At 35.5% G+C, this 41627-nt stretch carries 41 protein-coding genes and 1 other annotated feature; of the genes, 10 read left to right on the forward strand and 31 right to left on the reverse strand.

Going from position 1 to position 41627, the window contains the following annotated elements; translation table 11 throughout:
• Window positions 1-205: 205 nt before the first annotated feature.
• The 5 genes from GZA11_RS09880 to argS form a co-directional block, all read right to left on the reverse strand.
• The gene (locus GZA11_RS09880) at window positions 206-520 is read right to left on the reverse strand and encodes a DMT family transporter (RefSeq protein ID WP_163183637.1); all 315 of its coding nucleotides are present in this window, start codon (window positions 518-520) and stop codon (window positions 206-208) included.
• Window positions 520-861 carry a DMT family transporter gene (locus GZA11_RS09885; protein WP_038538727.1) on the reverse strand — a complete coding sequence of 114 codons (342 nt, stop codon included), beginning with the start codon at window positions 859-861 and terminating at the stop codon, window positions 520-522. Before GZA11_RS09885 ends, GZA11_RS09880 begins: the two co-directional genes overlap by 1 nt.
• A gap of 239 nt (window positions 862-1100) precedes the next feature.
• On the reverse strand, window positions 1101-1598 hold the full coding sequence (locus GZA11_RS09890) for a methylated-DNA--[protein]-cysteine S-methyltransferase (protein ID WP_038538725.1): 498 nt from the start codon (window positions 1596-1598) through the stop codon (window positions 1101-1103).
• 134 nt (window positions 1599-1732) lie between these two features.
• Window positions 1733-2200 carry a DinB family protein gene (locus tag GZA11_RS09895; protein WP_038538722.1) on the reverse strand — a complete coding sequence of 156 codons (468 nt, stop codon included), beginning with the start codon at window positions 2198-2200 and terminating at the stop codon, window positions 1733-1735.
• A 72-nt stretch (window positions 2201-2272) separates the two neighbouring features.
• Window positions 2273-3964: an arginine--tRNA ligase gene (argS, locus tag GZA11_RS09900; protein WP_163183639.1), complete on the reverse strand. Its 1692-nt coding sequence runs from the start codon at window positions 3962-3964 to the stop codon at window positions 2273-2275.
• A gap of 55 nt (window positions 3965-4019) precedes the next feature.
• Window positions 4020-4233 (reverse strand) — a binding site (T-box leader).
• A 101-nt stretch (window positions 4234-4334) separates the two neighbouring features.
• Between argS and GZA11_RS09905 the strand changes: the two genes are divergently transcribed.
• Window positions 4335-4589: an alpha/beta-type small acid-soluble spore protein gene (locus GZA11_RS09905; protein WP_038538716.1), complete on the forward strand. Its 255-nt coding sequence runs from the start codon at window positions 4335-4337 to the stop codon at window positions 4587-4589.
• Window positions 4590-4618: 29 nt separating this feature from the next.
• Here the strand turns inward: GZA11_RS09905 and GZA11_RS09910 are convergent, their stop codons facing one another.
• The 5 genes from GZA11_RS09910 to GZA11_RS09930 form a co-directional block, all read right to left on the reverse strand.
• The gene (locus tag GZA11_RS09910) at window positions 4619-5182 is read right to left on the reverse strand and encodes a TetR/AcrR family transcriptional regulator (RefSeq protein ID WP_038538713.1); all 564 of its coding nucleotides are present in this window, start codon (window positions 5180-5182) and stop codon (window positions 4619-4621) included.
• A gap of 146 nt (window positions 5183-5328) precedes the next feature.
• On the reverse strand, window positions 5329-5496 hold the full coding sequence (locus GZA11_RS09915) for an Arc family DNA-binding protein (RefSeq protein WP_081905117.1): 168 nt from the start codon (window positions 5494-5496) through the stop codon (window positions 5329-5331).
• Window positions 5497-5509: 13 nt separating this feature from the next.
• The gene (locus GZA11_RS09920; RefSeq protein WP_163183641.1) at window positions 5510-6376 is read right to left on the reverse strand and encodes an SPFH domain-containing protein; all 867 of its coding nucleotides are present in this window, start codon (window positions 6374-6376) and stop codon (window positions 5510-5512) included.
• 384 nt (window positions 6377-6760) lie between these two features.
• Window positions 6761-7036, reverse strand: coding sequence for a hypothetical protein (locus GZA11_RS09925; RefSeq protein WP_163183643.1), 276 nt, complete (start codon window positions 7034-7036; stop codon window positions 6761-6763).
• A 181-nt stretch (window positions 7037-7217) separates the two neighbouring features.
• A complete protein-coding gene (locus GZA11_RS09930; RefSeq protein WP_163183645.1) occupies window positions 7218-8408 on the reverse strand; it encodes a M14 family metallopeptidase in 1191 nt (396 codons plus the stop codon).
• A 312-nt stretch (window positions 8409-8720) separates the two neighbouring features.
• On the opposite strand from GZA11_RS09930, the gene GZA11_RS09935 reads away from it, so the two are divergent.
• Both GZA11_RS09935 and GZA11_RS09940 read left to right on the forward strand, forming a co-directional pair.
• Window positions 8721-9296, forward strand: a complete 576-nt coding sequence (locus GZA11_RS09935; RefSeq protein ID WP_038538700.1) for a TetR/AcrR family transcriptional regulator — start codon at window positions 8721-8723, stop codon at window positions 9294-9296.
• A 106-nt stretch (window positions 9297-9402) separates the two neighbouring features.
• Window positions 9403-11511 carry an MMPL family transporter gene (locus tag GZA11_RS09940; protein WP_163183646.1) on the forward strand — a complete coding sequence of 703 codons (2109 nt, stop codon included), beginning with the start codon at window positions 9403-9405 and terminating at the stop codon, window positions 11509-11511.
• A gap of 53 nt (window positions 11512-11564) precedes the next feature.
• On the opposite strand, the gene GZA11_RS09945 is transcribed toward GZA11_RS09940, so the two are convergent.
• The 12 genes from GZA11_RS09945 to GZA11_RS10000 all read right to left on the reverse strand — a co-directional run bounded on the left by GZA11_RS09945 (window position 11565) and on the right by GZA11_RS10000 (window position 26665).
• Window positions 11565-12116, reverse strand: coding sequence for a DJ-1/PfpI family protein (locus tag GZA11_RS09945; RefSeq protein WP_163183648.1), 552 nt, complete (start codon window positions 12114-12116; stop codon window positions 11565-11567).
• 153 nt (window positions 12117-12269) lie between these two features.
• Window positions 12270-13754 (reverse strand): PH domain-containing protein, encoded by a 1485-nt coding sequence (locus GZA11_RS09950; protein ID WP_163183656.1) that lies wholly within the window; start codon window positions 13752-13754, stop codon window positions 12270-12272.
• Window positions 13754-14248, reverse strand: a complete 495-nt coding sequence (locus tag GZA11_RS09955; RefSeq protein ID WP_038538688.1) for a PH domain-containing protein — start codon at window positions 14246-14248, stop codon at window positions 13754-13756. The genes GZA11_RS09950 and GZA11_RS09955 overlap by 1 nt, the downstream gene beginning before the upstream one ends.
• 615 nt (window positions 14249-14863) lie before the next feature.
• Window positions 14864-16564 carry a GGDEF domain-containing phosphodiesterase gene (locus GZA11_RS09960; protein ID WP_163183658.1) on the reverse strand — a complete coding sequence of 567 codons (1701 nt, stop codon included), beginning with the start codon at window positions 16562-16564 and terminating at the stop codon, window positions 14864-14866.
• Between the two features lie 705 nt (window positions 16565-17269).
• Window positions 17270-17491, reverse strand: coding sequence for a helix-turn-helix domain-containing protein (locus GZA11_RS09965; protein ID WP_038538685.1), 222 nt, complete (start codon window positions 17489-17491; stop codon window positions 17270-17272).
• A gap of 10 nt (window positions 17492-17501) precedes the next feature.
• Window positions 17502-17978, reverse strand: coding sequence for a DUF2975 domain-containing protein (locus GZA11_RS09970; protein WP_163183659.1), 477 nt, complete (start codon window positions 17976-17978; stop codon window positions 17502-17504).
• A gap of 298 nt (window positions 17979-18276) precedes the next feature.
• Window positions 18277-19434 carry a mannitol-1-phosphate 5-dehydrogenase gene (locus tag GZA11_RS09975; protein ID WP_163183661.1) on the reverse strand — a complete coding sequence of 386 codons (1158 nt, stop codon included), beginning with the start codon at window positions 19432-19434 and terminating at the stop codon, window positions 18277-18279.
• A gap of 1 nt (window position 19435) precedes the next feature.
• Window positions 19436-19873, reverse strand: a complete 438-nt coding sequence (locus tag GZA11_RS09980) for a PTS sugar transporter subunit IIA (protein ID WP_038538676.1) — start codon at window positions 19871-19873, stop codon at window positions 19436-19438.
• Window positions 19873-21999, reverse strand: coding sequence for a BglG family transcription antiterminator (locus GZA11_RS09985; protein ID WP_163183663.1), 2127 nt, complete (start codon window positions 21997-21999; stop codon window positions 19873-19875). The genes GZA11_RS09980 and GZA11_RS09985 overlap by 1 nt, the downstream gene beginning before the upstream one ends.
• A 208-nt stretch (window positions 22000-22207) precedes the next feature.
• Complete coding sequence (locus GZA11_RS09990; RefSeq protein WP_163183665.1) at window positions 22208-23626, reverse strand: PTS mannitol transporter subunit IICB; 1419 nt, start codon at window positions 23624-23626, stop codon at window positions 22208-22210.
• Between the two features lie 412 nt (window positions 23627-24038).
• The gene (locus GZA11_RS16490) at window positions 24039-25760 is read right to left on the reverse strand and encodes a transglycosylase SLT domain-containing protein (protein ID WP_163183666.1); all 1722 of its coding nucleotides are present in this window, start codon (window positions 25758-25760) and stop codon (window positions 24039-24041) included.
• 332 nt (window positions 25761-26092) lie between these two features.
• A complete protein-coding gene (locus GZA11_RS10000) occupies window positions 26093-26665 on the reverse strand; it encodes a DUF4256 domain-containing protein (RefSeq protein ID WP_163183668.1) in 573 nt (190 codons plus the stop codon).
• Between the two features lie 443 nt (window positions 26666-27108).
• On the opposite strand from GZA11_RS10000, the gene GZA11_RS10005 reads away from it, so the two are divergent.
• From GZA11_RS10005 to GZA11_RS16725, 3 genes are read left to right on the forward strand one after another with little or no spacing between them, the layout of a single operon-like run.
• Window positions 27109-27540, forward strand: coding sequence for a MarR family winged helix-turn-helix transcriptional regulator (locus GZA11_RS10005; protein WP_038538665.1), 432 nt, complete (start codon window positions 27109-27111; stop codon window positions 27538-27540).
• A 22-nt stretch (window positions 27541-27562) separates the two neighbouring features.
• Complete coding sequence (locus GZA11_RS16720; RefSeq protein WP_235924954.1) at window positions 27563-27805, forward strand: hypothetical protein; 243 nt, start codon at window positions 27563-27565, stop codon at window positions 27803-27805.
• A gap of 9 nt (window positions 27806-27814) precedes the next feature.
• A complete protein-coding gene (locus GZA11_RS16725) occupies window positions 27815-28378 on the forward strand; it encodes a class I SAM-dependent methyltransferase (RefSeq protein ID WP_268926767.1) in 564 nt (187 codons plus the stop codon).
• A gap of 59 nt (window positions 28379-28437) precedes the next feature.
• Here GZA11_RS16725 and GZA11_RS10015 read toward each other — a convergent pair whose 3' ends face one another.
• Both GZA11_RS10015 and GZA11_RS10020 read right to left on the reverse strand, forming a co-directional pair.
• On the reverse strand, window positions 28438-28971 hold the full coding sequence (locus GZA11_RS10015) for a hypothetical protein (protein ID WP_163183670.1): 534 nt from the start codon (window positions 28969-28971) through the stop codon (window positions 28438-28440).
• Between the two features lie 536 nt (window positions 28972-29507).
• Window positions 29508-29930, reverse strand: coding sequence for a VOC family protein (locus tag GZA11_RS10020; protein WP_163183672.1), 423 nt, complete (start codon window positions 29928-29930; stop codon window positions 29508-29510).
• Window positions 29931-30151: 221 nt separating this feature from the next.
• On the opposite strand from GZA11_RS10020, the gene GZA11_RS10025 reads away from it, so the two are divergent.
• Window positions 30152-30478 carry a YnfA family protein gene (locus tag GZA11_RS10025; protein WP_163183682.1) on the forward strand — a complete coding sequence of 109 codons (327 nt, stop codon included), beginning with the start codon at window positions 30152-30154 and terminating at the stop codon, window positions 30476-30478.
• Window positions 30479-30992: 514 nt separating this feature from the next.
• Here the strand turns inward: GZA11_RS10025 and GZA11_RS10030 are convergent.
• The 6 genes from GZA11_RS10030 to GZA11_RS10055 form a co-directional block, all read right to left on the reverse strand.
• Complete coding sequence (locus GZA11_RS10030) at window positions 30993-31259, reverse strand: DUF3986 family protein (RefSeq protein WP_038538657.1); 267 nt, start codon at window positions 31257-31259, stop codon at window positions 30993-30995.
• Between the two features lie 165 nt (window positions 31260-31424).
• Complete coding sequence (locus tag GZA11_RS10035) at window positions 31425-32873, reverse strand: 6-phospho-beta-glucosidase (RefSeq protein ID WP_163183674.1); 1449 nt, start codon at window positions 32871-32873, stop codon at window positions 31425-31427.
• A 43-nt stretch (window positions 32874-32916) separates the two neighbouring features.
• Entirely contained in the window at window positions 32917-33255 is a 339-nt protein-coding gene (locus GZA11_RS10040; RefSeq protein ID WP_163183677.1) for a PTS lactose/cellobiose transporter subunit IIA, read from the reverse strand.
• Window positions 33256-33257: 2 nt separating this feature from the next.
• Complete coding sequence (locus GZA11_RS10045; RefSeq protein ID WP_328822042.1) at window positions 33258-33581, reverse strand: PTS sugar transporter subunit IIB; 324 nt, start codon at window positions 33579-33581, stop codon at window positions 33258-33260.
• 74 nt (window positions 33582-33655) lie between these two features.
• Window positions 33656-34981 (reverse strand): PTS sugar transporter subunit IIC, encoded by a 1326-nt coding sequence (locus tag GZA11_RS10050; RefSeq protein WP_038538646.1) that lies wholly within the window; start codon window positions 34979-34981, stop codon window positions 33656-33658.
• Between the two features lie 182 nt (window positions 34982-35163).
• Window positions 35164-37182 carry a BglG family transcription antiterminator gene (locus GZA11_RS10055; protein ID WP_163183680.1) on the reverse strand — a complete coding sequence of 673 codons (2019 nt, stop codon included), beginning with the start codon at window positions 37180-37182 and terminating at the stop codon, window positions 35164-35166.
• A gap of 1597 nt (window positions 37183-38779) precedes the next feature.
• On the opposite strand from GZA11_RS10055, the gene GZA11_RS10060 reads away from it, so the two are divergent.
• From GZA11_RS10060 to GZA11_RS10070, 3 genes are read left to right on the forward strand one after another with little or no spacing between them, the layout of a single operon-like run.
• On the forward strand, window positions 38780-40147 hold the full coding sequence (locus tag GZA11_RS10060; RefSeq protein ID WP_269153375.1) for a sensor histidine kinase: 1368 nt from the start codon (window positions 38780-38782) through the stop codon (window positions 40145-40147).
• A gap of 1 nt (window position 40148) precedes the next feature.
• Window positions 40149-40835 (forward strand): response regulator transcription factor, encoded by a 687-nt coding sequence (locus GZA11_RS10065; protein ID WP_163183681.1) that lies wholly within the window; start codon window positions 40149-40151, stop codon window positions 40833-40835.
• On the forward strand, window positions 40832-41380 hold the full coding sequence (locus GZA11_RS10070) for a TVP38/TMEM64 family protein (RefSeq protein WP_051968246.1): 549 nt from the start codon (window positions 40832-40834) through the stop codon (window positions 41378-41380). The genes GZA11_RS10065 and GZA11_RS10070 overlap by 4 nt, the downstream gene beginning before the upstream one ends.
• 124 nt (window positions 41381-41504) lie before the next feature.
• Here GZA11_RS10070 and GZA11_RS10075 read toward each other — a convergent pair.
• A partial coding sequence (locus tag GZA11_RS10075; protein WP_163182820.1) for an IS3 family transposase occupies window positions 41505-41627 on the reverse strand: 123 nt, incomplete at its 5' end.

The raw sequence follows: 41627 nt of genomic DNA on the forward strand, positions 1-41627 counted from the left end.
ATGGATATAAAAACTTCAAGAGATTTCGAGCAAGAATCTTATTGAGACATCAGTATAAAGGAATGGGTCTACATATAGGATAGGGGTGGCCTGATTTCTTTACCACCCCAACATTTGACGGAGAACCTTCAATAAAAGGTTCTATCAATCAATTACAAACATTCCATCACGCGAACAAGTAATTTACTTTATAATAAGCTTTCATTTAGGACGCAAGCTTTAATCCAATGGCGGCCCCTAATACCATGGCAATAAAGACCACTCGCTTCCAATCCTTAGATTCTCCGTAAAACAACATTCCTAGAATGGCTCCGCCAGACGCTCCGATTCCAGTCCAAATGGCATAAGCCGTTCCCATCGGCAAAGTCTTCATAGCATAGGCAAGAAATAGGAAGCTCCCACCAAAACCCGCTAATAATAATAGATATGATTTCCAATTTCGCTCCCTATGTACTTTATTAATCATCGCCACGCCAAACATTTCACATAAACCTGCGATAACTAATGAAATCCACGCCATTATGAGTCCGCTCCTTTCTCAATATGTTCTTTCGTCACGAACTTCAATCCGATAACTCCTACTAGCAGAACCATAATTAATAGAATTTTTATTATATCAAACGGTTCTCCGAAAAAGAGAATTTCGGAAATGACGGTTCCGGCTGTTCCTAGACCAACAAAAACGGCATAAACCGTTCCAACCGGAAGCTTATTCCCAGCAGCAATCAGTGCATAAAAACTAATTAAAATCGAAACAACCGTCCCTGACCATGTCCAGATATCATCGGCATGTTTTAAACCAATTACCCAAAATACCTCGAAAAATGCAGCAAAAAACACCTTCATCCAATGGAAATTCATTTCCCTCACTCCTTTGAAAAAATGACACAAAAAAGCCTAGGGTAACTGTTAAACAGTATCTCCCAGGCTTTTATCCCACCGTGTACCACTATAAGAGCGTAGAACAAGGGGCGAACGAAAAGGTTGTTCATAACCTCTTTATATGGATTAACCTCGAACTTTAAATAGTACTGTAGGTGATTGCTAAACTTCTAATCAAGTGTACGTTTTCTTACCCGACTCTTGCAAACTTTTCACTTCTACGTACTTAATGGAAGGTAACCTTCTAGCTCCAAAAGTAATTTTTTAATTGGTGTGTTACTACCGGCATACCCGACTAAATTACCATTTTTCCCTATGACACGATGACACGGGATAATGATGGGAATTTGATTTGACCGATTCGCCTGCCCGACGGCTCGTATTGCTTTGGGATTCCCAATCATTTCAGCGACATCCGAATAGCTTCTCACTTCTCCATAGGGAATCTGTTGAAGTGCTTTCCAGACTTGTTTTCGAAAAGCAGTTCCTTCTATTGAAAGGGGCAAATCAAATTCTTTCCGCTTTCCGCAAAAGTATTCGTCCAATTGGCGGACGGCTTCATTACAACATTCTGAACCCTCTTTTATATCTGGATTTTTTCCCCAAAATTGAACCCAATCCTCTTCAAACAGTTCGATTCTGCTAATACCTTTTTCATCTGCAATCACCCATATGTTTCCAAAAGGTGCCTTACAGGATGCAAAATAAAGACTCATGATAAACGCTCCTATTCATAATACTAGCCCTATTATACCAAAGGATGTATATCTCGAAAAATTCAATTGTAGGCTATACAATTTACAAACATAATAAAAAACGCTTCTACAATAAGTAGAAACGTCTTTTTCATTTATTTTGTTTGCTTTGCTTGAATCAGGCGCTTCATAGATTGAATTTGCCCTAGATGCATGGCTTCATGGAAGATGGAAAAGTTCGCAAGTTCCCCAAAAGTTTCTTGACCAAGGATCGGAGCTTTCAATTTAGTTTGGAAGCTTTCTGCTGGAATTTCTTTGATGCGCTTAAGTTGTTCCTTCAACTGCTCAACCAATACTTGAACAGAAGGTACATCCCCTTGCCAATCAGCTGGTTTTGTCCCATTCCCAAATAATTCTAAATAATTTTCAGGTAAGTGAGCTGATTTTTTTGGAAAACCAAACATAAATTGTTCCGTCACAGTTAATACGTGACCAACTTGCCAATGTAAAGTATTATTAAATCCTTCAGGCTGAACATCTACTATACTCTCTTCCAAAGCCTCCACGTTTTTTAGAAAATAACTTCTTGTTGTCTCAAAATGTTTGAACAATAATTCGCTCATTTGATCCGCTCCCCTCACCATAATTACAGCTCTATTTTATACCATAATCATCCAATGGTTAAGCAAAAGGCATTACATTTCCTCCGGTGCTTCCATTCCTAATAATCGCAAGCCCTCTTTAATCACTACCGTCACGGAATATACAAGTGCCAAACGAGCATAGCGCTCCTCATTTTCTTCAAGTACTTTTACTTCCGCATAATATTTATTGAAAGCTTGTGCTAGGTCAACAATATATTTTGCCACTTGAGAAGGATCGTAATTTTCACAAGCACGTTTAACCACATTGGAAAATTCCATTAATATGCTTACAACCTTCCATTCCTTTTCCCAAGAAGCTTTATATGTCTCGGTTGATTCATCCTGCCAGTTCCCTTTTCGTAAAATGGAACAAGCCCGGGCATACGTATATTGAAGATAAGGTCCTGTTTCTCCTTCGAAACGGAGCATTTCTTCCAAAGAAAATTCAATATCGTTCATTCGATTATTCTTTAGGTCATGGAATATAACTGCGCCAACCCCTACCTGTTTCGCCACTTCATCTTTGTTAACAAGGTTTGGATTTTTTTCTTCGATATTTTTGCGCGCTATCGCGATGGATTCATTCAATACCTCTTCAAGGAGGACAACCTTGCCTTTGCGCGTGGACATTTTCTTTCCATCCTTTAACATCATCCCGAATGGAATATGAACCATTTCCTCTGCCCAGTCATAGCCTGCCTTTTTTAACACCGCAATCAACTGTTTAAAGTGAAGACTTTGCTCATGGCCAACCACATATAATGATTGGACAAAATGATAGTTTTCCTTACGGTAAAGGGCAGCAGCTAAATCACGTGTGGCATAAAGGGTAGCCCCATCTGATTTTTTAATTAAACATGGAGGAAGCTGTTCCTCTTCAAGCAAAACAACCTGAGCCTGATCGGATTCCGTTAAAAGCTGTTTTTCCATCAATATTTTCACGACTCGGTCCATTTTATCGTTGTAAAAGGCTTCACCGGCATAAGAATCGAATGTCACATTCATTAAATCATAAATTCTGGAAAATTCCTTTAACGATTCATCACGAAACCATTGCCATAGGGATAACGCCTCTTTATCCCCCTCTTCAAGCTTTTTAAACCAGGCGCGTCCTTCATCCTCTAGTGCTGGATTCCCCTCAGCCTCTTCATGGAATTTAACATATAACGCTAATAATTCCTTGATCGGGTTCTGTTTAACCTTTTCTGCATCTCCCCAACGTTTATAAGCCGCAATCAATTTACCAAACTGAGTACCCCAGTCTCCTAAATGATTGATTTTTATCGGCTTGTAACCGCATTTTTCCATAATAAGGGAAATGGAGTTGCCGATTACGGTTGAGCGCAAATGCCCCATAGAAAACGGCTTAGCAATATTGGGAGAAGACATATCAATGGTGACAATTCCACCCTGTCCAAACCCCTGTGATCCATAATCACCTTTTTGAGCGATGATTTCATTAATAACCTGCTCCGCCACTAGCTTTTTATTTAAAAATACATTCAAGTAAGCACCGACAACCTCAACTTTTACAAATGTATCGGATTGAATTTTTCCGCTTAATTCCTGTGCAATCTGACTCGGGGCTTTCTTCTTTAGTTTGGCCAACGCGAAACATGGAAACGCCAAATCCCCATGCTCACTGTTTTTTGGTTTTTCAATCAGACGTTCCAAGTCTTGAACAGGAATTTCTCCCTTCAACGCTTCAAATAAAATCTCAGCTAGCTCTTTCTTAAAATACATCCACAGCGACCTCCTTTTTTTTGTTAATTAAAAGCAAAAAACTCTCGCCTCTTTAAAAAGAGACGAGAGCTAGTTATTCCCGCGGTACCACTCTAATTGTTCAAAATGAACCAGCTTGACTTTATAACGGAGCATACTCCGGCACGCCCTACTAAAATTCAGACATGCTTCTCAAAAGTGCGCTTCATTATCTATTCCGTACCGGGCTTTCACCATCCCCGATTCGCTAAGACTTCCTAGATAATTACTCTCTTTTTCATTGAATTTTTCCTATTTATTACATGCTATTATACTGAATACTTTAACATTTATCCAGCTCCTCAAATGAATTTTTTAGAAAGGGAAATAATAAGGGAAAGGAGGGAGTCAAATGGCCAGAAGAAATAAAATTCTCGTTCCTGAAGCTCGAGAAGCAATGGATCAATTAAAAGCAAAGGTTGTTCAATCCTCAAGTCCAGAGAATGCCAAGTTTGAAGCGGCTACAGAGGTTGGAGTTCCGCTCAGAAAGGGCTACAACGGCCAGCTAACATCCGAACAAGCCGGAAAAGTAGGAGGCCGATTAGGCGGTAGTATGGTGCGCGAGCTCGTCAAAATGGCACAAGAAAACTTAAGAAAAAAACAATAAGGAAGAAGAGGACGGCTGGTGTCCTCTTCTCATTCCTTTAATAAAAATCCCTTCATAATATCAGCGATTTGCCTAGAGCTTAGGGGTTCATGATGTTTCTCCCAATCTGATACGAGGGCAATATACATTTTTAACAATAAAAAGCTTACTATTTCCGAATCTGCTGGTGGAATGGATCCTTTCGCAATCCCCGCTTCAATTTTTTGTTTTAAATACGCAATAATCTCATTTTCCACATGCTGCAGCTTTTCAGAAACGGCTAATGTTCCCATTTCTTTTTCCTCTTGAACAAGTTTAATCATGAGCTGGTGCTGGGAACGAAATTCTAAGATTCGATAAAGCGCTTGATGTACGTTCTCTGTAAAAGGTACATCCGGCTTGATCACTGACTCTGCTTCCGCAATCATTTCCTTAACGAGGGTAGAGATAATTTCTTCAAATAGTTCCTCTTTATTTTTAAAAAATGTATAAATGGTCCCTTTTCCAACATTCGCAAGCTTTGCTACCTGATCCATCGTTGTCGCTTTATATCCAAATAATGAAAAAGATTTGGTTGCTGCTTCAATAATCATCCTTCTTCTATCAGGTGCCACTATGACCGCCTTCCCTTCATTTGACTAAATTAGTTTTTTGGTCAAAATATTTACTCTTACTGTAGCATAGGCTTATTCCTGTTTCAACTATGGCAGGCACTAACAGCAACTATAAAAAAAGCGAAGGATACAAGTACCTCCGCTTTTTAGTCATTCTTTTTTTCCAAATTCAGCCTTCCGGATTCCTTTAAGCTTTTTTTAATAATTAACTCAATTTGCGCATTAACACTTCGGAATTCATCTTGTGCCCATTTTTCTAATGCATCATATACTTTCTGGTCAATGCGCAATAAAAATCTCTTTTTTTCGGCCACATCATCACAACCCTTAGTAAATCGTGCCTGTATTAATTACCGGCTGGCTCCCCTTCTCGGAAACGATTGAAACCATTAAGTTATTCACCATTTGTGCTTTCTTTTCTTCATCAAGTTCCACAATTCCCTCTTTACTTAGTTGATCAATGGCCGATTTCACCATCGATACCGCTCCGTCAACAATGACTTTCCTTGCCGCTAGCACCGCTTTGGCTTGCTGTCGTTGCAACATCGCATGAGCAATTTCACTGGAATATGCCAAATGCATGATTCTGGCTTCAATAACTTCTACTCCTGCCAGCTCCAACCGCTTTTGTAAGTCTTTTGTTAATTCTTCTGCTACCTCATCAGAGTGCTGACGCAATGAAATTTCATAATCATTATTCATATTATCATAAGGATATTGACTGGCAATATGACGCAGTCCAGTTTCACTTTGCGTATGGACAAAGTCTTTATAATTTTCCACATCAAATACTGCTTTTGCTGAATCAACTACTTTATAGACGACAACCGCCGCGATTTCAATAGGGTTTCCTTCCAAATCATTCACTTTTAATTTATCACTGTTAAAGTTAATAACTCTCAAAGACACTGTTTTTCTTACCGTTAAAGGAATGGTCAACCAAAAGCCTTCCTGTTTGATAACACCAAGATAACTTCCAAATAAAGTAAATACCTTGGCCTGATTTGGCTGAATAATCGTGAATCCTGATAGAAGAAGTAACAAAATCAAGGCACACAGTCCCGCTAAGAACAGGAATAGAACATTCCCCGTAAAAATAAACTGTCTAAATCCAAATACTGCTACTGCCCCAACTAACAGGAATAGAACAATCCCGATAAACCCATTTACTTTAAACAAATTTCTCTCTTTCATTCCTTACCACTCCTTTTTGGAACGATTTACTTATATCATTATGATATCATTTTGTTATCAAAATGAAAAGGACCCTCGCCCAGATCCCTGAAAAAATTTTATTTGCTTAACTCATTGATTCATAAAATGAACAAAGTCCACTAGCTAATAAGACGAAAATATCAAAAAGATCGTATCCAGTTACATAATTAAGCGCTTAAACTGAGATAAAGTTAATACGTAGAAACGAAGGAGATTGATGTGGTTTTATTGTAAGGAAGAGAGAAAAGTCAATTATTGGCCTTCTAGGGTGCTCGTGCTAGAAATATTACCTTCTAATTCTTTAGAAAGACATCTTACCTTACCTACAAAAGATCATGTTTCACCCTTTAAAGGAAATTTTAATTATTTCTTGGATAAAAATATACTCCAAATACAATTAACTGTAATGATCATCATTATAACCAACACTCCAAAGGCAATATAAAACTCAAAACTTGGTCGGTATCCGAAGGAATAACTCCAAATGCTTGTACCGATCCATAATGCCAGTAAAAACAACTCAAATAAAAATGCCATAATAACAAATAAAAGATAAGATCGTACTATATTTTTATTTGAAACACGAGAAAGACTAATGCCTTCCCAAAAGAGATCAGATATTTTAATTAATTTATTCATTTTTCATCCCCCTATAGGACATGTTTGCTATCCATTATGTCCAAAGGAATATTTTTACAAACCGTACCACTGTTACTAATATGAAAATATTCTTCTAAAAAACTCCCAGCTGACATATCAACCAGGAGTTCATAGCAATATATTCTTCTTTTGATAATTTTTTCAATAACTAAATAAAAGTCTACATATAAAGACCAGCCAAGAATATTCCTAAAACATCCTGATAAATTTCATCAAATTGTGTCAACGGCAGTGGGTTGATTCCTCTTCCAAGTTCAACTGTAAAACCTGGACGACGCCAGTCTTGGATAAACCAATCTTTGTAACCTGCCCAGCTTTCAATCGTTTTAACAGGTTCATAGCCACTGACCCTAGCAAACTCATTAACAATGATCTCAGATTCAGGAGGTTCGAGGTTTTCGTATCCCCAGTAAATAACCCTCCCTTGAGTATGAAATGCCAATACTCTTGCAAAATCTCGTCGGCGGGTTAACTCTGCCATAGCAACTGCTTCAGGTTCTGAGAGAGGCCGTTCACCCCCATAATCTCGGGGACCTGGCTCATCAGGATTCCTCGCTCTTTCTTCTTCCCATTTAGCAGGGAATTGATCATTTAAATCAACCCCTCTAATATTTGCCTTCCAGTCAGAAAAATCGGTTCGACCTCTATTTAATTCTACTACCCTACTTCTCCAGGGCTCCGCTTCTGGCGGTCCATTAATAACAAGACTCACCCCATCTGGATTCACCATTGGAACAATGGATAAAGAAGTTTGCTCGTATAATCGGGAAGTGACAATACCACGAATCAAATTTTGATTTGTCAAAGATAATAAATAATCATTAATAAAAGTCATTAAAACTGGTGTTGTTATCCATTCATTAGCATGAAATGAAGCATTATAATGAATCCTTTTTGTCCCATTTCCGATCAACAGTTCGGGGATATCATTACCAAGAACTGATTCACCTATTGTACTTACTTGCATAAATGGATAGACCGATTGCAGCTGTCTAATATCTCTCATCATTTTGGTATAATCGTAAAACTGCCTGCCCTGGACCAGTCTCCAAGTAATTCTTATTGGCACTTTTATCATTTGGCCAACTTGCAGCTGATTTGGATTTATATTTTGATTTACTAACAGAACCGCATCCAGCGGTAAGTTACGATTACGGGCAATTGACCATAATGAATCTCCAGGTTGAACCTGATAATCCTGAGCAACAAAACCAGGAATACGGATCCTTTGTCCAATCGAAAGCTGGTTTGGCTGCAGCTCTCGATTTGAATCCAAAATGAGTTGAAGATTCAAATGAAACAGTTGGCTATAATACCATAAAGAGTCTCCACGCCTCACAATAACATCCATGATGTGCCCTCCGATGAAAAGTAGCTTTAAATAAATGTATGCTACAATCTAATAAATTATTTGTCAGTCTTAACAGTTAATACAACAATGGAAAAAGTGCTCTTTTATATCAAAACCCTTTGATTGATAACGTACTTTTAAGAAATACTGGAGTAATGAAAGAGTTAAGATGAGTATGAATTTAATTCTCTTAATTGGCGGGAGTCCTTTGTTCTAGAGGAGAAATTTCTATATAACACGGACCACATTATTTTAATGAGTTTCAATATATCCCTCATTCAAATATAATAGAAACATTGTGAGGTGAACTTAATGGCACGAGAACGGAAATTTTCAACCGATGATTTATATCTAGCAACAAGACAGCTTCTGCTTATTCATGGCTATGAAGGATTTACTGTTAGTTTATTAGCCGACCGATTAGAGGTCTCTAGAGGGGCTATATATAAATACTTTGAAAACAAAGAAGAATTAATTACAGAATACATGATTTCTGAAATGAATGAATACCTTCTTAAATTAGATCATATGAAAAAATATGAAAGCTTTGAAGCTCAATTTGACTTTTTGCTAAATCTTATTTTCAGTGATACAGAAATTACAAAGCTTATTAATATTGGCCGGCAAATCCCTGCAAATATCAGTGAAAGAGTTGCGAAAAACAAAGAAAAACTAGAGGCACTTCATTTACACATGTACGATTGTTTACAAAACTTTATTGATCTAGGCAGGAAGGAAAAAAAGCTTAAAGCTCAAATACCAGATCCTTTAATTTTAGGATTTATTCTCCAAACAATTACCATTCCTAATCATGCTAACATCCCGAAAAAGCAGTGGATAGAGTCGATCAAGGAGATTATCAAAAATGGAATGTTCACAAATAATTAAATTGACACTACCGTCACTTTAAAAGATAATGATGGTATTATGAGTATCATTTTTTTACCTAAAGTGACATCACTGTTACTTTAAGACTTTATGAAGGGAGAAAACCATGAAATCTTTGCTCAATAAACTTACAGATTGGGTTGCAACCAAAAAAGGGATGTGGACGACCTTAGCCATTTGGTTAATTATTACGATTGTTTTGAGTGTTCTTGCCCCTAATGCTAAGGATTATGAGGTATCCAGAATAGATTCTCTTCCTGAAGATGCCAAGTCGGTCATTGCCCAAAAAAAAGTGGACCAATATTTTCCTAATAATGACGGAACCCCAGCCATTTTGGTTTTCCAATCCAACAAAGGTGAATTAGAGTATAAGGAATTAGTATCCATTGTAGATAAAATTGAAAGTAAAAATATCAATGGAATAGATCAAGTGGTTCCACTTTCTTCTATTCCGCCTCAAGCAGCAGCGAGCTTTTTCTCAGACGACAAAACGACTGCGATCATCCCGTTAACTTTTGATGCTTCTTTAGAAACGAAAGAAATCAAAAAGGTTAAAGAAAAAATTATTAACACCGTAGAAGATTCAACATCCAATTTAACATTGTATGTGACAGGTCCTGCCGGAATTGCAACTGACTCACTTGACCTATTTTCAAGGGCAGATCTTGTCCTACTATTTTCAACAGTTGGTTTAATTCTTGTTCTATTAATTATCATTTATCGTTCTCCGTTATTGGCAATGATTCCACTTATTGCAGCAGTCTTTGTTTATCAAGTGGTAATGCAAACTCTTGGGTTTATGGGTAAAGCTGGTCTTCAATTAAGCAACCAGACTATTTCTATCGGCTCAATCCTATTATTTGCTGCGGTAATTGATTACTCTTTATTCGTATTTTCACGATTTCGCGAAGAGCTGAAGAATCACCAAGATAAATTTGCTGCCATGAAAGCTGCCATGAGAGAAACAGGCATGCCTGTCTTCTTTTCCGGGGGAACCGTTCTAGCAGCCATGCTAGTACTATTTTTTGCCCAACTTGGCGATTACAACAACTTTGCTCCAACCTTTGCTGCCATCATGGTCATCATCATGCTAGCTTCGGTTACACTTGTACCGGCTTTATTTACCCTTTTTGGCAGAAAATCTTTTTGGCCAAAAATCCCAAAGGTTGGGGAGGAATCAATCCAGCACCATTCATTTTGGAGCAAGGTTGGCCGCTTTGTTGTAAAGAAACCTGGCCTATCCGTAGCAGTGATCGGGCTCATTTTGGTTTTATCTGCAACTAATATGTTTAATCTAAAATATGAGTTTGACACGATGAAATCTTTTCCGGAAGATATGCCTTCTCGTCAAGGCTATGAAATTTTAGAGAAAAAGTTTGAAAAAGGTGACCTTGCACCAACAACAGTTATATTTGAAAGTTCTGAGACAGTTTCCGCTGAGAAGCAAGAAGCATTAAAAACTGCTCTCACGGACCAGCTATTAGTCAGCAATGTACGAATAAATGGTATTACAAAGGACGGCAAAGTGGTAAATTATAGCCTTACCTTCCAAGAAAGTCCGTACTCTCTAAAGACAATTAACGCTTTAGAGAAAATTATTGATAATGCAGAACAAATCACTGAAGATAGCGGTCTTGATGGTAACCTATATTTCGCTGGAGAAACAGCTACTAAGGTCGATGACCGAACAGCCAATAATAGAGATGTTATTATCATTGTATTACTTGAAACCTTATTAATTTTCTTGTTGTTAATTGTCCTAACAAAATCATTCAAAATGCCGATTTACATGATGGGAACCATTCTTGTTTCTTTTCTAGCAGCATTAGGTTTAGGTATGTTCCTAACCGAGCTATTCTTTGACATAGATTCTATTGCAAACCGCGTGCCATTATATGCGTTTGTCTTCTTGGTTGCTCTCGGAATTGACTATAATATTATACTCATTTCAAGATTCCAGGAAGAAAGAAGAAAGCATTCTGTTAAAAAAGCAATAGAAATCGCGGTTTCTAGCACAGGTGGGGTAATCTCTTCTGCGGGTATTATTCTAGCTGCAACTTTTGCTGTGTTAATGACCCAGCCTATTGAGTTGCTATTCGTTTTCGGCTTTATTGTCGCGGTTGGAATTTTGCTTGACACCTTCTTAATCAGAGGAATCTTATTACCAGGTATCATCGTATTATTAGAAAAAGATCGTTCAAAGGAAACAGCATAAATACAACGGCGGGAGTCAATAAACCCCCGCCGATTTTTTGTTTATTCATATTATTAATGATTTAATAATTTAATAAACTCTTTCATAAAACCTGGAAGATCAGGCCATGCATGACCGGAAACTAGATTTCCTTCTACATGTAGATGGTTTTCTATATAGGTCGCTCCTGCTGCTTCTACATCCGGTTTACAGGCAATATATGCAGTCATCTCACGACCTTCTAAATACTGACTTACAGTACTGAGAACGAGACTAGCATGACAAATTGCCCCTACTGGTTTGTTGGTTTCAAAGAAGTGCGCAACAATCCTAGGAACATTTTCATTGAGGCGAATATACTCCGGTGCTCTTCCTCCTGGAATAATCAGACCGTCATATTCTTCCGGTTTGACATTTTCAAAAGCCACATGCGATTCAATTAAGTATCCCTTGCTTTCTGTGTAAGTATCCCAACCAATAAAATCATGGACTACTGTCTGCAACTTCTTATTTGATGGTGCAGCAATTTGCACATCATACCCTTCTTCCAAACAGCGAAAATAAGGATAATAGATTTCTAACGCTTCGACTGCATCCCCTGCTAAAATGAGCACTTTTTTTGTCATGGTTCCCAAACTCTCCTCTCAAAAAAATTGGGACAATGCCCTTTATTAATTTATTCAATGAATAACATAAATTTCCTCGTATACTTTTTTAACTTCCATTTTTTTAAACGTACAATGAACAACCTTGCTTTAAATGAAACGAAGACTGGATCCTTATTTAATCGTAATATCCATTTTCCTTCCTAAATACCACTGGTAAAAAGCATCTGCAAATTCTACAGGCACATCCTTTATTCCACTATGTTTAACTGGCTTGGACCGATTAACCATTTCTATAGAGGCAAGACCTAGCCACTTTTGAAATATGTTACGGGTAATTTCAATTTCAATGACTTTATCTCTTTTAGTAACAAATAAAGAAGTAGTCAAACTACCTGTCTTTAGCTGAATAAAACCGTCATGTAAGACATATTGAGTATTCGAAAAATTAATCCACCTAAGAGCAATATTGATAAACAACAAGATGGCTGATACCAACCACCAAGCCTGCTCTACTCCCCATACTTCAGGTTTAAAATAATAAAGGACGATAGTGACAATCCCCCAAATCCAGTACGGCCTTAACAATCGAACCCATAAAGATTTTTTGGGAAGCCGTTGCATTTGTGGGATGATTTTGTATGCTGGTAAAATTTCAGCAATCATTTCATAAGCCCGTTCTTTCGGAAGAAAAGGATAGAGAGAGTTGACTTCTGATTTTTCTTCTCCTATATCAAGGCCTCCAGCACTTGTCAACTTTACTTCAGCCAGCCCGAGCCATCGTTTCATAAAGGACTGATCAATATCAACTGCTTGTACTCTATCTTTTGCAATGGAAAAGGCTGTCTCCTCAATGATACCTTTTGCAATATAAATTCGATCCTGATCGGAGGAAATCTCATACTTACCGTATTTAAAAAATGTCCAGACCATTCCAAAAGTGACAGAAATAATGATAAATACGATAACCATTATTGTCAAAAGCCACCATGAGCTAATGATATTGTAAAAAATCCCTTCCGCCTCTTTATTAACATGAAAGATTTCATCTATTTTAAAATAAAACGAAGTCAAAATAGGAATTATCACAAAAAAACTGAAAGAAGTAAAACTAGCTCTTAAAACATCCCTTTTCGTCGGTTTAAAGTGAATGATTCGACTTGAATCAGAATCTTCCTCCATTCGTTCAATGATTTCAGCATCTGGTACAGCTCCACGCAAAGCCCTGGCCATATGTTCTTCCATTTGATTGGCTTCTGTTTGGGAAACTACATCAAATTTAACAGCTGCATCTTCACCGTTCATCCCTGTTTCAAAGCTAATAGAAGTCACTTGAAAAAGCCGATGAAAGAGTGTGGTATGACGAGTAACATTTTGAATTTTTGAAAAGGGAATCGTCCGTTCCGTTTTACTGAAAACTCCCTGATAAAGGTGAAAGGACCGATCATCCAGTGCGTATGTATGTGTCATCCATTTTAAAACAATATAAAGTAAAGCTAGACCTAGAAAAATGATAAAAATGATTCTACCATATTTAATATAAAGAGAATGTGAATTCGCCTTCATAATAAATAAAAAGATAACAAGGAAAAAAGTATTCTTTAACAGCTGCCATACCTCAAATACCATAAGAAGTGGATGAAATCGTTTCGTTCTCATTATGATTCCACTTCCTTGATTTTGGCATATTGAGCAATTTGTTCCCGTAACTTGATTGCCTGCTCCTTTGAGAGGGCTGGAATAACATGAGATGACCCCATCGTTTCAACTGCCACCTTACAAAGTCCATATTTTCTGAGCAAAGGTCCCTGAATAGTGGCCACCGATTGGATTTTTGTCATTGGAACAAGTTGATGCTTTTCATTCCATACCCCTGATTTCAGTTGTAAAAACTCTTCATCGACATCATAGCGCCAACTTTTATATAGGAAATACGGGCTTATCCAGGACCAGACCGCACCTATTACAGTAATCGGAATCAAACCGATCAGAATCCAGCCAATCCAATCTTTCCAAGAAAAGCGATAGTCTAGATAAAGCAGGATACCAAGCACCATAAAGCCTATGACATTAGAAATCGTTTCTTTTATGAGCCAAACTTTTACGGCATCCTTTGATAAAAAATTTTGGGGTTCATGCACTTCAGAATACATACGCATCTCCTCGCCTCGAATAATACAGAAAAAATATTACCAATTATTTCTACGTACTATCAAACTATTAGGTTTCATAGAAAAGCAAAAGCCCCCTGGTCAGCTGCGTATGGCCTCCTCCCAAAAGCTGCCGCTTTCGGTCGTGCGATGTTGATGCTGACGGGGCCCACCTTGTGGTGCTTCTCCAACTGAGATAAAGGAAACACGAAGAGCGTAAGCGATTCGATGTTGACTTATCGTAAGGGCGGAGACGAAGGTGTCTCACAGCTAGTAAGCAGTTCTCGTAGTGGTTCACATCCTTTCTTATCTATCAGAAAAATGTAAGCTCCATGGGAAGTAACATATTAGTCTAGGAGGGTTTTCAAAAAGATGAAATCTCAAAAAATGTTAATATATTCATGATTTGAAACAGAAAAGAGGCTTCCAGAGTTTAAAAATACAACTTTCTGGACAGCCCCGTACTGTACTTAGTTGTAATTATACTGAATTAAAGGAAACACAAAGAATTTTCGCTACAAGGGAGCTTACACTAGATAGTTCTCAAATTCGAAAATAAACACTCCATTTTATAAAATATAAAGGACTACAACATGAATGGGTCGTTTCCTTCTTCGGTCAATTATTATTGTCTACGCTAGTTCCCTGCAATACTGTAAGAATTTCATTGCTTGATAAAGGTCTACTAAAGTAATAACCTTGTCCCTCTTTACAATTAAGTTGGGTAAGAAGATCTAACTGTTCATTTGTCTCGATCCCTTCCGCAATTACATTAAGACATAAGCGAGTCCCTAAATCGATTATCGCTTGTACAATTGCACCATTATCCTTTTTCATTTCATCAATAAAGGACCTATCTATTTTCAAACGATCTATTGGAAGTTGGCGTAAATAAGCAAGAGAAGAATAACCAGTACCAAAATCATCGATAGATATCCGAATTCCCAATTCCTTTAACTCTTTTAGAATGGGCAGTGTGATTTTCGGGTCTTGCATAATACTTTCTGTTAGTTCTATTTCCAAATAGTTTGGTTTTAATTTTGTCTCTTTTAAGATGCGTTTGACCATTGGGACTAAATCTTTATTTACTAAGCTAGATGATATATTTACTCCTATTATAAATGGAGATATGCCCGATTCTTGCCAACGTTGATTTTGTCGACAAGCAGTACGTAAAACCCATTCAGTGATTGGAACGATTAATCCCGTTTCTTCGGCTATAGGGATAAATTCCAATGGAGATATGTTTCCTAACACTGGATGCTCCCAACGAATCAATGCTTCAACTCCAATGATCTTATTGCTGCTTATGTCTACCTGAGGTTGGTAGTGGAGCTTAAATTGTTCTTCTTCAAGAGCTTGCCTTAATTCTGCTTCTAAATGGATGGTTTTCGTCATTTCTTCATAAATATCAGAGGTATAGAATTGAACGAAATGTCCTCCCCCTTTTTTTGCTTTATACATCGCCATATCAGCTTTAATAACAAGGCTTTCAATATCATTTCCATCATCGGGAAAAAAACTAACTCCTATACCAGCTCCTAGATACAATTTTTCCTTTTCATGAAAAAACGGTTCTTCAAGCTGCTTGATAATTTCATTCGCCAATGTTCTTACCTCATCAGGTGTACGGTTCTTTATTACAATAATAAATTCATCGCCCCCGAACCGATATAATTCGGACTTTCCATTCAAGTGATCAGATAAGCGTTTTGCAACATCTCTTAAAATTTGATCACCAATACTATGCCCTAACGTATCATTGACAAATTTAAAACGATTCAAATCTAAAAAAAGCAATGCCATTTGCTCCGTTTCTGTGATCCATTTCGATAAATCTTTATTAAAGCAACGACGATTGCGTAGACCGGTTAATGCATCATGATGAACATAATAAAAGTTCTTTTCTTCTATCTCTTTCTGTTTTGTAATATCTTGTCGTATGGAAATATATTGGTGAGGGTTCCCTTCATTATCCAGAAAAGGAACAATGGTTGATTTTACCCAATAAAAAGAACCATCCTTCGCTTTATTTTTAATTTCCCCCTTCCATACCTCACCTCGTTGAATCGTATTCCACATTTCTTTAAAAAACTCCTTAGTATGGTAGCCAGAGTTAACCACTTTGTGAGTCTTTCCTATTAATTCATTTTTACTATACTTAGATATCTTACAAAATGTTTCATTTACATAAGTAATAATTCCATCTTGATCGGTTATGGCAACAATGGAGGATTGATCTAAAGCAAACTTTATATCTGCTAACTCTTTCAATAGTAAATCTTTATCTTTTATTGAGTCTTGGAGGTCGTAATTCAATTTGCCCAACTCCCTTCACTACTATTGAAACGAACATGTCTAACCTATGCAAGATTATTGGTTAAAAAATCCTAAAAAGACACAGGATTTTTAAATTCTAGATAGTATTTTCTAAAAAAATAGGTCCTTTAGAATAATTACGTCCCATGTCTAATCTTGAATTTGCAGATTTGTTTGATCAGATCTAGATATCCATTTTTACTAAGTAGTAGCTGTTATCATTACTCATGAAAAGGCTTTGGCTTAACATTAAAATAAATAAAGCTATTCAAATGTGAATAGCTCTTCATAAAACTAGTATTCTGCAACCTGGCGAACAAGCTATACGTTTCCTTTAACCCTTTATGTGGCCAGTTTTCAGAAGACTTACCTTTATCATATCTGTTCAAGTTGAGCAAAAAGAAAAAATGTTACCATCTGATATACTTTTAGCATAAAAGAAAAAAGACCTATTGTGTGTGATAATTGTCACCCTCAAAAATAATGGAAATGCTAATACAAGTACTTGTAAATAAATGTTCAAAATACGATTGCGACAAAAGGCAAAAGACAAACATCCTAGTTATACCTTCTTCATAAAAAAGAAGCGGTAAGTAATTTGTAAAAGCAAAGGGGTAAAACTTAACAACAATAAACAAAAATGACTGGGACTACTCCCAGCCAGTACGAACATTGTTATATTATTCATCCCATGAATTGAATTCTTTAATCTTGGGTGTCATCATCACTCCGATATTCTAGTATATCCCCAGGCTGACAATCTAAAGCCTTGCAAATTGCGTCTAAAGTAGATAATCGAATGGCCTTTGCCTTTCCATTTTTCAAAATCGAAAGGTTCGCCATTGTGATTCCAACCTTCTCTGAAAGTTCGGTTACACTCATTTTCCTTTTCGCCAGCATCACATCAATATTAATGATAATTGCCATTGTTTTCACCTCAAACTGTTAAATCATTTTCTGATTTTATATCAATGGCTTCTTGTAAAAGTCTTTGAAGAACGGCAGCGAAGACTGCGATGACCATAGAAGCAAAGATAGGAACCATTCCGATAAAGATAGCACCCGGAGCATCATCTCGTTCGGCAAGGAGGAAAACAAATGGAAAAATAATCACATACAAGCCACTGTAAGTCATGGCACAGTATTTAATAATCTTAAGAGCTTTAACAGCCGACTCAGAGAATGCCTGGTTCCTATCAATTAACACTAGAAGTTTAAAGGCCTGAACCAATGCAGTAAAATACGGTATTACTGAAATATACATTCCAATTACGATTGGATAAAGGATATGAGTATAAGATGGATTGACTGGATTATTAGGTAACCAAAATAACCCAACTATCGCCAGAGCAAAAACTGGAGCCCCCATAAGAAATACCGCAATTTTTAAAAAGAGTGCGGATCCTCTGTTCATAATTAGCACCTCTTTTATATTCATTCATTTTAAATTTTACCACAATATTTATCGTTTTACAATAAATTTTTATCGTTTTAATATTATTTTTTATTGTTATTCACTGTTTATCTCATTAAGATCTTTAAACGTAAGCGCCCAAATTAAAACCGAAACCCCTCCCTTTTGGGATGAGGCAATTTAATGTTAATTGATCTTATAAAGAAGAACAAAAGTACTAGCACTCAACCAAAAAAGTCTAATAAAAAACAGCGTTGGACATCATCCAACGCTGAAAAATTTGGGTTTTACTCTTTTCCTATTTTTCAAGTTTTAATTGATTATATTGCTCAACAATGCCCTTGAAAATAGTTGACGCAGGATCCAATCCAGTAAACTTCTCAATGGCAGCTTCCAGCCCATGCTCCTTAATCATTGACTGAATTTGTACAGCTTCCTCATCTCCTTGAAAGTCATACAATAGAGCAGCTGCAATTCCTTTTAATAAATGAATAGGCTGACTTTCAAATAACTCATAATATTGTCTAGCTGGGCTGACCAATCTGTCATTCGGACCAAGCTTTCGGATCGGAGAACGTCCCACCCTTGTTACTTCATCTACAATATATGGGTTACTGAAACGACCAATAATTTTTTGAATATACTGTTCGTGAGCTTCCTGACTGAAGCCGTATTTTTCAACTAACATTTTACCGCTTTCTTTCAGTGCCCCTAAGACCAAATCATGGATCGGTCCTTTCTCCATCGCTTGATTAATGGTTTCTACTCCATAATAGTACCCAAAATAAGCGGCTAATGCATGTCCTGTATTTACTGTGAACAGCTTCCGTTCAATATAAGGAACTAATTCAGGTACATAGGTAATACCAGTTATGTCCGGTTTTTCTCCTACTATTTTTGTATCCTCAACAACCCACTCATAAAACGGCTCAACTTTGACCATTAGTTTATCTTCATTCACTTGGTTTGGAACAATTCGGTCAACAGCAGAATCCGGGAAACCAAAACGTTCTTCAAATTGTGCTTTTTCATCGCTTGTTAATTGTTCAAAAACCTTCTCTTTTAAAAGTGAGCTGCCTCCCACCATATTTTCACAAGCAATAATATTAAGAGGTTTATCAGACTTCTCTAATCGTTTACGCAATCCATCCGCTACTAACCCTGCTATCAAAGGTAAAATATTTGGACCGATAGCAGTAGTTACGATATCCGCTTCGGCTATTGCTTCTACTACTTGTTCCGGATGAAGTTTACTATTAATTGCCCTGACATTTTTAACTACCACTTCTTCTTGTGAAGAATCAGCAATGACCACTCGATATTCTCTTCGTTCATTAAGAAGCTGAACGATTTCTTCGTTGACATCCACAAAGCATGTTTCGTAACCAGAATGATATAGTAAATTCCCAATAAATCCCCGGCCAATATTTCCGGCTCCAAAGTGAACAGCTAACATATTAGTTTACTCCTTCAAAGATCGCTAAAATTTCATCTGCGGATTTTGCTTCTACCAACTTGGTGATATTTTCTTCTTCGGAACATACAATTGCAATTTTTGAAAGGATATCTAGATGCTCATCACCTTTTCCTGCAATGCCGATTAAAAGTTTTACGATATTACCTCCGCCAAAATCAACACCACTTGGAACTTGTACAAAAGAAATTCCTGATTCTTTCACAAATTGTTTGGAATCCTCTGTACCATGAGGAATAGCCACAAAATTCCCCATATAAGTGGAGGTTAACTCTTCTCTTTCTAACATTTTTTCAATATAACTTTCGTCAACATACCCGTTTTTAACAAGAATGCTTCCTGCTAATTTAATTGCTTCTTCCTTTGTAGCAACAGATTCATTCAGTAAAATATTTTCTTTTGTAAAAATAGCTTTTGACATTACAAAACACTCCTTAGTTCTTTTATTTTATCATTAAAAAATTGATCAAATTTTGCAGCAAGCAAAGCCGATATACGGCTGTAATCATGTGACTGAAAAGTATCCATCGTTTCTTGGCTCTCAATCAATAGGGAACTTAAATAGCTTAATACTTCTAATGACTTTTCAGATGTATGAACAGGGGAGAGCATTAATAGTAAAACATTGATTTCCATATCTTTTTGGTCCATACCGATGACTTTTATTGGCGAATCTGTATAATTGATAACAAAGGTTGGTTTTATGACATGTACGGACCTAGCATGGTAAAGAGCCATTGACGTTTCAGGAATCCCTAATCCCCCTAGTTTTTCTCTTTCAAAAATTGCCTCAGCGACTTCATTGGCATTTTGAATCCATTGTTTTTCCATTAACCTTGAGCATGTTTGCTGGATTATATCAGTTACAGTTTCCGAATCAGCTGCATGAATCACTTCAAATCCTTCTAAGATAGTAGCTATCGTATCTGCATAATCTTTTATACTTTTCATTTCTACAATTAACTGATCGGTAGACTTTCTCTCTGTAGGATGTTTGCGAGCGAAAGACAGATTTTTTTCGGATCCATTCATAATTTTGTGTTCATTGATAAAAAAACGAATTTTATCAATTTCATCTTTGTTTAAGAAAGGACTGACAACGATATAGTCCGAATCATAGCCAGGGATCGGAATGGTGGATAGGATTAATTGATAATCCTTTGGATTCATTTTTTTAAATTCCATGACAGAGACATTTTGAATGTCCTTAATCTCAGGGAATTCTCTTTGAAGTCGTGTTGCAAGCAGCTTCGAAGTACCTATTCCACTAGAACAAATAATTAATGTTTTCAGATTGGAAAAATCCTTTGCACTCATCAATGCAGCACCAAAATGCATCACAAGATAGCCAATTTCCTCATCTGGCACATTAAGATCTTTAAATACTTCATCAGCTGCCTGTTTTACGATCAAAAATAAATCCTTATAATCTTGTTTAATTTTGTCTAATAATGGGTTGCTAATCCCCATTTTTTGTTTCATACGATAGATGGCAGGTTTTAAATGTACGACAAGCCCCTCAAATAACGGACGGTTGTCTGATAAGTCTGTACCTGTAAGCTTACCTACCATTTCAATTAGACTTTTTGTTTTAATGGCAACTTGTAAACTAGAATCTTCAATAAAATTTTCATTGTCATACCGGAGTTTAGCACCTTTTAAGTGCATAGTTATATAAGCAACTTCTGCTTCAGGGATGTTAATATCAAAAACCTGGCCTAATTGCCTAGCAATTTTTTGGGCGAATTTGTATTCTTTCGTTGACTGCTGGTATTCCAAGTATTCCTTGTTAATTTCAATGCCTTCCCCTTTTTGTAGACGCTCAATAGCAAGTGCCAAGTGAACAACTAAACCAATATAAGCACTATCCGCCATTGAATAGGGCAATTCCTGAATAATGGAATCCACAATTTTTTCAACGATAATTAATTTATTTTTCTCTACAATTCCTAATAGCCTTTCAGAGATGGTGTTAATGTGCTGGGTTGAACGTTTCTGTATATGTTCCCTAGCAAAGGAGAGTATTTCAGACTCGTCCACATAAGCGGAGATTAAATGGCTCATCGCACTTCTTTTGCTACTCTCGTCCCCTTCAATTTCAACACCGTAACCTCTTCTTCTAATTAGTTTTAAACCAAAGCTGTGTAATCGATCTTCGAGTTTCGTTAAATCGGCACTTACTGTTGCAATGGTCACATTTAAATCATTGGCAAGGCTAAGAAGTTTTACCGGTCCATTCGATTCCAGCAGCTCGCAAAAAATGATCGTTTGCCGCTCTTCAGGTGTATATTCTGCATGGGATAAATTAAATAAAAACAACTCCAGTTCGCGAATTTTTGCTTTATCACCCATAATTTGAATACCAACACCTGATTTCTTTTTTAAGATAAGCCCATATTCCTTTAATATATCCTCTACATTTTTTAAATCTCTGTGAACCGTTCTACCACTTACGCCTATTTGTTCTGCGAGATCCTTTACTGTAACTTCTTGATTGGCAGTTAGTAAAATATCGAGAATCTGCCTTTCCCTTGCAGAAATATACATATCGCTCACTCCGAAAAATGGAATTCTGACTCCTATTTTCCTTTCTTATCATGTTGCCAAAATTTTAATTTTATACTGCCACTTATAATATTATTCCTCTCTAATCCTTAAAACAACTTAAGGAAAATTTGAATTAGTCAATTGGATTGTTGCCATTTTTAAATAAGGAAAAAGTCCGGACATTAGTCCGGACTTAAAAAACGTTTATTTATTTTTTTAAAGAATTAATTAATTCATCATACTTTGGACTATTCAAGAAGTTATCAACTGAGATATGTGTGACATTTGGAAGCTTTGCTTTTGCACGATCTGTTAAGTCTTTATGAGTAATAACAACATCGGCATCGTCTGGAAGATTGTTAATTGCTGTATTAATAACTGTGATATCCAATCCAGCTTTTTGTACTTTGTTTCTTAAGATAGAAGCCCCCATTGCACTTGACCCCATCCCTGCATCACAAGCAAACACAATTTTGTTCACTTTATCAGGGTTAACAGTTTCCGGTTCAGCTGTTAAGGCTGAAGAAACAGAGCTTTTCTTCCCTTTCATTTCTTCCATTTTTGCTGTCGCAGCTGATAAATCTTCTTCTGTTTGTTTACTTGTTTTTAAGATAAGAGAGGCTACTGCAAAAGAAACCACTGTTGCTACTAGTACACCTGCCAATACTCCTACATAGTTACCTTTTGGAGTCATTGCAAGCAGAGCAAAAATACTACCTGGTGATGGAGCTGCAACAAGGCCCGCATTGAAAAGATTAAAAGTGAATACACCACTTACACCACCAGCGATAGCTGCCAAAATGAGTACTGGTTTCATTAAAATATACGGGAAGTAAATTTCATGAATACCACCAAGGAAGTGAATAATAGCCGCACCAGGAGCAGTTTGTTTCGCTGTTCCCCTGCCAAATAAGCAATAAGCAAGTAAAATACCTAATCCAGGACCAGGGTTTGTCTCTAATAAGAAAAGTATAGATTTTCCAGCTTTTGCAGCTTGATCAATTCCTAATGGACTTAATATTCCATGGTTAATTGCATTATTTAAGAAAAGAACTTTTGCTGGTTCTATTAAAATATTGGCCAATGGAAGCAGGTTTGCATCAACAATGATTTCAACACCTTTTGCTAATGTCTTACTTACTGCTTCTACTACAGGGCCAACACCTTTAAAAGCAAGTAGTGTTAAAATTCCACCCAGGATTCCAGCAGAAAAGTTATTAACTAACATTTCAAATCCAGATTTTACTTTCCCTTGAACCAATTGATCAAATTTTTTGATCACATAGCCCCCGATTGGTCCCATAATCATGGCCCCTAGGAACATCGGGATATCGGTTCCGACAATCACACCCATCGTAGCTGTTGCACCAACGACACCACCACGAACATCATGAATCATTTTGCCCCCTGTATATCCAATTAATAGAGGCAATAAATAAGTGATCATTGGGCCGACTAATTTAGCAAGATCTTCATTTGGCAACCAGCCGGTAGGAATAAACAAAGCGGTGATAAGCCCCCATGCAATAAAAGCACCGATATTTGGCATTACCATACCGCTCAAATAACTTCCGAATCTCTGAATCTTAACTTTAACATTAGATCTATCATTATCAGAAGTATTCATCGATACGTACTCCTTTCAAATCGATTAAACTTTACAAGTTTATATTAAAGCGTTTGCAGGAGGCTATCAATTTATACAAAAATGCATTTTGTCACAATGATTGTTGACATAATTTAAGTACTTTTGAACTATAAAGAGACGAAAAAATGTGAACAGTTTTTATTCTCGGATAAAAAATTGACCGCTTTATCTCGCCAATTACTTTTCTGTGTATTTTTTATTCCAGAATGGATACATTCCAATTAAAAATATTAGCAGTACAATATCGTTAAATAACATGCTTTAACTCCCATTTGAAAAAACTTTTAACACGAAAATTTTACTAAATTTTGTAAATGGTTAGTTATTATTAAACCAAAATATAAAAAGCCAACTTCTTTATTAAAAGAAGCTGGCCAAAATCATAACCTACCTACAACATGGCTCCACTAGGTCCTAATCTATATTTTCCAATCCATGTATTATGTGCCATAACTCCGTTTGAATAGAAGTAGTACCACTTTCCGTTAATTTTTTGCCACCCTGTCTGCATGGCACCATTGCTACTGAGATAATACCAGCTGGATCCTTCTTTTAGCCAACCGTTTTTCATAGCTCCACTGCTGCTAAGATAGTACCAACTAGATCCATCTTTTATCCAGCCGGTTTTCATAGCTCCACTGCCGCTGAGATAATACCAGCTGGATCCTTCTTTCAACCAACCGGTTTTCATAGCTCCACTGCTGCTAAGATAATACCAACTAGATCCATCTTTTATCCAACCTGTTTGCATGACACCATTAGCATTTAAATAGTACCAGAGGCCTTTATCGCGGATCCATCCCTTTTGCATAACACCATTCGCATCAAGATAGTACCAGCGGTTCCCTTCCTTAAACCAACCAGTATCTAATACTCCCGAAGTATAATGATATTTTTTCCCGTCCCGATCGACCCAGCCATTCAGGATATGTGTCTGAACCTTGATACTTGCAGGTTCACTCACCCTATTTAAATGATCTTTATAAGTAATAGTTAGAGTAGCTCCTGCCTTTTGAGAAGGAATTGCTACCTTGAATTCTCCTTCTGCATTAGACTCCGCACTTCCAACCAAGTATTTTCCATTCAGGATTTGAATCAACACATTGGAAAAAGGAGCTTTTCCGATTACAAATTTATCCTGTTCATTGACTGGATTTACAGTAGGTGCCTCTAATTTTTCCATGATATAAGCAGACGAAATATAACCTGCAAACTTCCGATCCTCCGATGTAACCGGATACCAGACAAATTGGTTACCTAGATTATACTGATCATAGATAAATTCCCCATCAATAATTAGAGTCGTATTCTTCGCTAGTAATTGAGAACCAGTTGTCGTTTTAATATTTGTTCGTAATCTTGCATTATCCTTCGTAACAACTACCTTTTCTCCTTTTTGAAAATGGTAGTTAGAAGCATGCATCTGGTCTGTAACGATATATTTCAGTTTATTGAAAATAATATTTTCGTCACTGTTAGTATCATATAAGAAATCTTCCTTACTAAATGGGAATTCTGCTAACTTTGTATCACTTAAAAAGCTATCTTTTTCAATAACCGAAAATACTTTTTCTTGATAGGCTTCCTTATTTTTGCCGCTACCATCTTTATAAAGCGGGCTGTTTACAGGTTTGATTCCATTATACGCCATTACTGGAAAATACCAATTTTCGATAACTTCAGGTCCTACCCCCTTTATTTTCGGCAAGTCCTTTCGCTGGTAGAATTTCTGTAGAATTTCTACACCTGCTTGGATATTGTATGTTATATCTGTTTTCAATTTCTCTTGGTCATAGTTTAATTGATTCGTAATTTGCATGATGCCAATCCCGCCGTCCGAAGACACTAGAGGCTTTCCATCCTTAAATTGTTTCCAACCGCTTTCCTGTGCAACAATAGCCTTGACAACTTCTGGAGGAATATTAGCTTCTAATGCTGCGTTCGTCAGTAAACAATTAATTTGCTGAGTAGTAGGATTTTGATTTGGTTTTATTTGACCAAAGGCTTCGCATTTAGATGCCCAAGTTACTCCTGCAGCAGAAACATTTTCTGTTGACCAACCAAGGAATAAGATAATCGATAATACCCCTAACTTAAGTAAGTAAGATTTCATCCGATATTCTCCCTTATCTTTTTTTCTATCTCTTTTTACTAGATTTTAACATGAAATAGAGTAAAGGGGCGTTAATTTGCTTACAGAGGAAAATTCATTTAGATAAATATGCGAAAGCAACTCAAGAAAAGATACGGTCTATATGTAAGGAAGATGTCTTCATATAAATTTAGAATACGAGTTTTGAGAGGTATAATTTTAATTGAATAATAAGAAGAACTGATACTATTCGTTGTTCTTCACATATAGGAAGGCACGATTCCTATTTCAGAATCGTGCCCGAGCGTAGAAAAAAGTTATAAAAGATTTGTTCTCACATTAACTGTGTTTAATCAGACTCTAAGCGATCCGCGGAAACCTCTTGCAGCATAGTAAGATTCGGCTCCATTGTGGTATACAAAGACGGTGTCATAGCGTCGATCACAAAAAATCGCCCCTCCGAGCTTTCTAATTTTATCAGGTGTTTTTACCCAGCTGGATGTTTTCTTATCAAAACTTCCAAGTTTTTGCAGTTCTTGATATTGTTCTTCCGTTAAAATCTCAATGCCCATAGATGCTGCCATATCCATAGCACTATTTTCCGGTTTATGCTTTTTCCTTGATTCTAGTGCTTCCCTGTCATAACAAACACTTCGCCGGCCACTAGGACTTTCTGCTGAACAATCATAAAAAATGTATTCGTCAGAATTTTGATCATACCTCACAACATCTGGTTCTCCTCCGGTTCTTTCCATTTCGTGGAGTGACCATAGTTTTTCAGGCTTAGCATCCAGCTTTGCTTGGACTTTTTCCCATGCGAGACCTTCATGGCGGTGCATATTCTTCTCAAATCGAGCTTTCAAAACGCTTAATAATTCTTCACGTTGTTCTAGTGACAACTCCTTATGATTATCCCCGTTTGTCATATTAGACTCCTCCTTTTACTTTTCCCTGTATTGGGATGATAAACATGTAAATTTCGATTATGTAAATATCTATGAGATATGAAAACAGTTTACATTAGCTTACATATTTCGTAAACCGTATTACTTAAAGCGTTTACTGTACTGGTTACACTAATAACATTTCCTATATCATCATTGGTAAACACAATATAGTTGATCATTTTCGGTAACATTGATAATCGTTTCAAGTCATTCATTTCCAAGTCTTTGGTTAGTCAAAATTTATATGAAGATTCCTCATTGCGAGAAGAAAGAGGAGTGCGAGATCACTAAAGATCACTTTTAAGGAGTGAACAAATTCTGTGGTAATTAGTAAATAAATATTTACTAAATATAAATAATAATGTCGATTAAATCAAACAAAAGTAATATTATATGTACTATACAAAAGAAAGGAAATTTACATGATTGAAGAAATAGCAAAAGAGTACATGTCTTTAATACCTAATGTCTTTGAAAATTTTAGGGAATTAAACAAAGATTCAACAGAATTAACCCATATGCAGAATCATGTCATTGAATATATGTACATGCAGAATCGATCATTAAAACTTAAAGAAATTAGCCATGGTCTCAATGTAGCTAAGCAGCAACTGACAAATGTTATTAAAGAGTTGGAAGCTGAAGGCTATCTCATCAAATCTCAAGATTGCAAAGATAAACGAGCCGTGTTAGTTTCTTTAACACCAAAAGGAAAAGAGATTCAAGATCGAAAATGGGGAAAGATCTATCAAAAGTTTAGTGAAAATATTAATAAGTTAAATGTTGAAGAACAGTTGGATTTAAAATATGCCCTTCATAAGGTAAATATACTGTTGAATAAAATGAGGGAATAAGCACTATAGGAGAGACAATATTATGGATTTCACGAAGAATCATAAAATCAATTTAACAAAAGAAATGGAGACACTCCTGATTTCTTTACAAGCAAAAGCCAAAGATAGTTTTTCCAAACATTCGATCCTTCATGATAAAAAGGCAGCAGATATTCTGCAAATGATTGACTATGACTTTGAAAAGCTCAGTCATTTTGGTAACGAAATGATGGTAATCAGAGCAAAACAATTGGATACATGGTTGCAGGAGTTTATCAAAAAATAGCCCGACGCCATAGTACTTAATCTTGGCTGTGGTCTAGATACAAGGATAGTAAGAATCAACCCGCCATCCACTATTCAATGGTTTGATGTTGACTTTCCCGAGGTTATTGATTTGCGTAAGTCCTTTTTTTCCAATCAAAAAGGCTACGAGATGATCCCTTCTTCAGTTACGGATCCAAACTGGTTAGAGAAAATCTCGAATAACCGTCCGACAATGATTATTGCCGAAGGGATTTTAGAGTACCTTAGTCAGGATGAAGTTAAAATGCTACTAAACCGACTAATAAACTATTTTCCACAAGGGCAGATTGCCTTCGATGTGATGAGCTCATTTGCTGTCCATTCCGGAAAAGATAGGCTAAAAGAAACAACTGGAGCTGTGCACAAATGGACCGTGGATCACATAAATGATGTAGATAAATTAGATTCCAAATGGAACAGAGTTGCTAACTTATCTATATTCAAATCTAAATATGTGCATAAACTTCCGCTTAAAACCCGTTTCCTATATTATGTTATGGCTATGATACCAAGCTTCAGAAACATGATACGTTTGCTGTTATATAAATTTTAAGAGCTTAAAGAGAAAGCAGTCTCGAATGAGACTGGCTTTCCTTTAAACTCCTTAACCGTTCATGCATTTTTAGAAGTTTCCCTTTGTTTCTTTAACAATAAAAAATAATAAATACTATAATAAGCGAACATAATTAACATTAGACCAGCAGTCCAAGAATTCCCTAAAGCAGAACTAAAATTCTGGATTCCATTAGCCTGCTTTTGTTGTACTAAATCGAGGGCTCCCCCGGTAAAAATACCATAAAATCGATAAATAAAACGAACAAGAAATATCAATGTAACGATACTGCCAATCCAAATGTTCGGACGGTAATACAGGCGTTTTTCACGTTGTTCAAAATGTGTTACCGAGACACTATAAAAAGCTAGGATACTTCCTAAAATTATTCCCACAACATCAGAAATGAAGCTAATCGGGTGAAAAATCCCCTCAACAAGAAAGATTAGACCAATGCTAAAAAACAATACAATTCTAAACAACATAAGTCCTTGATTTAATGGCTGCCAACCAATGTTTCGACGAATCAGTTTAAATATGCCAAGTATTATAAAAGATATCATCATGATGAGCATGTAAGTATGTTGATCCATGTTTATTCCTCCATACCATTATTTAAAGTTGCATAATCCAGAACCAAGCTGTAAATATCATACATATTCTATATCTCTAGATATAAAATCGTTCAAACTGATGCCCCCACATTTTAATTCTAATTTTTAAGATATAGGGAAATGCAGAACAAAGAAATGGTGGTACTTTAAATAACTTATTAAGTATAGTACTAACAACAGGGGTATTTTCAAAAAGGTTTATTCAAAATAGAAATTGATAACTGTTATTTTTTAATGAAGAAGTAATTTTGAAAATTTCAAGAGAAAAAGAATCTAAATACTTAATAACCGTCCTACATTTAAAACTCCTCTACATAATTTATGAATTTTTGTTCCTTATTAGGTTAAATAACCCCTCCTATTTAACAGTGATTTTTTACTGTCTAAACAGAAGGGATACGATCCTTTCAAAATCTATTTTCAAACCTTTTTAAAATCTCCTTTATGATAGAGAACGCTCTAATCTTATTGTTGTATTATTGCAATATTATGTAAAAAGGATATTAGATATTATCTTATTTCGGAAATTCCCAAGCTGGATTCCAAACAACTTCCCACAAATGTCCGTCTGGATCTTGAAAATATCCAGAATATCCTCCCCAAAATGTATCATGTGCTGGAACTGTAATCACCGCACCAGCCTTCCTTGCTTGTTCCATTACTTTATCAACTTCGTCTTTACTCTCAACATTATGACCAATCGTAAATTCGGTTGGACTTATTGGTGTCTTTTTTAAGTGTGTGTCATGTGCAATATCTTCTCTTTTCCAAATTGCAAGTTTTAAACCGGATTGTAAATCAAAAAATGCAACTGCACCATGTTCAAATTCTTGTCCTACAATACCTTCTGTCGGTAATCCAAGCCCATCCCGATAAAATTTTAAAGACTTTTCCAAGTCATCTACACCTAATGTTATAACGGAAATTCTCGGTTTCATTTTATACCTCCAAAATTACTTCGTTTTATGAAAATTGCCTTAGTAATGTACTCTATCGTTATTCCTTCATAGATTAAACAATCAATTGGTATAAAATATACTTAGTAACCCCATTCAATTACATGAAGTATTTGGCTACTAATCCATAACGGCTTCATGAAATATTATATGGAGATGTTATAATTTGTTCTAAATACTACTATTTTTAGAAAGTGGTTTCAATTATCCATGCAATCATTTTGTTTTTACTCGCAGGATTAGCTGAAATAGGTGGAGGTTATTTGATTTGGTTGTGGTTAAGAGAAGGTAAGCCATATTATTGGGGAATAGCTGGAGGAATTGCATTAGCACTATACGGTGTTATTGCTACGTTTCAAACCTTTCCATCCTTTGGACGAGTTTACGCTGCCTATGGTGGAATATTTATTGTTCTCTCTGTTTTATGGGGATGGGGTATCGATAAAAAAACACCCGACATCTACGATTGGGTAGGTACAGTCATATGTTTAATAGGTGTTGCGGTCATGTTATTTGCACCACGCCAATAAAAGGAAAACTATAAAAATCCTGCTAGCTAATATCTTTCCAGAAGCACTTATTGAAAAACGGATGCAAATCTCTAAACAGTAAAGTCGCATCCGTTTTTAAACGACGGGAAGCTTCAAAACTTGCATAAGTAATAAAATTTAGCCATTTTCGCAAGGCAAGAATTATAGAAAATATACGATATGGCCATATGATATATACATTCTCCACAAGACAGTGCAACCCAAGTGATTTTATGGATTTTATTCTAAAAAAGGGACGGACTGAATCGGCACACCCCATTTTAGGAACATCAGCGACAGTGCCTACAGATTAAGGAATACGGAGTAAAAATTCTCTGATATAGATAGTAGTTTCATTAAAAAATGGACTGTATTACGCTTGGAACCTCACCAGGTATAAAAAAAACGAAGGCCTGCCGGAAGTGGACCGGAAAAACCTTCGGATTGGGAACATAATTTTTAATTAGCAACTTTATTTTATAGAGACAAGTCGCATTTACTGCTTAAAGTATCCTTACTTAATAATTGATTCTTCCATTAAAAAATTTTTGAAGAACTCATCCCCTTGTGTTTGATCAATTTCTTCTATGTCATATATTCCTACAAGATAACCAAAATTCTCTTCTTTTTTATATTCCTTTTTCAATTGTATATCATATCCATCCGCATCAAAATATAGGTACCATTTTGGTTTATTCTTCTCTTTATAAAAAATACCTTCCAAATCATGACTATCATTATAGTATCCAACATGCAAGTGAAAATCTTCATATTTAACCATCAATTTATGCCCCCTATTCTAAAATTTAATAACATAATAGATTATTAAACTTAATCGGAGCACGATAATGCAATACATAAAGCCATGCATGATTGGAAAATGATAAATTGAATTATAACCGAACCGATTATCATACTTGTAGCGTTTGGCGAAAATTATCAAGTTTTACTTACTTTTATGGAAATTATCCGGATCCAGATCTTCTCCATTTGTTTCAATAACCTTCTTATACCAATAGAAGGAATCTTTTTTCATTCGTCTTAAAGACCCATTGCCTTGATCATCTTTGTCAACATAAATAAGACCGTAACGTTTTTCCATTTGACCTTCAGAAGAGGAAACAAGATCAATAGCAGACCATAAAGTATAACCTAAAATCGGAATCCCATCTTCTTCTATTGCCTCCTTGAATGCTCTAATATGTGCACTTAAATAAGCGATTCGGTATTGGTCATGAATTTTCCCATCCACTTCAACCTTGTCTCTTGCCCCTAACCCATTTTCAACAATAAATAATGGTTTTTGATATCGATCCCAAATGGAGTTGATCGTTATACGAAAACCCATTGGATCAATCATCCAGCCCCATTCTGAGCGGGATAGATGTGGGTTTACGACACCACCAGCCGCATTCCCCGTATTCGTATCCACACCTTCCGTATTTGCCTTAGAAGTTCTGGAAGCATAATAGCTAAAGGAAATATAATCAACCGTATTCTCTTTTAATAATTGTATTTCTTCATCCGTCACATTAAGATGAATATTTTCTCTTTCAAATTTTTTTATTACCCAGCGAGGATACTCCCCTCGAGCTTGAACATCAATAAAGAAGAAAGTTTCTTGATTGGCCATTTGCGCCACCCGAACATCTTCTGGATCACAGCTATATGGATAATATTCTCCTGCAGCTAACATACAGCCCATTTGAGCGTCAGGATCAATCTCTCGTAAACGTTTAGTCGCTAACGCACTCGCAACGAGCATATGGTGTGCCGCTGTAAAAATCACCTGGTTACGTTTTTCATTCTCATCAATGGATACACCGGCAGCAGTAAACGGTTTGTGTAGTAACATATTGATTTCATTAAAGGAAATCCAGTATTTCACTTTTCCTTTAAAACGATTAAACAGTGTAACTGCATATTTCTCATACCTATCAATCATTTGGCGACTCTTCCATGAGCCAAATTCATCCATTAACCCTTTAGGCACATTAAAATGACAGATCGTTACAATTGGTTCGATATTATATCTTAATAATTCATTTATCACATTTTCATAAAACAGAAGCCCTTCTTCATTCGGTTTTTCTTCCAATCCAGTCGGGAAAATTCTAGACCAGGCAATGGAAAAACGAAAACATTTGAATCCCATTTCGGCTAGCAAAGCAATATCTTCTTTGTAATGATGATAAAAATCAATCGCTTCATGGGACGGATAGTACAACCCCTCCGGTACATCAGAATATTTCCGTTCTCCTCTAGCGATAGGTAATCGATATTCGCCATAAGGAAGAAGATCAATATTCGATAATCCTTTATTTCCCTCTAAATACGCTCCTTCTATCTGATTGGCAGCTGAAGCACCACCCCATAAGAACTCTTTATGAATCATATATAATCACCTTTCAACAAATTCCGTTTAAAATATAACTTTTTTAATTTCCTTCATTTACATTTATTGAAAAGCCACTCACTTTTTCGTATAATGTAACAAATTCTTTAGCCATATCAAGAAAGGTTATTGCGTTCATTAAATGGTCTTGACCATGAATTAGCAATAAACTTATTTCTGTTTTTTCACCATTTGCCTCTTTTGTTAACAAAGAAGTTTGGGTACTATGTGCTGCATTTATAGCTGTTTCTGCTTCTTTTAATTTTTCTGCTGCCAAAGAAAAATCATTTTCTTTGGCAGCTTTGATAGCCTCCATAGAGTAACTTTTAGAATTTCCTGCATTCATAATCAATGACATAATGATTTCAATATTTGACTCCATATCTATTCACCTATTTTTTCTTTAATTAAGTCTAGTGCCTGTTGTAAAATTTTTTCGCCATTCAATGTTCCATAGTGTTGAGGGTTAATCACATCGACACGGATACCTGTATCTTTTGTAGATTCCTTAAGTCTATTTTCTAAATAGCGAACTTGAGGTCCGAGAAGGAGAACATCAACATCGTTCGTCTCCATATAATTTTCTGCTTCCGTCGATGGGATTGCCTCAATATAAACATCCATATTTTTTTGGGCCACCACTTTTTTCATATTTGAAACGATCATACTAGTACTCATACCTGCAGAACATACTAAAATAATGTTAATTTTGCTCATATCAATATCTCCTTTTCATTGGTTATTTAATAAAATCTGTGTCGTATTAGTGTAGAAAAATCCAATTATGCAGCTTCGCTATCAATTTTCTCTCTAGCGCTTCGATCAGCGATTTTTACAAATGGGATATAAATTAATATGGATACAAGAATACAAACAATTTGTGTGATAACAGCACCGATACTTCCAGCTGTTGCAATAAATGCGTTTAGAACTGGTGGAACTGGCCAAGGAACCATGACGACAGCTTTCCCAGCAAAACCAATTAATGTTGAAAAATATCCAATCGTTCCCGTTATTAACGGCGTAATAATGAAAGGAATTGCAAGAATCGGATTTAGCATAATTGGCAAGCCGTAAATCAATGGCTCATTAATGTTAAAAATCCCCGGGACAAACGATAATTTCGCAATTTGTCGATAATCTTCTCGTTTTCCTACTATGAAAATAGCAATTAATAAACCCAAGGTCGCACCCGACCCACCAAATGTCATATAAATATCCCAAAAAGGCATGTTAATAATATTTGGAACTTCTTCTCCCGCTTGGAATGCTGCCGTATTTACAGCAATAGCCGAAAGTAATAAAGGTTCACGAATTGGTTTTACCATTTGCATACCATGAATACCAATTACCCAAAAGACTTGAGCAATTAACATGAGGGTTAGTACGCCAGGTAACCCTTGGATAAGCCCTTCTAAAGGTTTTTGTACAAGGGAATAAATAATGTCAAAAGCATACATACCTGTTAAAGCTTCAATAGCAAAACCAGCAGTGGCAATGATAGCAACAGTAAAAATGGTAGGTATTAATGATGAGAAACTATTAGAAACAGTTGCCGGTACAGAATCAGGTAATTTAATCTTTAATTTATCTTGTTTACTTAACCAGTGATACAATTCGATTGAAAGAATTGCTACAATAATACCAAGGAATAAACCTTTGGTATCGGTATACTGTTTTGCCAATACATTTTGAACAATGATGCTGGAACCATCATCTTGGGTTAAATTAAAGAATGTTGGATTTACCGTTAAATAGGACATTACAGCAATAATACCCGGGAAGACCCCTTTGATATTATTGAGTTTGGCAACCTCGATCCCTAATAGGAACACAGCATAAATGGTTAAAAAATTTAATGTAAAATAGCTAATTGTACTTGAAATCGGTTTAAATTTTTCTAAAAAACTTAAAGCAGAAATTTGAGCTAACCCATTTTCTGCATCGAATACAACCGATGAAAACAGTGTTGCGAAAGCACCCGTAATAATTACTGGGAGTAATGCAGCAAAGGTATTTTTAATGGCAATGATATACTTAATGCTGTTTACTTTTTCAGCAACTTTATTTAGTGAGTTGATTAATTTATCAAACACACCTGACGACATTGTAATCTTCCTTTTCTTTTTATTTTTAAACCTTATCTTTTTGAATCATTGTTTGAGGGGTGCAAATAATATCGCAATATTCCGAATAAAATTGGCACCAAATATCCACAAGTCGGGTTAATCTGAAAATCTTTTCTGCACATATTGCTCAAAAACGATCGTCCGGGGAAAATAAACTAATTTCATAGATTTGTTTTAACCACTGACATTAATAAATTTTTGAAAACCTCATAATCAGGATTTTGAAATAATTGTTGCTTCAATTCATCATCTTCGATAAAAGTAGCAAGAGCACTAAGTATCATGTTAAGACCCTCATTTTCTACTTTTGATGGTGACATCAATATAATTAACTTAATCTGTGAATGGTCTTTATCCCACTCCACACCATCTGGTATCACACTGACAACGATTTCACTATTTACACCAATTGGTTTGACTGGATGAGGAAACGCTACTTCTTTAGCAAATACAATTGACCCAAAAGTCTCTCGGATTTCCATTTTTTTGAGCATGTCATCAATAAACTCACTTGAATTACAATCTGTTAACGCACGAATCATCTTTTCCAAAATATGTTCCCGTTTGACTTTATCAATAAAAACCATAAACCGATCAGGATGGAAAAACTTATCAAATCGCTTTTCCATTTCCACAGCGGGAGTACACAGTTGGATAGCCTCTACGTCTTTCAATTTATTTTTATCAATATATTTACTGATTGCTTGAATATCTTTATGGTTTAAAAAAACACTCACATTAATGACCGGTACATTAAAAAAGCTAACCGATATATCGATCGTTGAAATAATCAAATCGATACCTTCCAAATGTTGATCTGTTAATTGGTAATAGCTAATTACATCAACAATATGGATATAGCCCATAAACTCATTTTCCAACCGATTCTTCAACATTTGTGCGCTGCCCAATCCAGTAGAACAAACAACTATAACATTTAGTTTATGGTTTCGCTTATATCGCTCCATTGCGGCAAGAATGTGTAACACAATATAGGCCCATTCATGATCATCGACTTCATATGGGGATAATACAGGCATTTTGGCAAAGTATTTTTTTGTTAAATCAAATATCCTAGCATAGTCGCTCTTGATTTCTTCAAGTAGTGGATTTTTGTGCTCAATGCCCATTTGCAGTCTAGTTAGTAAAGGTTTGAAATGTGTTTTTAGCCCCAAAATTAATTTTTGATCGACCTTTAATTTCACGCCTTCTTTTTCTTTCAGTTCCATAGTGACAGCCAATAATTGTTCTTGTAACGGCACCATGTCAGTAGCCATTTCAACGCTTTTGATTGGCTGATTTGCTTTTGACTTGAGGTGCAATGCGATATAATTGGCCTCATTTACTGGAAATTGGATTGCAATCGTATTTTCAATTCGTTGAACAATTTTGTCGGCAACAAATAATTCTTTATCAAAATCAAGCTCTGGGTCGATTGGAAAATCTTGAATTGTATACCCATCATCAATCCGCTTAATTGCTAATGCCAAATGGAGAACAAGATTTTGTAAAAGGTAGTCTGAAATTTGAATCTTATATTTTCGGCACTCTTCCAGAACAATGATAAACAAAGTCTCAACGGTAAACCCTTTATTTTTATAATTTATTGGTTCAAAATCCATAAATTTATCAAACGACTCCCGAGAAAAGAAATAATTTAAAATAAAGCGCCGTTTCTCTAATTCTGAACCGTGTATGACTAATTCTCCGTCTGCATTATAGTCAATTTCGAGATTATAATGATGAAGTCTATCTTTTATTTTTAAAAGTACTTTCGTAACCGTTGATTTACTAACAAACATCTCAGAAGCAAGTTCACTAATGGTGATTGTTTTATTTTCAATTAACAATTTATTTAATATAAATCGTTCGCGATCCGCATTTTCAGTTAAGAAATAAACATTTGACATACTCGTATGTTTATCGCTGATTTGTTCTAGAAACTGATAAAATAGATTGTTATTTTTTATTGTTAATGAATACCCATGACCTTTCTTCATCTCAATGACTGCACCGTGTTTCTCTACAACCTCTTTTAAATGATTTATATATTTACGAGCAGTTTTATCGGAAATATCCATTTGATTGCCAATCATCTGACTCGAAAGGCAGTCATTTTGATTTTTATTTAAGTATTGTAGAATTCTAATTTCCTTACTATTCAGCTGAATGTTTTGCATTTGTCGATCGACACCTTCTAATCAATATCGCCTGTGTTATTGGATTACCCTCTTTTAAAAATAACAATCTGTTTAGTATATCAGGGATTAATAAAAGGTTCAAAATCTATCATTAGGTATACATTTAATAACCAGGTATCATCACCTTCTTCCATTGAAATGAAACAAAATTTCTTCATCGGATACCTTTATTCTAATTGGGGTAAAAAGGCATGTAAATGTTTTCAAAACACCCATATTTTCCTCTTCGAAGCGGAACCTTCTTTTAAAAATGAAAAAGGAACTAAGAAATTCCTAGATTATTTTTACCCCGCCAAAAATTCTCCCTCCATACAAATCTCCATTACCCCTTATAGCTCTTGGATCGTTCTGCTCATTATTACTTTTTGTAATTAAGTTGTTCTCCAATATCCCTATCTACACCATTTTTTCTGTTCTATATTGTTTAAGAGTTTTTCCCTTAATGTTTAATGAATTTGGAGAAAATAAGATTATTGTGACTGAAAATCCCATTTCTTTCTATATTCTGTGTTCTGTCAAAATGATAGAAAAGATGTCTAGTCAATTTTTTTTATTATTACCTTGCTCGTATTATTTAATCTTTAATATAAGTTTTTTCATTAGTTGAGACCATACACTCATTTGAGAAAGAGAATTGGGGTAGGGAAATATTGAAAAAAACAAAGACTGATTCCACGCTAGATCAGTCTAGTTGTTTGATTAATATAAACGCAAATTACAATTCTTCGATTTTCAAAACGTTTATCTTTCAAACCTCTCCCAATCTCCTCTTATTTCTCTTTCCATCAAACGATTGATTAAAAAAGCTGCCAACATTAAACATAGAAAAACATTCCCCCTCCAATTCCGAAAAAAACTTTTAGTATAAGAAGATCTAAAATATACACGAATCGACATCTTTCCAGCTATATTCAGAAAAGATGGTACTAATCAATCGTTTGTTTACAACATATAATTTTGCTTAGAAAATAGTATTTCCCTTTCCAATCCTTATAAAAGTTTGTCGAAAATTGCATGTGAATTTCCCAGGAAAAAGTCCACCATTCCGCAAAATATGATTTATTTCTTTTAAACATTCATCTTTCTACCCATTTCACGCCTTTTTTACACTAATCAAACGTTTATTTAAAATCGTCATAACTTCTATTAATCCTGAATTTTCAATTGGAAAACCTTAAAAAGATTGTGGAAAGATCCCCTTATATTGATTTTATACATAACTTGTTCATAGAATTTTATAAAAAATACCATTGCAACATTGGATTCTATCTCAACAATGGCTCCTCTGCTGTATACAAAACGATAAAGAAAATGGTGTTTCTATGTGTGCAAAAGAGAAGAATCACGGTGTTTTTGAATGTACAACTTCGCCAGATTGTATAATAGAAAATTAATATTAGTAGTATAAATAGCATGACACTGGTTTAGAAACTTGGCTTAATACTTTCTGAACATCCGATGCTTTTTTGTAGAGTAATAAATTACCGGTTTTTAAAATGTACAATGTTGATCATATGCATATTTTCTGCACATTTCTTCTATAAAATATTTCTAAAAAAATAAACAGGAGCTCATTATGAAAATTTCTCTAAAATTAGGATTATGGTTTTTTGTCTGTATTTTAATCATTGAAACTACTTCCATGATGTACTTACATCGCCATGTTATAGAGTCTCGTGCAATGCAAGAACTCAATTCACTAAAAGAAAGAGGCAATAGCCATCGTGACGTTTTGGAAATTTCATCGGACTCATCCACCCTTCATCATATTGCCCTAATGGAGTCCAAAACAGATACAGAGGTAGTAATTAAAAATTCCAAGGGGAAAATTATTGAATCTTCTGTTTCTATTGATTCAAGCATAAAAAGAATAATAAACCAACCTATCCATAAAGTACCGAGAAACGGACAAATATTGCAGTCAAATTTAAAAGGAGAAAAATATATAGCAACTGTATCACCTTTTACCGGTGAAAATGGGACAAAAGGGTATGTGTACATGTTTAAAAGCACCGATCAAGTGCAAACATTGATTTCACAGTTAAACAAACATTTTATATTAGCCTCTTTTCTCATCTTGTTTTTTATGTTAATTACGGTTTTCTTTTTATCAAGGGCTCTAACAAAGCCTTTAATATCAATGAATGAAGCAACAAAGAAACTAAGTAAAGGTGACTTTTCTGTATCATTACCCAACATGTCAAAAGATGAAATTGGTGAGTTATCAAGATCTATTCAAACATTAGCTAATGACCTGAATCATTTGAAACAAGAAAGAAATGAATTTTTGGCTAGTGTATCTCATGAATTGAGGACACCATTAACCTATATTAAAGGCTACTCTGATATAGGTAGAAGACCATCGCAAGAGGAGAAGGAACGGATACATTATTTCAATATTATCCATGAAGAATCCAAACATCTCGAACAGTTAGTAAAGGAATTATTTGACTTAGCAAGGTTGGATCAGAACGCTTTCTCCATCGATAGGAAAAGGGTTCATATCTGTTCATATTTACATTCTATTATTGAAAGGGTCTTACCTGCGTTTAAAGAAAAGCTAATCCAGTTAAAGTTAGACTGTGAAGACAACCTCTATTTTTCAATCGACCCAATACGATTTGATCAGGTTTTTCTTAACCTTTTAGATAATGCTCTTAAGTATTCCAATGAAAATACAACAACTCAAATAAAGGCTTTTAAAAAGAACGATAGCATCCACATTTCCATTGAAGATGAAGGAATAGGAATTCCAAAAGAGGACTTACCATATATATTTAATCGTTTATACCGAGTAGATAAATCCCGTTCAAGAGCGACAGGAGGATTCGGTTTAGGATTAGCTATTGTTAAGGAAATAGTAGAAGCACATGGAGGAGAAATTTCCGTTGAAAGTAAAGTTGGACAAGGAACCTGTTTTAAACTTGTTTTGAAGGAGGAATAAAATGAGAACTGTTTTACTAGTGGATGATGAGAAAAGAATGCTTGACTTATTAGAATTATATATCACCCCTCACGGCTACAAATGTGTTAAAAAACAATCTGGAAAAGACGCTACCGAGTTTTTAGAAAATGAACGAGCAGATCTAGTTATCTTAGATATTATGATGCCTGATTTGGATGGGTGGCAAACTTGTGCAAAAATCCGTGAAACATCAGATATACCTATTATCATGCTTACAGCCCGTGATGACAAAGAGGAAGTAGTTAAAGGATTAAAAATCGGTGCGGACGATTATATTACAAAGCCTTTTAATGAAAAAGAATTATTAGCAAGAATGGAAGCTGTCATGCGAAGAACGAAAAATGATAAAGAGGACATTTTGAAATTTAAAGGATTAGTTTTAAACGAAGAAGCTTATGAGTTCACATTTGAAAAACAAAGTATTTCATTGACACCGAAGGAATATTCTTTATTAGCTCTCTTTATCAGTAACCCTAATAAAGTTTTCACCAGAGACCATTTACTTACAACTATATGGAAGTATAATTCGGATGTGGAAGATCGAACAATCGATTCCCATATCCGTAATGTAAGAGAAAAGCTTCGTCATGTTGGTTTCCCAGTTGATGAGCACCTAAAAACTGTTTGGGGAGTCGGATACAAATGGAGTACTGAGGGTGAGCAATGACTGGTGTCTTTGAAGATTTAATAACTTCAAGTGGCCCTTATGGAATTCTTGTTAGTATCATAATTAACATTGTCATATGTATAGGGGGAGTGATTCCAAGTATTTTTATTACTGCTACAAATATCACCTTTTTTGGCTTTCATACTGGTTTAGCGATCACTTACATCGGCGAGTGTGTTGGAGCAGTGTTTAGCTTTTGGTTATATCGAAAAGGGATTAAATCTTTAAATCCCACAATATTAAACAAAAATAAATGGTTAATAAAACTTCAGAATACACAAGGATGGGACTCTTTTGTCATTATTTTAGTCTTGAGAATTATTCCCTTAATTCCATCTGGTATAATTAATTTGACAGCTGCCATTAGTAAAACAAGTATTTTTACCTTTTTTATGGCAAGTTCCCTAGGAATGCTTCCAGGAATCTTCATTGAAGCCTACTCTATTAAACAAGTATTGGAATCATCTTATCACCTAAAATATATATTAGCGATCATTGCCTTTATAATATTTGTTTATCTCTTTAAAAAAATGAAACATAATTAATTCATAGCTTCAGAGGAAACAATAGGAAGTCTATTCAATCGATTGAAGAACCAGAAAGTACATTAATTATGAAATATGAAAAGGATGTCAGTAGGTAGTGACCCCTTAAAGTTAGAGTTCTTCATTATGCAATTAATTGGCTGGTATGAATTCGATATTCAACTGGACTCATACCAGCCAGTTTTTGTTTTATTCGCACATTGTTATAATAATCGATATATTTTTCGATTTTCTTTTTCAATTCTTC

Origin of the sequence: Neobacillus sedimentimangrovi, from assembly GCF_010614825.1 — a bacterium.
GTDB lineage: Bacteria > Bacillota > Bacilli > Bacillales > Cytobacillaceae > Neobacillus > Neobacillus thermocopriae.

Coding starts and splice junctions, on each gene's coding strand:
- GZA11_RS09880 (WP_163183637.1), bottom strand. CDS start 520: ATGGCGTGGATTTCATTAGTTATCGCAGGTTTATGTGAAATGTTTGGC.
- GZA11_RS09885 (WP_038538727.1), bottom strand. CDS start 861: ATGAATTTCCATTGGATGAAGGTGTTTTTTGCTGCATTTTTCGAGGTA.
- GZA11_RS09890 (WP_038538725.1), bottom strand. CDS start 1,598: ATGAGTCTTTATTTTGCATCCTGTAAGGCACCTTTTGGAAACATATGG.
- GZA11_RS09895 (WP_038538722.1), bottom strand. CDS start 2,200: ATGAGCGAATTATTGTTCAAACATTTTGAGACAACAAGAAGTTATTTT.
- argS (WP_163183639.1), bottom strand. CDS start 3,964: ATGTATTTTAAGAAAGAGCTAGCTGAGATTTTATTTGAAGCGTTGAAG.
- GZA11_RS09905 (WP_038538716.1), top strand. CDS start 4,335: ATGGCCAGAAGAAATAAAATTCTCGTTCCTGAAGCTCGAGAAGCAATG.
- GZA11_RS09920 (WP_163183641.1), bottom strand. CDS start 6,376: ATGAAAGAGAGAAATTTGTTTAAAGTAAATGGGTTTATCGGGATTGTT.
- GZA11_RS09925 (WP_163183643.1), bottom strand. CDS start 7,036: ATGAATAAATTAATTAAAATATCTGATCTCTTTTGGGAAGGCATTAGT.
- GZA11_RS09930 (WP_163183645.1), bottom strand. CDS start 8,408: ATGGATGTTATTGTGAGGCGTGGAGACTCTTTATGGTATTATAGCCAA.
- GZA11_RS09935 (WP_038538700.1), top strand. CDS start 8,721: ATGGCACGAGAACGGAAATTTTCAACCGATGATTTATATCTAGCAACA.
- GZA11_RS09940 (WP_163183646.1), top strand. CDS start 9,403: ATGAAATCTTTGCTCAATAAACTTACAGATTGGGTTGCAACCAAAAAA.
- GZA11_RS09945 (WP_163183648.1), bottom strand. CDS start 12,116: ATGACAAAAAAAGTGCTCATTTTAGCAGGGGATGCAGTCGAAGCGTTA.
- GZA11_RS09950 (WP_163183656.1), bottom strand. CDS start 13,754: ATGAGAACGAAACGATTTCATCCACTTCTTATGGTATTTGAGGTATGG.
- GZA11_RS09955 (WP_038538688.1), bottom strand. CDS start 14,248: ATGTATTCTGAAGTGCATGAACCCCAAAATTTTTTATCAAAGGATGCC.
- GZA11_RS09965 (WP_038538685.1), bottom strand. CDS start 17,491: ATGGCAATTATCATTAATATTGATGTGATGCTGGCGAAAAGGAAAATG.
- GZA11_RS09970 (WP_163183659.1), bottom strand. CDS start 17,978: ATGAACAGAGGATCCGCACTCTTTTTAAAAATTGCGGTATTTCTTATG.
- GZA11_RS09975 (WP_163183661.1), bottom strand. CDS start 19,434: ATGTTAGCTGTTCACTTTGGAGCCGGAAATATTGGCCGGGGATTTATT.
- GZA11_RS09980 (WP_038538676.1), bottom strand. CDS start 19,873: ATGTCAAAAGCTATTTTTACAAAAGAAAATATTTTACTGAATGAATCT.
- GZA11_RS09985 (WP_163183663.1), bottom strand. CDS start 21,999: ATGTATATTTCTGCAAGGGAAAGGCAGATTCTCGATATTTTACTAACT.
- GZA11_RS09990 (WP_163183665.1), bottom strand. CDS start 23,626: ATGAATACTTCTGATAATGATAGATCTAATGTTAAAGTTAAGATTCAG.
- GZA11_RS16490 (WP_163183666.1), bottom strand. CDS start 25,760: ATGAAATCTTACTTACTTAAGTTAGGGGTATTATCGATTATCTTATTC.
- GZA11_RS10000 (WP_163183668.1), bottom strand. CDS start 26,665: ATGACAAACGGGGATAATCATAAGGAGTTGTCACTAGAACAACGTGAA.
- GZA11_RS10005 (WP_038538665.1), top strand. CDS start 27,109: ATGATTGAAGAAATAGCAAAAGAGTACATGTCTTTAATACCTAATGTC.
- GZA11_RS16720 (WP_235924954.1), top strand. CDS start 27,563: ATGGATTTCACGAAGAATCATAAAATCAATTTAACAAAAGAAATGGAG.
- GZA11_RS10015 (WP_163183670.1), bottom strand. CDS start 28,971: ATGGATCAACATACTTACATGCTCATCATGATGATATCTTTTATAATA.
- GZA11_RS10020 (WP_163183672.1), bottom strand. CDS start 29,930: ATGAAACCGAGAATTTCCGTTATAACATTAGGTGTAGATGACTTGGAA.
- GZA11_RS10030 (WP_038538657.1), bottom strand. CDS start 31,259: ATGGTTAAATATGAAGATTTTCACTTGCATGTTGGATACTATAATGAT.
- GZA11_RS10035 (WP_163183674.1), bottom strand. CDS start 32,873: ATGATTCATAAAGAGTTCTTATGGGGTGGTGCTTCAGCTGCCAATCAG.
- GZA11_RS10040 (WP_163183677.1), bottom strand. CDS start 33,255: ATGGAGTCAAATATTGAAATCATTATGTCATTGATTATGAATGCAGGA.
- GZA11_RS10050 (WP_038538646.1), bottom strand. CDS start 34,981: ATGTCGTCAGGTGTGTTTGATAAATTAATCAACTCACTAAATAAAGTT.
- GZA11_RS10055 (WP_163183680.1), bottom strand. CDS start 37,182: ATGCAAAACATTCAGCTGAATAGTAAGGAAATTAGAATTCTACAATAC.
- GZA11_RS10060 (WP_269153375.1), top strand. CDS start 38,780: ATGAAAATTTCTCTAAAATTAGGATTATGGTTTTTTGTCTGTATTTTA.
- GZA11_RS10065 (WP_163183681.1), top strand. CDS start 40,149: ATGAGAACTGTTTTACTAGTGGATGATGAGAAAAGAATGCTTGACTTA.
- GZA11_RS10070 (WP_051968246.1), top strand. CDS start 40,832: ATGACTGGTGTCTTTGAAGATTTAATAACTTCAAGTGGCCCTTATGGA.